Origin of the sequence: Brevundimonas sp., assembly GCF_027487935.1 — a bacterium.
In the GTDB taxonomy this organism is placed as follows: Bacteria; Pseudomonadota; Alphaproteobacteria; order Caulobacterales; family Caulobacteraceae; genus Brevundimonas.
This window is the reverse complement of the sequence record NZ_JAIYCP010000028.1, coordinates 1-50,645: the sequence shown is the minus strand read 5'-3', so window position 1 is coordinate 50,645 and position 50,645 is coordinate 1. Positions and strand designations below refer to the sequence as shown.

At 68.5% G+C, this 50,645-nt stretch carries 46 protein-coding genes, 2 pseudogenes and 1 riboswitch; of the genes and pseudogenes, 17 read left to right on the top strand and 31 right to left on the bottom strand.

Annotation, left to right across the window (positions count from 1 at the left end):
* On the top strand, nt 1-189 hold a 189-nt coding region (locus tag Q0053_RS10905), incomplete at its 5' end, for a helix-turn-helix transcriptional regulator (protein WP_298100012.1).
* An 80-nt stretch (nt 190-269) separates the two neighbouring features.
* Here the strand turns inward: Q0053_RS10905 and Q0053_RS10900 are convergent.
* From Q0053_RS10900 to rsmI, 4 genes and pseudogenes are all read right to left on the bottom strand, one after another.
* Nucleotides 270-914: pseudogene (locus Q0053_RS10900) on the bottom strand (magnesium chelatase domain-containing protein); the annotation flags it as partial.
* A 112-nt stretch (nt 915-1,026) separates the two neighbouring features.
* Entirely contained in the window at nt 1,027-1,968 is a 942-nt protein-coding gene (gene gshB / locus Q0053_RS10895; RefSeq protein WP_298100010.1) for a glutathione synthase, read from the bottom strand.
* A gap of 239 nt (nt 1,969-2,207) precedes the next feature.
* The gene (locus tag Q0053_RS10890; RefSeq protein ID WP_298100020.1) at nt 2,208-2,579 is read right to left on the bottom strand and encodes a YraN family protein; all 372 of its coding nucleotides are present in this window, start codon (nt 2,577-2,579) and stop codon (nt 2,208-2,210) included.
* A gap of 65 nt (nt 2,580-2,644) precedes the next feature.
* A complete protein-coding gene (gene rsmI / locus Q0053_RS10885) occupies nt 2,645-3,529 on the bottom strand; it encodes a 16S rRNA (cytidine(1402)-2'-O)-methyltransferase (RefSeq protein WP_298100018.1) in 885 nt (294 codons plus the stop codon).
* Nucleotides 3,530-3,988: 459 nt separating this feature from the next.
* On the opposite strand from rsmI, the gene Q0053_RS10880 reads away from it, so the two are divergent.
* Nucleotides 3,989-5,212 carry an ATP/GTP-binding protein gene (locus Q0053_RS10880; protein ID WP_298100007.1) on the top strand — a complete coding sequence of 408 codons (1,224 nt, stop codon included), beginning with the start codon at nt 3,989-3,991 and terminating at the stop codon, nt 5,210-5,212.
* Nucleotides 5,209-5,781: an RloB domain-containing protein gene (locus Q0053_RS13290; protein ID WP_367276688.1), complete on the top strand. Its 573-nt coding sequence runs from the start codon at nt 5,209-5,211 to the stop codon at nt 5,779-5,781. The genes Q0053_RS10880 and Q0053_RS13290 overlap by 4 nt, the downstream gene beginning before the upstream one ends.
* A gap of 38 nt (nt 5,782-5,819) precedes the next feature.
* Here the strand turns inward: Q0053_RS13290 and hemW are convergent, their stop codons facing one another.
* Both hemW and rdgB read right to left on the bottom strand, forming a co-directional pair.
* Nucleotides 5,820-6,983 carry a radical SAM family heme chaperone HemW gene (hemW, locus tag Q0053_RS10870; RefSeq protein WP_298100003.1) on the bottom strand — a complete coding sequence of 388 codons (1,164 nt, stop codon included), beginning with the start codon at nt 6,981-6,983 and terminating at the stop codon, nt 5,820-5,822.
* 145 nt (nt 6,984-7,128) lie between these two features.
* The gene (gene rdgB / locus Q0053_RS10865) at nt 7,129-7,731 is read right to left on the bottom strand and encodes an RdgB/HAM1 family non-canonical purine NTP pyrophosphatase (protein WP_298100001.1); all 603 of its coding nucleotides are present in this window, start codon (nt 7,729-7,731) and stop codon (nt 7,129-7,131) included.
* 532 nt (nt 7,732-8,263) lie between these two features.
* On the opposite strand from rdgB, the gene Q0053_RS10860 reads away from it, so the two are divergent.
* The 3 genes from Q0053_RS10860 (at nt 8,264) to Q0053_RS10850 (ending at nt 9,746) form a co-directional block, all read left to right on the top strand.
* Nucleotides 8,264-8,854 (top strand): DUF2975 domain-containing protein, encoded by a 591-nt coding sequence (locus tag Q0053_RS10860; RefSeq protein ID WP_298099999.1) that lies wholly within the window; start codon nt 8,264-8,266, stop codon nt 8,852-8,854.
* Between the two features lie 89 nt (nt 8,855-8,943).
* Nucleotides 8,944-9,204, top strand: a complete 261-nt coding sequence (locus Q0053_RS10855; protein ID WP_298099997.1) for a helix-turn-helix transcriptional regulator — start codon at nt 8,944-8,946, stop codon at nt 9,202-9,204.
* Nucleotides 9,201-9,746 carry a Smr/MutS family protein gene (locus Q0053_RS10850; RefSeq protein WP_298099995.1) on the top strand — a complete coding sequence of 182 codons (546 nt, stop codon included), beginning with the start codon at nt 9,201-9,203 and terminating at the stop codon, nt 9,744-9,746. Before Q0053_RS10855 ends, Q0053_RS10850 begins: the two co-directional genes overlap by 4 nt.
* Nucleotides 9,747-9,761: 15 nt before the next feature.
* Here the strand turns inward: Q0053_RS10850 and Q0053_RS10845 are convergent, their stop codons facing one another.
* A complete protein-coding gene (locus Q0053_RS10845; RefSeq protein WP_298099993.1) occupies nt 9,762-10,763 on the bottom strand; it encodes an adenosine kinase in 1,002 nt (333 codons plus the stop codon).
* Between the two features lie 259 nt (nt 10,764-11,022).
* Between Q0053_RS10845 and Q0053_RS10840 the strand changes: the two genes are divergently transcribed.
* Together Q0053_RS10840 and Q0053_RS10835 are read left to right on the top strand one after the other, a co-directional pair.
* Nucleotides 11,023-11,892: a transporter gene (locus Q0053_RS10840; protein WP_298099992.1), complete on the top strand. Its 870-nt coding sequence runs from the start codon at nt 11,023-11,025 to the stop codon at nt 11,890-11,892.
* Nucleotides 11,893-11,974: 82 nt separating this feature from the next.
* Nucleotides 11,975-12,940, top strand: coding sequence for an IS481 family transposase (locus tag Q0053_RS10835; protein WP_298099990.1), 966 nt, complete (start codon nt 11,975-11,977; stop codon nt 12,938-12,940).
* Between the two features lie 34 nt (nt 12,941-12,974).
* Here the strand turns inward: Q0053_RS10835 and Q0053_RS10830 are convergent, their stop codons facing one another.
* The 4 genes from Q0053_RS10830 to rpe form a co-directional block, all read right to left on the bottom strand.
* The gene (locus tag Q0053_RS10830; RefSeq protein WP_298099987.1) at nt 12,975-13,634 is read right to left on the bottom strand and encodes an LON peptidase substrate-binding domain-containing protein; all 660 of its coding nucleotides are present in this window, start codon (nt 13,632-13,634) and stop codon (nt 12,975-12,977) included.
* 9 nt (nt 13,635-13,643) lie between these two features.
* The gene (gene trxA, locus Q0053_RS10825) at nt 13,644-14,540 is read right to left on the bottom strand and encodes a thioredoxin (protein WP_298099985.1); all 897 of its coding nucleotides are present in this window, start codon (nt 14,538-14,540) and stop codon (nt 13,644-13,646) included.
* A 73-nt stretch (nt 14,541-14,613) separates the two neighbouring features.
* Nucleotides 14,614-16,425, bottom strand: coding sequence for a heparinase II/III family protein (locus tag Q0053_RS10820; RefSeq protein ID WP_298099983.1), 1,812 nt, complete (start codon nt 16,423-16,425; stop codon nt 14,614-14,616).
* Nucleotides 16,422-17,081 carry a ribulose-phosphate 3-epimerase gene (gene rpe, locus Q0053_RS10815; RefSeq protein ID WP_298099980.1) on the bottom strand — a complete coding sequence of 220 codons (660 nt, stop codon included), beginning with the start codon at nt 17,079-17,081 and terminating at the stop codon, nt 16,422-16,424. Before rpe ends, Q0053_RS10820 begins: the two co-directional genes overlap by 4 nt.
* 102 nt (nt 17,082-17,183) lie before the next feature.
* Here rpe and Q0053_RS10810 point away from each other — a divergent pair, with 102 nt between their 5' ends.
* Nucleotides 17,184-17,663, top strand: coding sequence for an OsmC family protein (locus tag Q0053_RS10810; protein WP_298099977.1), 480 nt, complete (start codon nt 17,184-17,186; stop codon nt 17,661-17,663).
* A 12-nt stretch (nt 17,664-17,675) separates the two neighbouring features.
* On the opposite strand, the gene Q0053_RS10805 is transcribed toward Q0053_RS10810, so the two are convergent.
* The 3 genes from Q0053_RS10805 to purH form a co-directional block, all read right to left on the bottom strand.
* Nucleotides 17,676-18,431, bottom strand: a complete 756-nt coding sequence (locus tag Q0053_RS10805) for a dienelactone hydrolase family protein (RefSeq protein WP_298099974.1) — start codon at nt 18,429-18,431, stop codon at nt 17,676-17,678.
* 52 nt (nt 18,432-18,483) lie between these two features.
* Nucleotides 18,484-19,260, bottom strand: coding sequence for a dienelactone hydrolase family protein (locus Q0053_RS10800; RefSeq protein ID WP_298099971.1), 777 nt, complete (start codon nt 19,258-19,260; stop codon nt 18,484-18,486).
* Nucleotides 19,261-19,402: 142 nt separating this feature from the next.
* Nucleotides 19,403-21,022 (bottom strand): bifunctional phosphoribosylaminoimidazolecarboxamide formyltransferase/IMP cyclohydrolase, encoded by a 1,620-nt coding sequence (gene purH, locus Q0053_RS10795; RefSeq protein WP_298099968.1) that lies wholly within the window; start codon nt 21,020-21,022, stop codon nt 19,403-19,405.
* Between the two features lie 162 nt (nt 21,023-21,184).
* Here purH and Q0053_RS10790 point away from each other — a divergent pair, with 162 nt between their 5' ends.
* On the top strand, nt 21,185-22,339 hold the full coding sequence (locus Q0053_RS10790) for a hypothetical protein (RefSeq protein WP_298099964.1): 1,155 nt from the start codon (nt 21,185-21,187) through the stop codon (nt 22,337-22,339).
* A gap of 10 nt (nt 22,340-22,349) precedes the next feature.
* Here Q0053_RS10790 and Q0053_RS10785 read toward each other — a convergent pair whose 3' ends face one another.
* Nucleotides 22,350-22,880 (bottom strand): prolyl-tRNA synthetase associated domain-containing protein, encoded by a 531-nt coding sequence (locus tag Q0053_RS10785; protein WP_298099961.1) that lies wholly within the window; start codon nt 22,878-22,880, stop codon nt 22,350-22,352.
* A 53-nt stretch (nt 22,881-22,933) separates the two neighbouring features.
* Here Q0053_RS10785 and Q0053_RS10780 point away from each other — a divergent pair, with 53 nt between their 5' ends.
* Nucleotides 22,934-23,674 (top strand): DUF6065 family protein, encoded by a 741-nt coding sequence (locus Q0053_RS10780; protein WP_298099959.1) that lies wholly within the window; start codon nt 22,934-22,936, stop codon nt 23,672-23,674.
* Between the two features lie 84 nt (nt 23,675-23,758).
* On the opposite strand, the gene Q0053_RS10775 is transcribed toward Q0053_RS10780, so the two are convergent.
* The 5 genes from Q0053_RS10775 to htpX form a co-directional block, all read right to left on the bottom strand.
* Nucleotides 23,759-24,307 (bottom strand): hypothetical protein, encoded by a 549-nt coding sequence (locus Q0053_RS10775; protein WP_298099956.1) that lies wholly within the window; start codon nt 24,305-24,307, stop codon nt 23,759-23,761.
* A gap of 82 nt (nt 24,308-24,389) precedes the next feature.
* The gene (locus Q0053_RS10770) at nt 24,390-25,022 is read right to left on the bottom strand and encodes a LysE family translocator (protein WP_298099953.1); all 633 of its coding nucleotides are present in this window, start codon (nt 25,020-25,022) and stop codon (nt 24,390-24,392) included.
* A gap of 138 nt (nt 25,023-25,160) precedes the next feature.
* Nucleotides 25,161-25,604, bottom strand: a complete 444-nt coding sequence (locus Q0053_RS10765) for a hypothetical protein (RefSeq protein WP_298099950.1) — start codon at nt 25,602-25,604, stop codon at nt 25,161-25,163.
* A gap of 86 nt (nt 25,605-25,690) precedes the next feature.
* On the bottom strand, nt 25,691-26,923 hold the full coding sequence (locus Q0053_RS10760; protein WP_298099948.1) for an argininosuccinate synthase: 1,233 nt from the start codon (nt 26,921-26,923) through the stop codon (nt 25,691-25,693).
* 97 nt (nt 26,924-27,020) lie between these two features.
* Complete coding sequence (gene htpX / locus Q0053_RS10755; protein WP_298099946.1) at nt 27,021-27,989, bottom strand: zinc metalloprotease HtpX; 969 nt, start codon at nt 27,987-27,989, stop codon at nt 27,021-27,023.
* 87 nt (nt 27,990-28,076) lie between these two features.
* On the opposite strand from htpX, the gene Q0053_RS10750 reads away from it, so the two are divergent.
* Both Q0053_RS10750 and Q0053_RS10745 read left to right on the top strand, forming a co-directional pair.
* Entirely contained in the window at nt 28,077-28,313 is a 237-nt protein-coding gene (locus Q0053_RS10750) for a DUF1674 domain-containing protein (protein WP_298099943.1), read from the top strand.
* Between the two features lie 349 nt (nt 28,314-28,662).
* Entirely contained in the window at nt 28,663-29,331 is a 669-nt protein-coding gene (locus Q0053_RS10745; protein WP_298099940.1) for a hypothetical protein, read from the top strand.
* Between the two features lie 5 nt (nt 29,332-29,336).
* Here the strand turns inward: Q0053_RS10745 and pyrF are convergent, their stop codons facing one another.
* A complete protein-coding gene (gene pyrF, locus Q0053_RS10740; protein ID WP_298100016.1) occupies nt 29,337-30,053 on the bottom strand; it encodes an orotidine-5'-phosphate decarboxylase in 717 nt (238 codons plus the stop codon).
* Between the two features lie 103 nt (nt 30,054-30,156).
* Between pyrF and Q0053_RS10735 the strand changes: the two genes are divergently transcribed.
* A complete protein-coding gene (locus Q0053_RS10735; protein WP_298099937.1) occupies nt 30,157-30,855 on the top strand; it encodes a MarC family protein in 699 nt (232 codons plus the stop codon).
* A 311-nt stretch (nt 30,856-31,166) separates the two neighbouring features.
* Here Q0053_RS10735 and Q0053_RS10730 read toward each other — a convergent pair whose 3' ends face one another.
* Nucleotides 31,167-31,967 (bottom strand): SDR family oxidoreductase, encoded by an 801-nt coding sequence (locus Q0053_RS10730; RefSeq protein ID WP_298099933.1) that lies wholly within the window; start codon nt 31,965-31,967, stop codon nt 31,167-31,169.
* 13 nt (nt 31,968-31,980) lie between these two features.
* Nucleotides 31,981-32,451: an Rrf2 family transcriptional regulator gene (locus tag Q0053_RS10725; protein WP_298099930.1), complete on the bottom strand. Its 471-nt coding sequence runs from the start codon at nt 32,449-32,451 to the stop codon at nt 31,981-31,983.
* A gap of 151 nt (nt 32,452-32,602) precedes the next feature.
* Here Q0053_RS10725 and Q0053_RS10720 point away from each other — a divergent pair, with 151 nt between their 5' ends.
* Together Q0053_RS10720 and Q0053_RS10715 are read left to right on the top strand one after the other, a co-directional pair.
* Entirely contained in the window at nt 32,603-34,591 is a 1,989-nt protein-coding gene (locus Q0053_RS10720; RefSeq protein WP_298099927.1) for a potassium transporter Kup, read from the top strand.
* Nucleotides 34,588-35,985, top strand: coding sequence for an RsmB/NOP family class I SAM-dependent RNA methyltransferase (locus Q0053_RS10715; RefSeq protein ID WP_298099924.1), 1,398 nt, complete (start codon nt 34,588-34,590; stop codon nt 35,983-35,985). The genes Q0053_RS10720 and Q0053_RS10715 overlap by 4 nt, the downstream gene beginning before the upstream one ends.
* On the opposite strand, the gene Q0053_RS10710 is transcribed toward Q0053_RS10715, so the two are convergent.
* From Q0053_RS10710 to mutS, 5 genes are read right to left on the bottom strand one after another with little or no spacing between them, the layout of a single operon-like run.
* Nucleotides 35,982-36,440, bottom strand: a complete 459-nt coding sequence (locus tag Q0053_RS10710; RefSeq protein WP_298099923.1) for a hypothetical protein — start codon at nt 36,438-36,440, stop codon at nt 35,982-35,984. The genes Q0053_RS10715 and Q0053_RS10710 overlap by 4 nt on opposite strands.
* Nucleotides 36,440-37,486: a tryptophan--tRNA ligase gene (trpS, locus tag Q0053_RS10705; RefSeq protein ID WP_298099920.1), complete on the bottom strand. Its 1,047-nt coding sequence runs from the start codon at nt 37,484-37,486 to the stop codon at nt 36,440-36,442. Before trpS ends, Q0053_RS10710 begins: the two co-directional genes overlap by 1 nt.
* Nucleotides 37,486-39,081 carry a murein biosynthesis integral membrane protein MurJ gene (gene murJ, locus Q0053_RS10700; RefSeq protein ID WP_298099918.1) on the bottom strand — a complete coding sequence of 532 codons (1,596 nt, stop codon included), beginning with the start codon at nt 39,079-39,081 and terminating at the stop codon, nt 37,486-37,488. Before murJ ends, trpS begins: the two co-directional genes overlap by 1 nt.
* Before the next feature lie 32 nt (nt 39,082-39,113).
* Nucleotides 39,114-41,804 (bottom strand): [protein-PII] uridylyltransferase, encoded by a 2,691-nt coding sequence (gene glnD, locus Q0053_RS10695; RefSeq protein ID WP_298099915.1) that lies wholly within the window; start codon nt 41,802-41,804, stop codon nt 39,114-39,116.
* Nucleotides 41,801-44,494, bottom strand: a complete 2,694-nt coding sequence (gene mutS, locus Q0053_RS10690; RefSeq protein WP_298099912.1) for a DNA mismatch repair protein MutS — start codon at nt 44,492-44,494, stop codon at nt 41,801-41,803. Before mutS ends, glnD begins: the two co-directional genes overlap by 4 nt.
* 55 nt (nt 44,495-44,549) lie before the next feature.
* A riboswitch (cobalamin riboswitch) is annotated at nt 44,550-44,756 on the top strand.
* Between the two features lie 163 nt (nt 44,757-44,919).
* Between mutS and Q0053_RS10685 the strand changes: the two genes are divergently transcribed.
* A complete protein-coding gene (locus Q0053_RS10685; protein WP_298099909.1) occupies nt 44,920-46,758 on the top strand; it encodes a TonB-dependent siderophore receptor in 1,839 nt (612 codons plus the stop codon).
* Here Q0053_RS10685 and Q0053_RS10680 read toward each other — a convergent pair.
* The 3 genes and pseudogenes from Q0053_RS10680 to recQ all read right to left on the bottom strand — a co-directional run.
* On the bottom strand, nt 46,742-47,632 hold the full coding sequence (locus Q0053_RS10680; protein ID WP_298099907.1) for an aldo/keto reductase: 891 nt from the start codon (nt 47,630-47,632) through the stop codon (nt 46,742-46,744). The two genes, Q0053_RS10685 and Q0053_RS10680, sit on opposite strands and share 17 nt — an antisense overlap.
* Before the next feature lie 241 nt (nt 47,633-47,873).
* Nucleotides 47,874-48,269: an endonuclease domain-containing protein gene (locus tag Q0053_RS10675; protein ID WP_298100014.1), complete on the bottom strand. Its 396-nt coding sequence runs from the start codon at nt 48,267-48,269 to the stop codon at nt 47,874-47,876.
* A pseudogene (recQ, locus tag Q0053_RS10670) lies at nt 48,252-50,123 on the bottom strand (DNA helicase RecQ); the annotation flags it as partial. The pseudogene recQ and the gene Q0053_RS10675, both read right to left, overlap by 18 nt.
* Between the last annotated feature and the right edge of the window lie 522 nt (nt 50,124-50,645).

Here is a 50,645-nt window from a genome sequence, read left to right as displayed (position 1 = left end):
GCCACCATCGCAGAACGGTCCGGTCTGTCCGTCAGCACAATCCAGCGCATCGAGGCTGGAACCGTTGATCCCAAGGTCACCACGCTCTGGGCACTAGCGAAATCGATGGAGACCGAGATCTACGAACTCGCCGACGTCAGCGGTGATGAACTAGGTATCGCCGCCGATGAAACGATGCAGACCGGATAGCGCCACAGCGCTCCGTTCAGAACCCGCAACAGACACGATCAAGCCGCCCGCTGAATGTTGGGATGTTTAAGAGATAACCTGAGCAGGTTGTGCCCGCCGGCCGCTGCGATCTCCAGGGCCCGTTTGGCGCTCTCCTGACCCTTGACCTCGCGCAGGTCGGGGACCCGGTCACCGGACCGCATCGCCCCCGGTTCCGGCCGTCTCAGCACCTGGGTGCCCTTGAAATGGTTGACCAGTCCGATCAGGGAGCGCGGGGCCAGCACCGCCACCTCGCCCGCCCAGGCCGCCTCCGGCCCGTTGGCTTCGGGGCAGATCAGGCCCAGCCCCATGGCGTCGACCGCCACCGCCGCGGGCAGGGTCCCGCCGACGGGGGCGATCCGCCCGTCCAGCCCCAGTTCGCCGACCGCCGCCCAGCCCGACAGCATGTCCGGCGGGATGACCCCCATGGAGGCCAGCAGGGCCAGGGCGATCGGCAGGTCGAAATGGCTGCCCTCCTTGGGCAGGTCGGCCGGGGCCATGTTGACGATGATCCGCTTGGCCGGAAGCGAAAGGCCGATCCCGGCAAAAGCCCCCCGCACCCGCTCCCGGCTCTCCGCCACCGCCTTGTCGGCCAGGCCGACGATGGTGAAGGACGACTGGTCGCCCGACGGCAGCTGATGGACCTGCACATCCACCCGCCGGGCATCCACCCCCTCGAAAGCCACCGTCACCACGCTGGCGAGCATCTTCTTCTCCCGCTATGAGAGAAAGAACGAACCACGAACGGTGACGGCTGGCAAGAGGAGGGCTTGGGGATTGGAAGCGCTGCGCACGCCCGGCAGGTCCGAAACCCAAGCCCTAAGCCCTCTTCTTCTCCACCACATCCCACATCAGCGCCGTCGCATCGACGCCGTTGAAGGCCTTCAGCTGCTGGGCCCCCGTCGGCGAGGTGACGTTGATCTCGGTCAGCCAGTCGCCGATCACATCGATGCCGACGAAGATCAGGCCCCGCGCCTTCAGCGTCGGCCCGATGGCGGCGCAGATCTCGCGGTCGCGGGCCGTCAGCTCGACCGGGGCCGCCGTGCCGCCGACGCGCAGGTTCGAGCGGACCTGGTCCTTGGCCGGGATGCGGTTGATGGCCCCGACGGGCTCGCCGTCGATCAGGAGGATCCGCTTGTCGCCCTTCGAGACCGCCGGAATGAATTTCTGGATCACCAGCGGATCGCGGCTGCCGGTCATGTGGATCTCGACCAGGGCCTCGAGATTGGGGTCGCCGGCCTTCAGCTTGACCACGCCCGAACCGGCCGCGCCGTGCAGGGGTTTGAGCACCACATCGCCGTGGCGTTCGTGGAAATCGACGAGGGCGACCGGGTCGGAACTGATCAGGGTCGGCGGGGTCAGGCCGGGGAATTGCGTCACCAGCAGCTTTTCGGGCGCGCTGCGGACCTCGGCGGGGTCGTTCACCACCAGCGTCTTCGGATGCACCGTCTCCAGCAGATAGGTGGCGGTGACATAGGCCATGTCGAACGGCGGATCCTGACGCATCAGGATGACGTCGACATCCTCGGCCAGGTCCAGCTTCACCTCTGCGCCGAAGGTGACGTGGTCGCCCGGGATCTGGCGCAGGGTCACCGGCCGGGCCCGGCAGAACAGCCGGCCGTCCTCCAGCGCCAGGGTGCGGAAATCATAGACCCACTGGGCATGCCCCCGGTCCTGGGCCGTGGTCATCATCAGCCAGGTGGTGTCGGACTCGATATTGACCGCCTCGACGGGGTCCATCTGGATGGCGACTCTGAGCATGGGATGTCCTTCCAGTCGGGGGGTGGATGGCTAATGGGCAGCGGAGGCGGCGAGCGCAAGACGGGTGGTTAGTGGTTAGTGGTTAGTGGCTAGTGGTTGTCGTGCCGCTGGCGGCGGAAGGGCGGCGCAGCCCGCTGCCATGACCCCGGCGTCGGCCAGCCACTAACCACTAACCACCAATCACCGGCCACACCCGGCCGGTCCGGCTCCGGTCGGCGTCCGGATCGTCGCATCGGGGGTCATGCCTGGCCCCTCCCGACGGCGACAACCCCGCGACGATGGCGCGGAAAGCGGCCCGGGGCCAGGGCCACGACATCGATCCGCAGCCCATGACCGGCCAGGCCGGGTCTTTGGCGCAGCACCGACCGGCCGGCGCTGAGCAGTCGGTCGTACTGGTCCGGGCCGAGGGCGCTCAGGGCCGCCTCCAGGGTGGCGCGGCGCTTGACCTCGACCACGGCCAGGACCCTGCCCCGGCGGGCCAGGATGTCGATCTCGCCGGCCCGGGTCTTCAGGCGGAAGCCGAGGATCTGATAGCCCCGGGCCATCAGCAGGGCGGCGGCCCACCATTCGGAGCGGTGGCCGAGCCGGTGGGAAACAGCCCCGAGGGCCACGCGCCAGCCGCGCTTTTCCCGAACGACCTTCGGGGCCCGGACCTTTGTCGGGGGCCGTTCCGGGCTCACCGGCCCTGCAGCTCCAGCGCCCGCCTGTAGAGCGGCTTGCGCGGCAGGTTCAGGGCCTTGGACACCTCCGCCGCCGCCTCGCCGGGCGGCAGCCGGGTCATGGCCTCGGCCAGGGCGGCGTCGGCGTCGGCCTCGGAGGCGACCTCGGTCTCGCCGGGCGCGACGACGATGACGATCTCGCCCTTCGGCCCCTGGCAGCGGGGGTCCATGGCCAGTTCGGCCAGCGAGCCCCGCACACATTCCTCATAGAGCTTGGTCAGTTCGCGGGCCACGGCGGCGGGGCGGGGCCCGAGCACGGCGGCCATGTCGGCCAGGCTGTCGGCGAGGCGGGGACCGCTCTCGAAGAAGACCAGGGTCTGGCGGGCGGTCCGCACCTCTTCCAGCGCCGCGCGTCGGGCGCCTGATTTAGGCGGCAGGAAGCCCGCGAACAGCACCCGGTCGGCCGGCAGGCCGGCGATACACAGGGCGGCCAGCAGGCTGGAGGCGCCCGGGACCGGATGTACCGGCAGGCCCGCCGCGATCACGGCCCGGGCCACGACATAGCCCGGATCATTGACCATCGGCGTGCCCGCGTCCGAGACCAGGGCCACAACCTCGCCCGCCCGCAGCCGCGCGATCGCGCCCTCGGCGGCCCGGGCCGAGGCATGGTCGTCGCACCGCTCCAGCCTCGCCTTCAGCCCATAGGCCGACAGCAGCTTGCCGGTGACCCTTGTGTCCTCGGCCAGTACCAGATCGGCCGCGGCCAGTACATCGAGCGCCCGCAGCGTCATGTCCCGGAGATTCCCGATCGGCGTCGCCACCAGATAGAGGCCGGACGCCACAGGGCGCGGCGGCGGGGCGGTCGGCGGAAAGACGGACGGATCGGGGTTGGACTCTGGCATCGGCGCGACCGTGCCCGAGGGGGCCGCCCGGCTCAAGGGCGCGGCCTCAAACGTCGACCCCGGAAAAATGCCGAAAAGCGAGACTCTCGCCCCTTTGGGGCTGACGCTGGCCGGCAGGAATTGCGCGGGTTGGCGCGGGGTCCGGGCGGGGCGGATTCGTTGGATGGCGATGTCAAAGACCGTGGCGGCGGGATTTCAGCCCCGACTTGTGCATTTTACCACGGTGGGGCGCGGCGCCAGGGAGGCGGGCGAGCTTCGGGCTGAGGATCAGGGGTGAGAAGGCACGGTCGGGGGTGCGAAGTGGACGGAAGATGGGGGGCGGGAGGGTCGCCTACGGTTCTATTTCAAAGCGCGCACCAGATGGGATAGCGGATCGGAAGGTCGCGGGATTCCCGTGCCTAAATCGAAAATTGACGTTTTTTCGTTAAAGTGCCTATATGAAGCTTCCTTGGAGGCGCCATGCTTTATCGACTTGAGATCGAGAACTTCTCGTCCATCCGGGATCAGCAGATCCTTGACCTGACTGTTTCAGCCAATGTCCCTGATCCGGAAAGCCGGTTCTCCCCGCTGTTTCCGGGCTCTGATCTGCGGGCACCCAAGGTGCTTGCGCTTTATGGACCCAACGCGTCCGGAAAGACGACCGTACTCAAGGCTCTTGATTTCATCGCCTCCTATATCCGCGACAGTGCTCTGCGGACGGTGCCGGGGTTTGCCTGCGAACGATTCAACGACGAAGATTCGGCCTCCCGTCCAATCCGCCTCGCCGTCGAGTTTGGCGGGGTCATGGACCTCACGCCAGAGCAGTCAACCCGGGCCGAGGCCGGCGAATACGTAGATGTGGGCGTCTACCGCTACGACCTTGAAATCTTGGTCAAAGATGGGGCCGGATATGAAGTCGGTGTGGAGCAACTAAGGCAGAAGCCGGACGGACGCGGCAAATGGCAGAGAGTGTTCGAGCGCAACGGAGACGTCTTGGTCGGGTCCAAGACCTTCCCCCTCGTTGGCTATCGTCACTTGCTCAACACACTGAAATCAAACGTTTCTGTGATTTCCTCGTTTGCGCAGTTCGGTCATCCGTCGGCCGAACTATTCGCCGATATCAGCCGCCGAGTGTTTTCAAATTTCACCCACGCACCCAATGACGACACTTGGGTAGTCAACTACCTCAAGTCGTTTCCCGATGTGTTGGCGAAGGTCAATCGCGATCTCAGCAGAATCGATGTCGGTGTCGAGGAGATGCGGATCGTCGAGACCCCGACAGGCTCGTTGCCAATGTTCAGGCACGCTGGACTACAGTTCGAAATGCCTTGGCCTATGGAAAGTCACGGTACGCGCGCCTTCATCCGCATGTTTCCGTTTCTGTCGGCGACATTGGACCGCGGCGGCGTGGCAATCCTAGATGAGTTCGATATTGCCATCCATCCGCTAGTGCTGCCCGACATCCTTCGCTGGTTCTACGACTCCGCTGGCCGAAATCCTCATAACGGGCAGTTGTGGTTCAGCGTCCATTCTGCCTCCCTCTTGGACGATCTGAACAAGGAGGAGGTGATCCTTTGCGAGAAAGATTCAAAAGGACGGACCCACGTCTTCAGCCTGATGGACATCAAGTCCGTACGCCGCGACGAGAACCTCTATCGTAAGTATCTGAGCGGAGCGTTCGGCGCCGTGCCGAACATCGGATGAGCCGACGCCCTGCCCACATTCCCCAGCGTGTGCCGATCTTCGTCGCGTGCGAGGGTGACTCCGAAGCCGCTTACGTCAGCTTCCTTCGCGCTCTCGCTGATGATGCGAACCTGCCGGTCCATATCCACATCGAACCCTTCCCTGCCGGGGTTGGTGACCCGCTCGCCCGCGTTGAACGGGCCAAGCTGCGTCTGCGGCAGCTTCGACTCCAGCGCGGGGTATTTGGTCGACGTTTCATTCTGCTCGATTCTGACCAGCTCGAGCTCGCTCGGGATCGAGGTGAGCGAGCCGTCCGTCTCGCTCATCAGGAGGGAATTGAACTTATCTGGCAACGCCCGTGTCATGAGGCATTCCTTCTCAGACACCTCCCCCATCGAGCAGACCGGCACCCAGCTAGCGCACGTGACGCGCTTCGAGTTCTCCAAAGAGACTGGGAGACCTATGCCAAGCCCATGACCCGCTTGCAGCTCGCAGCCCGCCTGGATCTGGAGTCCGTTTACCGCGCTGCCCGGGTCGAGCCCGATCTGGCAACTCTGCTGCGGGTAATCGGATTGACCGGGTTTGAGTGAGAGCAAGCACTGGCGGCATAACAGGCCCGCCGCCAACATCACACCAGCAGCGCCCTCAGCACCCCGTCCAGAACCGGCCGTCCGGCCGCCGTCGCCCTGACCCGGCCCGCTTCCACGGCCAGGAACCCGTCCGCGATCAGCCCGGCCAGCGGTTCCGCGTCCGCCGTCCGGCCCAGCATCGTCAGCGCATCCAGCGCCACGCCTTCGACCGTGCGCAGGCCCAGCAGCACCTTCTCCTCGGCCGCGTCCCGGTCCGACTGGGTCTCCCGTTCGCTCCAGGGCGTTTCCGCCGCGACGCCGGCGACGTAGGCGCCGATGCCCCGGTGGGCGACGGTTGCCGTCCGGGCGCCTTGCAGGGTCAGCCGCCCATGCGCGCCCGGGCCGAGGCCGAGGTAGTCGCCGCCGCGCCAGACGTGGAGATTGTGGGCTGATCGCGCGGCTGTGCCCCGGGCGTGGTTGGAGACCTCATAGGCGTCGAAACCGGCGGCCTCGAGCACGGCTTGCGTGGTTTCATACAGGGCGGCCGACCGGTCCTCGTCGGGCGGGGTCCAGGCCCCGCGGGCCACGGCGCGGCCGAAGGCGGTCGTGGGCTCTATGGTCAGCTGGTAGGGCGAGACATGTTCGAAACCCATGTCGATGGCCCCGGCCAGTTCGGCGCGCCAGTCGGCCACGGTCTGGTCGGGGCGGGCATAGATCAGGTCGATGGACAGGCGGGGAAAGGCGCGGGCGGCCACGGCCACAGCGCGGCGGGCCTCGTCCGCCGAATGGTTGCGCCCGAGGAAGGCCAGGGCTGTGTCGTCCAGCGCCTGAACCCCCATGGACAGCCGGTTGACCCCGGCCCCGGCCAGGGCGGCGAACCGGGCGGCCTCGGCGTCGGTGGGATTGGCCTCGAGCGTGATCTCGATCGCGCCGCGCGGCGGGAACAGGGTGCGGGCCCGGTCGATGACGGCGGCCACGGCCTCGGGTGCCATCAATGAGGGGGTGCCGCCGCCGAAGAAGATCGAGGCCAGACGGCGCGGGCCGGTCAGGGCGGCCTGTGCTGCCATATCGGCGAGGATGGCCTCGACCAGCGCCGCCTGTTCCTCCACCCGCCCCCGGTCGCGCACGACGTTGAAGTCGCAATAGGGGCAGATCCGGGCGCAGTACGGCCAGTGGACGTAGAGGGCGAGGTCGCTGCCGGGGGTGGTGGGCATGGGGGGCATGGGGAGTGGCTAGTGGCGAGTGGCTAGTGGTTAGTGGTTGGCCGGCGGCGGTGCGAGGGCGCGGACGGTGCCGCCCTTCCGCTGGCAGGGATGCGGCAATCACTAATCACTAGCCACTAACCACTCGCCACTCGCCACCAGCCACTCACCCCATCAACGCCGCCTTCAGCTTCGCAAACGCCACCGCGCGGTGGCTGATACTGTCCTTCAGCGCCGGGTCCAGTTCGCCGAAGGTCCGGTCGTATCCTTCGGGGACGAAGATGGGGTCATAGCCGAAGCCGCGGTCGCCGCGCGGGGGGAAGGTCAGCTGGCCGTCGACCCGGCCTTCGACCACCACGGCCGGGCCGTCGGGCCAGGCCACGGCCAGGGCCGAGGTGAACCAGGCGCGGCGATCCGGTGAGCCGGTCTCATCCAGCCGCTCCTCGACCCGGCGCATGGCAAAGGCAAAATCCTTGTCCGGCCCGGCCCATCGGGCGGAAAAAATACCCGGAGCCCCGTCGAGGGCCGCAACAGACAGGCCGGAGTCATCCGCCAGGGCAACCTCGCCCGAATGATCCGCCGCATGGCGGGCCTTGAGCAGGGCATTGCCGACAAAGGTGCTCTCGGTCTCGTCCGGTTCGGGCAGATTCAGGCTCGCGGCGGTGACCACCGCGTAATGTCCGTCCAGAAGCGCGTCGATCTCGACCGCCTTGCCGGGGTTGTGGGTCGCCACGACCAGCCGCATCCCCTTGATAAGCTTCAGATTCATCCCGATCACGCGCTCCGCAACAATCTATTGCCAAAGTTTAATATCGTTAAACGATATGTAACGTGCCTTTTGTGAGAGCACGGACTATCTATGTCTTCAAGGACGGACGCCGCGACGTTCCACGAACAAGCCTGAACGGGCAAGTTCAATGCAGCGGACCACCGATCAAGGGGCAAAAAACTCCTTCGATCAAAACCAACGGAGAACCACCATGAGCACCATGAACCTTTCCTTCTTCATCGAGAAGGTCGGCCACGGCATCCTCAACACCTTTCTGCTCGCTGCCCTGCCGACCGCCCTGGTCGCGACCCTGATCCAGAGCTTCTGACTTCGAACGGTCTGGACGCCTTCGGGCACCGGACCGAAGTTACGGCCTCAATCGGCCCGACGGGCGTGAGCCCGACAGAAAAGTCTCACAGGAGCTTTGACGATCGGCATGACAATCGCGTTGAATAAGACCGCGTTTGGGTTCGCCGGACCCAGCGCGGCATCCTCGCCCCGCCGACCGGTCCCCTAGCAGAGAGGTCGACCCATGCGTTTCCCGAAGGTACCTTCGATCGGGATCCGCCTGCCGTTCGTCCGGACCCCCACGCTGCCCGCCCTCGGCCGCGGCTCCATGTCCAGCCTGGTCGACGTCGCGCTCGCGGCCGCCTTCTGGGTGCTGGCCCTGCTGACCCTCGGCGCCGTGCTCGTCTTTCTCATTCTCGCCTTCGTCCCGCTGGGCCCGCTCGACCTGATCGCGACCTCGGAAGACGGCGGCACAAGCGTCCCCGTGCCGCGCGCCTATCTCCTGTTCGGGGTCGGCGCCTTTGTCGGCTATTTCGCCGGCTTCGCCCTGATCCTTCGCCACCTGCGCCGCATCGTCCATTCCCTGCGGATCGGAGACCCCTTCCAGCCGGCCAATGTCAGCCGGCTGAAGGAGATCGGCCTGACCCTGGCCACAGTGACCGGGGGGGCCTGGATCGGCCAGACCCTGGTGTCGCGGCTGGTGCGCGGCGAGCTGGAGCCGCCCGGCCTGTTCGACCTGGTCACCCCGGCCTTTTCCGTCCTGGTCGTTTTCGTTCTCGCCGAGGTGTTCCGCGAGGGTGCCAGACTGCGCCGGGAGTCGGAGCTGACCATCTGATGGACCGGGCGATCACGAGGCTGCACCTTTTGGCGCTTCACGCCGCCCTTCGGGTCGACCCGTCGCGTGCCCTCGACTAGAGAAACCCCATGGCCATCCGCGTACAGCTTGACCGCATCCTCCTCGAACGGCGCATGTCGCTGACCGAGCTGGCCGACCGCGTGGGCGTGACCCTGGCCAATCTGTCGATCCTCAAGACCGGCAAGGCGCGGGCCATCCGCTTCACCACCCTGGACGCCCTGTGCCGGGAGCTGAACTGCCAGCCGGGCGACCTTCTGGTCCAGACGCCCGGCCCGCAGGACATCGGCTCCGACGAGGATCCGGACGGGAACGCCCCCGGGACCACATGAGCCGCCGCGACGACCTGAGCCCGGACGACCGCCGCATCTGGGCCCGCGTCGCCGGATCGGTCACGCCCCGCAAGCCGAAGAAGGCCGCCCTGGTCATCCCGGGCGCCGCCGTGGTCGATCCGCCTGCGGCACCGCTGCCTCGGGGTCTGGCCAAGCCGCGGCCCGCCGCTCCCGCCTGGAGCCCGCCCGTCGTCGCCCCGCCCCGCCCGCGCGGCCACCCCGAGGAACTGGAGCCGCGCCGTCAGCGCCGCCTGTCGCGCGAACGCGATCCGATCGAGGCGAAGATCGACCTGCACGGCTATGGCCGTTTCCAGGCCCAGGACGCCCTGACCGCCTTTCTGATGGGGGCCCAGGCGCGCGGCTACCGGTCCGTGCTCGTGGTGACCGGCCAGGGCCGGCGCGGCGGCACCGGCGTCATCCGCGCCTCGGTGCATGAATGGCTGCAGGCCCCGGCGCTGCGGGGCGTGGTGTCCGGCTTCGCCGCCGCTGCCCGCCATCATGGCGGGGACGGGGCGCTGTATGTGACGATCCGGCGGGGGTGAGTGGCTAGTGGCCACTCAGCGCAGCGTCAGCCCCGCATCCTTCGCCAGCGTCTCCAGCGACGTCATCGGCCGCGGCCCCCAGTGGGCGATGACTTCGGCCGCTGCCAGCGAGCCCAGCTTGCCGGACTCCTCCAGCGAGAGGCCGCGGGCGAGGCCCAGCAGGAAGCCGGCGGCGTACTGGTCGCCGGCGCCGGTGGTGTCGATGACCTTGCCGACCGGCACAGCGGCGATGACGACGCGTTCGTCGCCGCTGAGCACCACCGAACCGGCCTCTCCGCGCGTGACGGCGGCGACATCAACCATGGCGGCGAGCTGCGCTGCGGCGGCGTCGAAGTCATCGGTCTCGAACAGGGCGGCCAGTTCGCCCTCATTGGCCAGGACGATGTCGGCCGAGGCGGCGATGAAGGCCAGCAGCTCGGCGCGCCAGCGGGCGACGACGAAGGTGTCGGACAGGGTGATGGCGACCTTGCGCCCGGCGGCGTGGGCGGCGGCGGCCGCCGCCTCGAAGGCGGCACGGGCCGGGGCCGGGTCGAACAGATAGCCTTCCAGATAGACGATGGCCGAGGCGCCGATCACCGTGGCGTCGATGTCGGCCGCCTCCAGCTGGTTGGCGGCGCCGAGGAAGGTGCACATGGTGCGCTGGCCGTCGGGGGTGACGTTGATCATGCAGGCGCCGGTGGCGGCACCGGGCAGCACCGGGGTGTCGAAGGCGACGCCGGCGGCGCGGATGTCGTGGGTAAAGACCCCGCCCAGCACATCGTCGGCCACCTTGCCGATATAGGCCGCGCGGCCGCCGAAGGAGCCGATCCCGGCCACCGTATTGCCCGCCGATCCGCCCGATGCCTCCACCCCCGCCGCCATGGCGGCATAGAGGGCGGCGCTCTGCTGCGCATCGACCAGCTGCATCGAGCCGGGCGTCAGGCCCTGGGCCTCCAGAAAGGCAGGGTCGCAGGGGGCGAGGACGTCGACGATGGCATTGCCGACCGCGCAGACGTCATAGGTGGGGGCTTGGGTCATGGGCGGGGGATTAGCGGGCGCGGGCGGGGTTGGCGAGTGTCGCTGGTGATTCCCTTGCTTTCGTCATCCTCCGGCAAGCCGCGTGAGCGGCGCAGACCGGGGGACCCAGCGGCGCGCGGGAGCGCGAACCTGTCGAGAGCACAGCCGGGAGCGCCATCGCCTTCGCTACGCTTCGGCGCCGCTGGGTCCCCCGGTCTCGCTTCGCTCGCCGGAGGATGACGATAGCAATGGGGGGCAATCCTTCGCTATGAGCGCCGCCATGACCGAGATCGCCGTCCTGACCCCCGATGCCGCCGACCCCTCCTATGCCGGCCAGTGGCCCGGCGTGCTGGAGCGGCTGGCCGAGGCTCTTGGCACCGCCGGACTGACGGCGGTGCCTACCGCCTGGACGGACCATATCAAGGACGCCTCCGGCCTGATGCGGTTTCCGATGGTCCTGCCGGTGATCGCCTGGGGCTATCATCGCGACCACGACCGCTGGATGCAGGCCTGCGCGACCTGGGATGCGGCGGGGGTGAGGATGCTGAACCCGCCGTCGGTGCTGGGCTGGAATTCGGACAAATCCTACCTCGGCCGACTGGCCGATCAGGGCGTGGCCATCCCCGACACCGTCTGGATCGACGGCCCGACGCAAGCCGATGCCGATGCCGCCTTCGACCGGTTCGGTGTCGACCGGATCGTGGTCAAGCCCCGCGTCTCGGGCGGGGCCCACAAGACCCTGCGCCTGTCACGCGGCGAGGCCCTGGTCGGCGCGCCAGAGGGCCCGGCGATGATCCAGCCCTATCTGCCGTCGATCGAGACCGAGGGTGAGACCTCCCTGCTCTTCTTCGGCGGCAGGCTGAGCCACGTCGTCAACAAACGGCCCGTCCCCGGCGAGTTCCGGGTCCAGGTCCAGTACGGCGGCGGCTATGTGGCCCTGTCCGAGCCGCCCGCGGCCGCCCTGGCGCTGGCGGAACAGACCCTCGCCGCCATAGACGAAGAGCTGCTCTACGCCCGCATCGACATGGCCCCGGACGCCGATGGCGGCTGGCGGCTGATGGAGGCCGAACTGATCGAACCGGACTTCTATCTGGCCTCGGCGCCGGAGGGCGGGCGACGGTTTGCGGAGGCGGTGCGGGCGCGGCTTTGAGTGGCCAGTGATTAGTGGTTAGGTGTTCTGTCCCGGAGTGTGGGGGAATCAGTCAAGCTGATCCTTCATTCCGGGAGGCACTATGGGCCAGATACTCCACGGCAGCGCCACGACCACGTACGCAGTCCGAGCTGCGATACAGCGATCGAAGGCTCCGCTCAAAGAGCTAGCGGCGCGGCACGGGCTCAACCACAAGACCGTCGCCAAATGGCGCAAGCGAGCCTTCGTTCATGACGCGCCGATGGGGCCCAAGACGGTTCGATCGACGGTTCTGACGCCTGAGGAAGAGGCGATCGTCGTCGCCTTCCGCAGGCATACCCTGTTGCCGCTGGACGACTGCCTCTACGCGCTCCAGGCGACGCTCCCGAACCTGACCCGTTCGTCGCTCCACCGCTGTCTGAAGCGCCACGGCATCAGCCGCCTGCCGGAGATCGCTGGCGACAAGCCTGCCAAACAGCCGTTCAAGCGCTATCCGATCGGCTACTTCCACATCGACATTGCCGAGGTCAGGACCGACGAGGGCAGACTGCACCTGTTCGTCGCCGTGGACCGGACATCCAAGTTCGCCTTCGTCCAGCTACACCCCGCCGCCAACGTCCAGACCGCCGCCGACTTCCTCAAGGCGGTGATCGAAGCCGTGCCCTACAAGATCCATACGGTGCTGACCGACAACGGCGTGCAGTTCGGCGACATGCCCCAGCATCGCTCCGGCCCCACAGCTCGCTACAGGATCCACAAGTTCGACCGCGTCTGCCTCGAACACGGCGTCGAGCACCGCTTCACCAAGCCCAATCATCCCTGGACCAACGGCCAGGTCGAGCGGATGAACCGGACGCTGAAGGAAGCCACTGTCCGCCGCTATCACTACGACAACCACCAACAGCTCAGGCAGCACCTCGCCGCCTTCCTCGATGCCTACAACTTCGCCAAGCGGCTCAAGACCCTACAAGGCCTCACGCCCTACGAAGCCATCTGCAAGGCGTGGGCTGACGAGCCAGATCGCTTCCGATACGATCCAATCCACCTCACTTCGGGACTGAACACCTAGGGATGAAGCGGCCGCTTCGAGCCCAGGACGCGCCTCACTGCATCGACGGCGCTTCCCCGTCCCCGTCCCCCGCGGCGTCGATGGTCAGCAGGGCGGTGAGGACGCGGGAGCGGTCGGTCAGGCTGACGGCTTCCAGCAGGGCCTGTTTCTCGGGGGGATCGAACGGCAGGGCCATGGACAGGCTGTTGACCAGGGCTTCAGGCGGAGCCGTCCCGGCCGTATCCCAGTCGATGTCGAGGCCGCGGGTCTCCAGATAGGCGCGCAGGGCATCCAGCAGGCCGTCGCGGTCGAGGTCCATGTCATCGACCGGCGGGGCGCTCAGATCGGCCTCGAACGGTACGAAATCGGCCCGGATCTGGCGATAGGGCGTCTGGCTCGACAGCTCGCTGGTCAGGCGGAAACGGGCGCAGCCGGTCAGGGTGATCAGGTAGCGGCCGTCCGAGGTCTCGGCGAAGCTGGTGATCCGCCCCGCACAACCGATCGGCGACAGGCCCGGCAGGCTCTGCGGCCCGCCCTGGGTCTGGACCATGCCGATGATCCGGTCCCCGGCCATGGCGTCATCGATCATGTTGAGATAGCGCGGCTCGAAGACATTGAGCGGCAGCTGCCCTCGCGGCAGCAGGATGGCACCGGGCAGGGGAAAGACCGGGATCACCTGTGGCAGGTCTGAGGCCCTGACATATCCCTGTGCCACGCCGGTCTCCTAGGCGAACAGGATGGAGGAGAGACGGCGACGACCGTCGCGGGCCACATCAGACGTCGCGCCGGCCGCCTCGAAGACCACCAGCAGCTGTTTGCGCGCGGCCTGTTCGTTCCATTCGCGGTCGGCGGTGACGATGGTCAGCAGGCTGTCGACCGCCGCCTTGAGATCACCGGACGCGGCCTGGGCCAGCGACAGATCATAACGGGCCTGGTGGTCGGCCGGGTCGGCGGCCACCCGGGCCGCCAGCTCATCATCCGCACCCTGCGGGGCGGCGGACAGCAGCGCCAGCTGGGCCCGGACGGACTGGACGGTGGTGTCCCGCGAGTCCTGGGGCGCCATGGCGATGGTCTGGCGGGCCTGGTCGACGTCCCCGTCGGCCAGATAGACCCGCGCCATGCCGGCGATGGCCTGCTCATGGGCGGGCTCCAGGGTCAGAACCTGGGCAAAGGCCTGGGCCGCGCCGCCGAGGTCGTTGAGCATGAGGGATTCCTCGCCCAGCGACATCAGCTGCTCGATATCGGCGTTGGCGCTTGTCCCGCCCGTCAGCTTGTCGATGAAGGCCTTGAGCTGGCTGTCCGGTACCGCACCCTGAAAACCGTCGACCGGCTGGCCGTTGACGAAGGCGTAGACCGTGGGGATCGACTGGACCCGAAGCTGCCCCGCATAGGCCGGGTTCTTGTCGACGTCGATCTTGACCAGCTTCACCGCTCCACCGGCTGCGCGGACGGCCTTTTCGATCATCGGCGTCAGGGTCCGGCACGGCCCGCACCAGGTGGCCCAGAAGTCGACCAGCACGGGCTGTGACTTCGAGGCCTCGATGACATCGGTCATGAAGCCGGCGTCGGAGCCGTCCTTGATCAGATCATGGGGCAGGGTGGTCGGGTCGGCTAGGCTCATGGATCGATCCTGTATCGGAAAGGCGTAACGCGGCAGGCCACAAATGGTCGCGCGTGCGCGCCGTCTCAAGGGGTCAGGTCGGGTCGGTTCCCGCGCCTGCCGGACTCAGCTTCCAGCGAATCTTGGTTTCGGAATCGGTGCGGGCCGAGCCGCGTACCACGATCTGCAGGGAGCGGCGGGTCAGGCCCTCATCGATATGGACCGAGGGCTCGATGGCCACGTCCGGCCCGTCCGTGCGGAACCACCAGCCCCGGCCGGAATGGCCGCGCAGCAGTATGGAGCGGCGATCGCGCGCCAGTGAGGCCTGAACCCCCGGCTCCAGCTGGAAGCGGACGGCATAGGGGGCGGCGATGGCGCGGACGACGTCCCTCTGGCCGGGTGCGGGGTGCAGCCGCTCCTCTGCCCTCAGTTCGTCAAGCCGTTGGTCCAGATACAGGCGGCGCTGGTGCAGCAATCCGTATTCATGGACCCAGCCGTCATGTTCGACCTCCAGCCAGACGGCACCCTCCCCATCGCGCTGCTGGACATCGACGTGCAAGGGCCGGCCGATCAGCCGGTGGCCCATCAGTTCAGCCTTCCACCCGCCGAGGGGTTCGCCCGGCGAACCTTCGCCGAGGGTCAGGGTGGAATGGCCGGGCGGGAGGCGCAGGCCCTGGCGATCGCCCGCGCGCGGGGTCCAGCCGCAACCTGTGACCAGCCGGTCCTTTCCACAGACGATCTCAAGCGCCATCGGCTGGGCGCAGGCCGTAACGGACCAGGCGCCGCGCGCCGGCCCGGACACATCCGCGGCGATGGTCAGAAGCGGGCTGCGGATGCGGGCGATTCCCGCCACCATCCGGCCGTGCGGATCCGTGGCGGGCGACTCGTCATGGGCGCGAGCGGCGGCGATCCGCGCTGCCGTTGACGGCCCCCCGCCCTGAAGCGTGACCAGCCGGCCGTCTGGCAGGGTCAGCAGGCACAGGGCGGCGGTCAGCCGCTGGATCGCGACGCGGACCGCGTCCGGTCTTGGCTCGGAGAGTTGTGACAGGGCGTCGTCGAGGGTCAGCAGGTCGAGCAGGAGCTCGAGGCCCGCCTCGGGGCTGCGCGAGGCATGGCCGCCGTCCTTGCCGACGGTGCGCTCAAGGGCCGCCGGCAGTCGACGCAGGGCGGCGCGGCGCAGCGAGCCGCCGGACGGGCCGGCCAGCACACAGCCGGCCACTGCAGCGGCCGCCAGACGTTCCGCACTGCCGGCTATACCGCCCGGCGGGCGCAGCAGCTGCCGGCCCTGACGGCCGAGGATGTCCGCCAGCCTCAACCGCTCTGCCTCGGTCGCGACCTGTCCCATCCGCCTTGCGGCGCAGGCGAGGTTGAGGGTTCGCCGGGCCAGAATATCCGGCCCCCAGGCGAACGGCGACCAGCGTGCAAAGGCGGTGCCCCAGGCCAGGGTCAGGCGCACAGCCTCCCGCGCCCCGCGCTCCCCCTGCAGTATCAGCGACGGCAGCCAGGCGAAGGCGTGGAGCTCGGTGGCGAAGGCCCGGCTGGGACTGGGCCGGTTCCATGGATCTTCGGGTGCAGCGGCCTCCAGACTGGAGCCGGCCAGGATGAAGCGGCCATCCACAACAGCCTTGCCGGATGCCGGATCAGCCGGCCGGAAGTCGCGGGGAGCCGCCGCGAAGGCCTCCACCGGGGGCCCTTTGAGCGTCAGGCTGTAGCCCGGCAGGCCGTAGAGTTCGATCCAAAGCTGTCGGGACAGCATCCGGCCGATGACGGCCGGCCAAAGGCCGGGAGCGGTGGTCGCGCCGGCGGTTCGCACCGGCGTCCGCATCGGCGCCCCACGCAGGCCGGGGATCTCGCCGGGCGGGGGCGTATCGGCCTCGGTCCGGAAAAAGCGACCGAACGGGTTCACGCGGATTTCAATGCCAGGATATTGGCGGCGTAGGCAGCAGGTCCGCCCCGGAATACGGCCGTGCCGGCGACCAGGGCATCGGCACCGGCGGCGACACAGGCCCCGGCATTGGCGGCGGTGACCCCGCCGTCGACCTGCAGATGCGCCTTCGACCCGGCGGCGTCGAGCAGGGCGCGGGTCCGTTCAATCTTGCGCAGGGTGGTCCCGATGAAGGACTGGCCGCCGAAGCCCGGATTGACCGACATCAGCAGCACCAGATCGACAAGCTCGACGACCTCCTCGAGCACAGCCAGGGGCGTGCCCGGATTCAACACGACACCGGCCTTCGCACCGAGCTGGCGGATGCGGCCGAGGGTGCGGTGCAGATGCGGCCCGCTCTCGGGATGGACGGTCAGGATGTCGGCGCCTGCCTCGCGATAGGCCTCCAGCCAGGGGTCGACCGGGGCGACCATCAGATGGACGTCAAACGGCAGTTTCGTGTGCGGCCGCAGGGCCTTCACCACATCCGGGCCGATGGTGATGTTCGGCACGAAATGGCCGTCCATGACGTCGACATGGATCCAGTCGGCGCCGGCGGCGTCCAGCGCGCGAATTTCCTCGCCCAGCATCGCGAAGTCGCTGGCGAGGATGGACGGACAGATCAGGGGCTCGGCCATGGACCGGGGATAAGGCGGGTCGCGCGCCGGGGCAAGGCGTGGTCTGGGTTTCGCATCGCAGTCGCGCTAAACGGATCGGCCACAACGCTTGGGAGGACGGACATGAGCGAACACCTCGCCACTTTGGAATGGCACCGCGGCGATCAGGATTTTACCGGCAATCGCTACAGCCGCGCCCATGACTGGCGGTTCGACGGCGGCGCGGTGGTGCGCGGCTCCTCGGCCCCGACCAGTGTCCCCGTCCCCTTGTCCGACCCTGCCGCGGTCGATCCGGAGGAGGCCCTGGTCGCGGCTCTGGGCAGCTGCCACATGCTGTTTTTCCTCGCCTTTGCGGCCAGGGATGGGTTCATCGTCGAGTCCTATTGTGACGAGGCGGTCGGGGTTCTGGGCCGGGACGCGCGCGGCAGGACCTCGATCACCACCATCACCCTGCGGCCCGCGGTGGTCTTTTCGGGCGCGACCCTCCCCGATGCGGCGGCGATCGATGCCCTGCATCACCGGGCGCATGAGGCCTGCTATATCGCCAATTCCCTGCGCGCCGAGGTGACGATCAAGCCTCGCCACGGCCTGGCCGAACCCTGATTTCCGGACCGATCAGGCGCGGTCAGCGGACCGCAGGAAGCCCTGGAACCGCTGCAGGGCCTCGACCCCGAGATTCTCGTCATAGGCCAGCACCCGACCCTTCAGACCCGGTTCGTCAAAGGCGTGGGTGGCGTCGACACTCCAGACCTCGACCTCGCCTCCGCCTGAAACCACCGAGGCCAGGGCCCGCATATGCCGGCGGACCGAGGCCAGATGGTCCCGGCGCGGCACCACGGAAAAGACCCTGAGCGCCCGTGGCCAGGGCTTGCCGCCGCGGCTGGCCGAGGCGACCCCGACGTAGGGGTAGGCGAAAAACCCGGCCCGGATCCCGGCCAGGGAGGCCGCCGGGGCGTCGCGCAGGCCCAGTTCGCCGCGATGGGTCAGGGGCTGGGCCAGCATATCCATGATCGACCAGGCACCGTGGCTCCAGCCGGCCAGCACCAGTCGGGTGGGATCGATCGCCGGCATGGACCCGGCGAAGCGGACCGCAGCCAGGACATCGGCGGCCCGCGCCCGCCCGCGCAGCAACAGGCCGGTGCAGACCAGATGCTTGGCGAAAGACTTGCTCCAGCCGCGCGCGGCGAAGGAGTCCACGATCAGGGCACCCCAGCCCGCCTCGACCGCTGCCCGGGCGTACCAGCGCAGATGATCGCGCACCCCGCCGCAGCCGTGAAAAATCAGGACTGTCGGAAATGGACCTTTGCCCTCTGGCGTCAGGTGTTCAATGTGCGGCAACAGGCGCCGCCAACGTGAGGCCAGGCTGTCCATCGCTCCCCCCGGGCTCCGGTGCGACGGACTTGGCCGGTCCCGCGCGGCGGGGTCAAGCCGCCTTGCGCGCCCGACGCTTCGGCCCCGGCGGCACCGTGTCTTCGAGGAGACGCACGAAACGTCGTTCAGCCTCGGCGGCCAGCTCGGGGTGATAGCGCATAGGCCCGGCCGCCATGGGTTCGTCAAAAGCGTGGGTGCCGTCCGCGATCCAGGTCTCGACCTCGGTGCCGCAGTTTCTGACCATGTCATAGACCCGCTCGGCATTGCGCACCGTTGTCAGATGGTCGGTGCGCGAGATCACGGCGACGGTCTTCGGACAGTGTTTCCAGGGCCGCATCCGGTTGAAGGCTACGATGCCGACGTAGGGATAGGACAGCCAGGTCCCGATCACCCCGTCCAGGGAGACCGCGCCGGGATCCGTGACGCCCAGCTGACCTTCGGCCCGGTCCGAGCTCATGGCCTCCATGATGCCCCAGCCGCCGTGACTCCAGCCGGCCAGAACGATCTTCGACCCGTCCACGTCCCGTCGCTGGGACACGCCTTGGAGGGCGGCCAGAATGTCGCCCGCCCTTTGCGAACCGTGCAGCAGGATGCCGGTGCAGACCGTGGCCATGGCAAATTGGCGGCTCCAGCCGCGCGGCGCATAGGAATCGACGATAAAGGCCCGCCATCCCGCCGCCCTGGCCGCCGCCGCATATCTCGGCAGATGGTCGCGCAGCCCGCCACAGCCGTGGAACAGGATCACGGCCGGCCGGGGCCGGTCGTCATCGGGGCCGACCACGGTGACGTGGGGTTCGAGCATGGCCCAGCGTTGGGAGAGGGTTTGCATGGGTATGACCTTAGCCGGAGCAGCCGGTGCGTCGAAGTGATTAGTGGCTGGTGGTTAGTGGTTCGCAGCCGCAAGCGGCGGTTTTCGCGAACAGGGCGCGCAGCCCGATCCAGCAACCACTAGCCACCAGCCACTCCCTCACTCAGTGCCGGAACACCCGCACACCCGTGAACGCCATGGCCACCCCCGCCTCGTCCGCCGCCGCAATGACTTCGTTATCGCGGATCGAGCCGCCGGGCTGGATCACCGCCGTCGCCCCGGCCGCCACCGCTTCCAGCAGGCCGTCGGCGAAGGGGAAGAAGGCTTCCGAAGCGCAGGCGGACCCCTGGGCCAGAGAATGGGCCAGTCCCTTGGCCTCCCCGGCCTCGCGGGCGCGGATGGCGGCGATGCGGGCCGAGTCGCGGCGGTTCATCTGGCCGGCGCCGATGCCGGCGGTCTGGCCGTCCTTGGCATAGACGATGGCGTTCGACTTCACGTGTTTGGCCACGGTGAAGGCGAACAGCATGTCCTCGATCTCCTGCGGCGTCGGCTGGCGGCGGGTGACGATCTTCAGGTCGGCGGCGGCGATGCGGCTGCGGTCGCGCGACTGGACCAGGAAGCCGCCGGCCACCGAGCGATAGACCTCGCCGGCTGCCAGCGGATCCGGAAGCCCATCTGTCAGCAGCAGGCGCAGGTTCTTCTTGGCGGCGAAGATGGCCCGGGCCTCTTCGTCGGCCCCAGGGGCGATGACCACCTCGGTGAAGATGTCGGTGATCAGCCGGGCGTCGGCCCCGGTCAGGCTCCGGTTGACGGCGATGACGCCGCCGAAGGCCGAGACGGCGTCGCACTCCAGCGCCCGGGCATAGGCCGCCGCCAGATCGCTGCCCACGGCGACGCCGCAGGGGTTGGCGTGTTTGACGATGACGCAGGCCGGGGCCTCGAACTCGGCGACCAGCTCATAGGCGGCGTCGGCGTCGGCGATATTGTTGTAGCCCAGCTCCTTGCCCTGCAGCTGTCGGGCGTGGGCGACGCCGGGACGGGCCAGATCCCCGGAGAAAGGCCCCGTGCGGTAGAAGGCCCCCGTCTGGTGCGGGTTTTCGCCATAGCGCAGGGTCTGGGCCAGCGAGCCGGCGATGGATTTGCGCACCGGGGCGGCGTCTTCGACTTGTTGCGCGAACCAGCCGGAGACGGCGGCGTCATAGGCGGCGGTGCGGGCGAAGGCGCGGGCGGCGAGGCGCTTCCGCAGGGCCAGATCGGTGGTCCCGTGGGCCTTCAGGGCCTCCAGCAGCTCGGCGACCGAGGCCTGGTCGACGCAGACCGCGACATAGCCGTGGTTCTTCGAGCCCGAGCGGATCATGGCCGGGCCGCCGATGTCGATGTTCTCGACCGCGGCGTCGAAACCGGCGCCCGAAGCAACGGTTGATTCGAACGGATAGAGGTCGACCCAGACGATATCGATCGGGCCGATGTTGTGGGTCGCCATGGCCTCGGCGTGGTCGGCGGCGTCACGCACCCCCAGCAGGCCGCCGTGAACCACCGGATGCAGGGTCTTGACCCGCCCGTCCATCATCTCGGGAAAGCCGGTCAGGTCGGCGACGTCCTTCACCGGCAGGCCGAAACCGGCGATGGCGGCGCGGGTTCCGCCGGTCGAGACCAGTTCGACACCGAGCCCGTGCAGGGTGCGGGCGGCGTCCTCCAGCCCGGTCTTGTCGCTCAGCGAAATCAGCGCGCGCTTCGGCGCCACGCGGTCCGGCGCGGGGGGAAAGTCGGGAGCGGCGGGCATGGCGGCGTCCGTATCTGGCGTGGGGTCGGGGAGACGCGGGGCGTTTAGCACCGGAAGCGGCGGGATAGAACCGCTGTGGTCGGATGAGATGGAAAATCGGAGCGTTGACGAGGCGCGCCAAGGCGCTAGCTTCGACTTTTCGGCTCGCGCCACCGGCACAACATGACCAATACCGGAGACACCGCCCCTCATCGCGTCGCGGTCGCCTTAAAGGTCGGTCTGGTCTGGCTCGGCCGAATCCTGGCTCTGCTTGTCATCGCCCTCTCATTGCTCGTCGCGGTCATGGGCCTGCTGGGGTCCGCGAACTTCGTGGGGTATCTGGCCTCGAGAGGCACGACGTTCGAAGTCTGGGGCGTTCTGAGCGGCCTCGCGCTTCTGTTCGCGCTCATCACCATTGCGGGAGCCGGATTCGCCCTGCTGCGGCGAAAACTGCTCCTGGCCCTGCTTTTCTCGGCTTTCGCATGGCCGATGGGCTTCGTCATCGAGGGCAGTCGTTGCGATACGGAGGCGGCGTGTCGGATGTTCGGTTGGGCGGCCATGCCGGCCAGCTTCCGGGACTGGAGCGTCCGCATTCGGCCGGTTACCGACCCGAATGAAGCAGACCACATCGCTTCGGCGGCCCTCAATCAAGCGGGCTCTCGCTATTCGACCTACAACGCCCGGCGCTTCGGCGATCACTGGATCGTTGCCACCATCGACCCGGACGGCCGGCCCGGCCCCAATGCCGTGCGGATCGACAGGCGCACCGCCGCGACGCGCTTCGTCCCCTGTCCGGCGGACCGCATGCTCTGCGGCATGGAGCGCCCGGTGGTGTCGGACGGAGAACGGGCATTCAGCAACCTGCGCCTTGGCCTCGCGGCATCATTTCCCGCCGGTCGATCCGTTTGCACGGCACGGCCGTTTGAAGATGACCTGAGCCTCGACGGGCGGGGCTTTTACGGGATGATCCGCGACCCTGATATCCCGTGCGACAGGGACATTTCCCGGGAACTGGGCCTGGAGGCCCTGAAGGAACGTACGGTGGCGGAAGCGCTGCCTCAGGGCTGCCAGCCTCTTTCACCGGCGCTTCTGAAGGCCTTCGGGGGCCGGGCACCAAGGTTCGACGGTCACCGGAGCCAGGTGTGCCAGGAGACCGCTGACGGTCAGATCTGGGTCGGGGTCTTTGCAGTCGCAGGTTCGCGTTCAGAGGGTGGGCGTGTATCGACCACGCTTTATGAGGCCTACATGCGGACCACAGAGGCTGGTCTGGCCGAAGATTCACGGTCGTTTGAGGCGTTCGTGAGCAGGGCGAAGATCGGCACCCCGGCGGAGTCCTGACAGGTCCGGCTCAGCCCGTAAGCCGCTCAAAATCTACCACCATCGGCTCCCGCCCGATCAACCACAGGAAACGCCGAAAGTCCGCCTGCTCCAATCCCGTCGTCGCCGTATTGGTCAGGGGGTGGAAGTTGACGATGTCCGCGTCCCACAGGGCCTTGTCGAGCACGAAGGTCACGCGTCGGTCCGGGTCGTTGATCAGGCCCAGGGCCGTCACCGAGCCGGGGCGGACGCCGAGGGTCTCGTAGAGCAGCCCCTCATTGCCGAACGACAGCCGCGCCGAGCCGATCCATTTGTCGGCCCGCTTCAGGTCCACCACCGTGTCCTGCCGGGCCGAGATCAGCCACAGCCGGCCCTTCTTGTCCTTCAGAAACAGGTTCTTGGTGTGGGCGCCGGGCAGGGCGGACTTGAGTTCCAGCCCCTCCTCGACGCGGAAGACGGCGGGGTGGTGGTGCGTCGTCTGGGCCACGCCATTGGCTGCCATCCAGTCCAGCAGGCGATCGCGGTCGAAAGCGGGCGAGGGCGGCGTCTTGTCTTCGGTCATGGGGCCCGTCTAGGGATGCAGGGACATCCCTCGATACCGCCCGGAGGCCCGCCGTGGAACTGGAATGCTATCCGATGACGGCGACGCCGCCCGACCTCGTGCCGGGCCGGCAGTCGCGCAACTGGATGGACGCCTTCGCCAGCCGCCACCCCTATCGCTGCCTGCCGCTGACCATGGCCAATACCACGGGCTGGGAGATCCTGTGCCCCCTGACCTTTACCGCCGAATGGAATGGCGGGCCCAGCCAGGCCGACATCGTCATCACGCCGGAACGGCTGAACGCCGACCTGACCCATGTGGTGACCTCGCATTTCTCGCGCGGGGTCCTGACCATGCATCCGCAGTATCTGTTCCGCACCCCGCCGGGCTGGGGCCTGATCGCCGGCGGTTCGCCCAATCACCACAAGGACGGCATCCAGCCGCTGGTCGGGCTGATCGAGACCGACTGGCTGCCCTTTCCCTTCACCATGAACTGGCTCTTCACCCGTCCGGGCCGGGTCAGGTTCGAGAAGGGCGAGCCCTTCTGCTTCATCACCCCGATCGAGCACCGCAAGGTCGAGACCATGCAGCCGGTGATCCGGACGCTGGAATCCAATCCGGTCATGCACGGCCAGTTCGAGGCCTGGAACCGGGCCCGCACCGACTTCAACAAACGTCTGGCCTCGGGCGATCCCGACGCCGCCAAGGAGGCGTGGCAGCGCTATTACTTCAAGGGCGAGGTGCCCGAGGATCTCGGCGTCGCGCCCGAGACGCATGTGAACAAGCGGCGGCTGAAGAGTCCGAGGATCGGATAGGGTGTAGGGTATGGGGGGTGGGGTGTAGGGGTCTGGATCTTGCCGCCTGGGACACCCTACACCCCATACCCCACACCCTGATCCCTACATCGCCCGCGTGACCCGCGACCCCAGGTTCTGGATCACCTCGCGGGCGTCGAAGGCATTGGCGTCGCCGGCCGGCTTGGTGCCGCGGCCCATGACGATCTCGGCCGAGGCCTCGAACCGGTCGATCTCGCGCACGTCGAAATCGCGGTCGAAGGGATCGCCCCACAGGCTCCATGACCCGCGGCGATAATAGCGCCAGGACGGGCCCCAGAACGGGCTGTAGCGATCGCGATAGAAGGGATCGGGGATCCCCTGCAGGCGTACGTCGCGGTCGGTGGCGCGGTTGACGGTGGAGAACCAGTCATAGCCGTTCTCGGTCGTCACCTCGGCGGCGCGCAGCAGCAGGGCCATTTCGACCTGTTCGCGCGAGGTCAGGGAATTGCCGGCGAAGCTGACGCGGTAGCGGTCGGTGTCCACCCGCTGGTCGGAATAGCCGTAGCGGCTGTCGACGCCGGCGGGGCCATAGGGGGTCGCCGTGGCGCAGGCGGACAGGGCCAGGGCCGCAGCCGTTGCCAGCAGAACGGGTTTGAGGAAACGAAGTCTCATGGAAACTCTCCTTGGCGCGACAGGGCGGGCCCTCTCGGCTGAACGGGACATGAAAGCCATGGTTCCGGCGGACATCAAGTCCCTATAAACGCGAAACAATAAGTACGGCAGCGGCCAGCAGAAGGATGCCGGTCAGGAGGGCGAAACCCTTGCGGAAACGAGGCTCGCTCATTCGCCGGGCCAGGGCCGCCCCGACCAGACCGTAGGCGGACATCGTCAGGACGTCCATGCCGATGGTGGCGAGGGCAAACAGGGCCAGTTGCGGGGCCGCGGGTCGGGCCACATCCATGAAGGGCGGCAGGACGGCGGTGAAGAACAGCACCGCCTTGGGGTTGGCAATCTGGACCATGAACCCGTCCACAAGCGCGCTTCGGCCCATCCGGACAACCGGCGCGTCGGGATCAGCGGCCGTGCGGAAGGCGCCGCGCAGGGCGTTGATACCCAGCCAGGCCACATAAAGGGCGCCGCCGACCGAAATCAGGCGGAACACCTCCGGAAAGGCCACGACCAGGGCTCCGAGACCCAGGGCGGCGGCCCCGAACCAGACCAGGGTCGCCAGGTTCATCCCGATCACGCCGGCCATGGCGGCGGCCTTGCCGCGCTGCACCCCGTTGGCGACCGAAAACAGATTGGCCGGGCCCGGCGTGACGGCCATGACCATCATGACGCCGAGAAACGTCAGATACAGGTGCGGGTCGACGGGCAGACTGGCCATGGCCGTCCTGTCGGGCGGACCATGGCCAGGGTCAAGCCCGGCGCGGACTCATCGAGCGGTCGGGTGAGGGGTGTTGCGCGGCTGCGTCGGGCCCCGGGGCGCAGGGCCTCTACCCCGCCGTCCTGCTGACGCCCTGTCCTACTGCGAGGCCGGCGCTGCGGCGGCGGCCTCCTGGATCACGCCGGCCTTGATCGTCGCCGGGAAGCCCGTGATCTGGGTGCGCATTGCCGGACCCATCTGCGCCATCTGCGCCTGGGCCTCGGGCGGCATGACCGGGAGCTGGGAGGTGATAAAGGCGTCCAGCTCGTTGGCGAAGGCGTCGGCCTGCGGCTGGTAGCGGGCGGCGATGGCGTCGAGGTCGGCATTGGCCTTGACCCGGTCCGCGCCGGCGGCGGTCAGGGCGGCCTGCATCTCGTCCTGCATGGCCAGCATGGCCTCCTGGAAGGCTTCGGCCCTCACCGTAAAGGCGGCTTCGGCCGTGGCGGCAGCGGCCACCGGGTCTGCCGCCGGTGCGGTCTGGGCGAAGACGGGGGTTGCGAACGCCAGAACGGCGACGGCGGCGAAGGTGGTCCGGAGAGACATGGCAGGGTCCTGAAAACGTCGGGGGAGCCTTTCCTCCCGCCGACAGGGTGGGGCTGACCCCGCGAAAGCGCGGGGCGGCCGGGATTCTAGCGTCTGTCGCGTGCGTCCCGCTTGCCCAGGACGCGCAGGCGCAGGGCGTTCAGCTTGATGAAGCCGGCCGCATCCTTCTGGTCATAGGCAACGGCACCGTCCTCGAAGGTGACCAGTTCCTGGTCGTACAGGCTCTCGCTGCTCTCGCGGCCGATAACGGTGGCATTGCCCTTGTAGAGCTTGACCCGCACGGTGCCGGTCACCTTCGCCTGCGAATGATCGATGGCCGCCTGGAGCATCTCGCGCTCGGGCGAGAACCAGAAGCCGTTATAGATCAGGTGGGCGTATTTGACCGCCAGCTCGTCCTTCAGATGCATGGCACCACCGTCCAGGGTGATGGACTCGATGCCGCGGTGGGCGGCCAGAAGGATGGTCCCGCCCGGCGTCTCATAGACGCCGCGCGACTTCATGCCGACGAAGCGGTTCTCGACCAGATCGAGGCGGCCGATGCCGTTGTCGTGTCCCAGCTGGTTCAACTTCGTCAACAGTTGAGCGGGGGACAGGCGTTCGCCGTCGATCGAGACCGGATCGCCCTTTTCGAAGCCGATGGTGATGACCGTCGCCACATCGGGCGCGTCCTCCGGCGAAAGGGTGCGCTGGTGCACGAATTCGGGGGCCTCCACCGACGGATCCTCCAGCACCTTGCCCTCGCTGGACGAGTGCAGAAGATTGGCGTCGACGCTGAACGGGGCCTCGCCGCGCTTGTCCCTGGCGATCGGGATCTGGTGCTTCTCGGCGAAGTCCAGCAGGTGTTCGCGGCTCTTGAACTCCCACTCGCGCCAGGGCGCGATGACGCGGATGTCGGGTTCAAGCGCATAGTAGCCGAGCTCGAACCGGACCTGGTCATTGCCCTTGCCGGTGGCGCCGTGACAGACGGCGTCGGCGCCGACCATGCGGGCGATCTCGATCTGGCGTTTGGCGATCAGCGGCCGCGCGATCGAGGTGCCGAGCAGATACTGGCCCTCATAGAGGGCGTTGGCGCGGAACATCGGAAAGACGTAGTCCCGCACGAACTCCTCGCGCAGGTCGTCGATGAAGATGTTCTCTTCCTTGATGCCCAGCTTCAGCGCCTTTTCGCGCGCGGGTTCCAGCTCCTCGCCCTGGCCGAGGTCGGCCGTGAAGGTCACGACCTCCGCGCCGTATTCGGTCTGCAGCCATTTCAGGATGATCGAGGTGTCCAGACCGCCGGAATAGGCGAGGACGACCTTCCGGGGGGCGGTCTGGGTCATGGCGGATCCTGTGGCGAACGCGGGGAGGCGTTTGGAGCGTGTGCGCGCGCTTAAAGGACCAGACGCCCTGCGATGCAAGGGCCGGAATGCGCGTGGATCAGCCCCACGGCCCCGAAGCCCGCGGTGGCGCGGGGACGGGCGTGGTCGGCACACTGGTCGAGACGGGCCCTTTCGGGGCTTCGGTGCCGAAGGCAGGGCGTGGCGCGACGCCCATCTTCAGGCCCAGCTCCATCAGGGCCTTCACCCGGTTGCCCGTCGCCGGATGGGTCGAGAACAGATTGTCGGCCCCGCGACCCGCCAGCGGGTTGATGATGAACAGCTGGCCCGAGGCCGGATTGCGCTCTGCGGTGGGATTGACGATCCGGCGCGCGTGGCTGTCGATCTTCTGCAGGGCCGAGGCGAGCGCCTGCGGGTCGCCCGCGATCTCGGCGCCGACCCGGTCGGCCTCGTATTCGCGACCGCGGCTGATGGCCATCTGCACCAGGCCGGCAGCCATGGGCGCGAGGATCATCAGGGCCAGGGTTCCGATGATCCCGCCGGGGCGCTCGCGATCGTCGCCGCCGCCGAAAAACATCGCGAAATTAGCCAGGGCGGCGATTGCCCCCGCGACCGTGGCGGTGACCGTCATGGTCAGGGTGTCACGGTTCTTCACATGGGCCAGTTCATGCGCCATGACGCCGCGGATTTCCTCGCGGGTCAGCATATCCAGCAGGCCTGTGGTGGCGCAGACGGCGGCATTGGCCGGGTCGCGCCCCGTGGCGAAGGCGTTGGGCTGGTCATTGGGAATGATGGCGATGACGGGCCGCGGCAGGCCTGCATCGCGCGCCATCTGAACGACATCGGCGACATAGGTCCGGACCACGGCATTGGGATGCTGTTCGTCGACCGGCTGGGCCCGGTACATCTTGAGGACGATCTTGTCGGCGTTCCAGTAGCTGAACAGATTCATGCCACCGGCGACCACGAGAGCGATCAGCATGCCTGCAGGTCCGCCCAGCAGATAGCCGAGGCCGACGAACAGGGCGGTCAGGGCCGCGAGCAGGACGAAGGTCTTGAGGTGATTCATGATCCGAAATGTTTGGTCGCAACTGGTGCCGGCCCAGCGTAATCATCATGTGTGCGGATCAACGCCAAGGCTCAAGACGGGACTGCTGTGACCGATCATCCCACCCCCGAGGAAACGCCGGCACCGGCCTTCAACGCCGATGTGCCGAACGCCACCCCGCAACGGCCCCTGAGCGACGTCGCGCGGCGGGCCTTGCTGGAGGCCGCTGATCGCCGGGCGGCAGCGGGCGGGCCCGCTCTGCCGCCCGAACACGGTGGCCCGGCCGGGCCCGAGCCGACCCGCTACGGGGACTGGGAAAAAAAGGGTCTGGCGGTCGATTTCTGACTCGACCGCCGTCTCCGTCCCCGGCTCCTGGCCGCGGAAAATCCGGCAACATGGTTAAACCAGATACCTTGAGGGGAAAGGGCACGCGGCCTTTCGCCCATCCGGTGCAAATCCGGACTTGTTGGTTACCAAAAGGTTAAAGCGGCTCCGAACTGGAGTTCGTGTGATGCGTATCCTGAACGCTGCGGTCGGTGCCGCGCTTCTGATCCTTGTGGCGAGCCCCGCCCTGGCCGGAGACGGACGCGGCGGGGGAGGTGGCCAACATGGCTGCGTCGGAGGCTGTGGTCATCGACCCCCTCCTTATTTGCTACCCCCGTCTTATGGCCCCGATTACAACAGAAACATCAATGTGAACGTCAACGCCCTCTCCGGAACATCGGAGCGCGGCTATCTGAACGCCCGCCCCTATGATGTCGGCGGTGTCAGGGGCTACGGCTACGGCTACGGTGGCGGCGCCGTCCATGTCGGCGGCGGCTATGGTGGAGAGGTCGGCGGCTACTACGGCGCCGGCGCGGTCTACACCGAAGAGGCTTATGGCGGCCGCGCCTGCGCCAGCGCGCCGTTCGGCTATGTGGTCAGCGGTTTCGGGCGCAGCGGCAGGGAGGCGTCGGCCTGTGCCGGGGTCGTCTGTCGCGAGGGCGACGACCGGGGTGGCCGCTACGGCTACAGCGCGCGCCAAGGCTGCGGTACGGACCCGCACGATGCCTATGGGTCCTACGGGGAGTCACGCGCCCGCGCCCGCTACGGGGCGTATCGGGCCCGGGAAGAGTATCGGCAGGATTCGGCCTACGGCGGGGGCGAGATCCATGGGGGCGTCCGGGTTTCTGACGGCCGTTCGGACTGTGGCTGCGATCACGGCGCCCGCTACGACCCCGCCCCTTATCCGCCGCCCTATCTGCCCGATCTGTCCCCGGAGGCCGCGCCGGAGCGGCCGACCTATTCACCACCACCCCACGGGCCGCGTCCGTCGACCCTGCCGCGTCAGGAATACCGCCAGGAGCCCGGCGAGCGCGGCTGACGACGCTAGCGGGCGATCCCGTCAATGGATTCCACGATGGCCGAGGCTGCGAGGAGCGGATTTTCCGCACCCACCACCGGCCGGGCCACAACGAGGTGGGTGGCTCCGGCCTCCAGCGCCGCGCGCGGCGTGGCCACGCGCTGTTGATCGCCCTTTTCGGCCCCCTCAGGCCGGACGCCCGGGGTGACGATCAGGAAGTCGGGCCGCCCCGCCGCCACGGCGATTTCGCGCACGCGAGCGGCTTCGAGTGGGCTTGAGACCACCCCGTCGACGCCGCAGTCCAGCGCCTGGCGCACCCGCCGCTCGACCAGGTCGCGGGCCGAAAAGCCATAGCCGATGTCGGTCAGATCGGCGTCCGACAGGCTGGTCAGGACGGTGACGGCCAGCAGTTTCGTAGCCGTCCCCGCCGCGTCGCGGCCCTTGACCGCGCCGCGCATCACCTGTGGTTCGGCATGGACGGTCAGCAGGTCGCAGCCGCCCTCGGCCACGGCGCGGGCCGCGCCTTCGACCTGGGCCCCGATGTCGTGCAGCTTCCAGTCCTGGAACACCATCCTGCCCGAGGCCTGCAGCTCATGGGCGAAGGCCACGCCGCCGGGCCGGGCCAGCAGGGTCAGGCCAATCTTGTAGAAGCGGATGGTCGCGCCGAGGCGGTCGACCATGGCCCGGGCCGCATCCAGCGACGGCAGGTCGAGACCGACGATGAGGCGGGGATCGGTCAGCACGGGGGTCATGGCGTCGCTCCGTTCGAGCCGTTAAGCTGGTCGCGCGCGCGGGCGGCAGCCTTGATGGGGCGCGGTCTGATGAATTGAAGGGCGAGGTCAGCACATGGACGCGGTCGATCTGGGCGTCAACCTGTTCGTGGCCCTGTTCGCCCTTGTGGATCCGATCGGCAACATCCCGATCTTCGCCGCAGCCACGGCCGGCGCCTCCATGCGCCAGCGGCTCTCGGTCTCGGGCCTGATCTGCATCTTCATCGTCGTCTTTCTGGCCTTCTTCTTCTTCACCGGCCTGGGGCTGCTGCAGTTTTTCGGCATCTCCCTGGCGGCCTTCCGCATCGCGGGCGGCATCCTGCTGCTGCTGCTGGGCCTCGACATGACGCGCGAGGACTTCCTCAAGATGTTTGCCGATCCCGAAGCGATCAAGGATGCCCAGAGTGAACAGGGCTATGCCCGGCGCCGGTTCCAGCGGCTGATCGTGCCCTTTGCCATGCCCCTGATGATCGGCCCGGGCGCGATCTCGACCATCATCATCCAGGCCGGAGAGGCCGAGAAGGTCGGGCCTGCCGGTCAGATCGCCGGGATGGTGGCCATCCTCGCCGCCGGTCTGGCCACCTTCATCTGCTTCACCCTGACCGGCCCGATCAGCCGGCTGCTCGGCGAGATCGGCATGTCCATTGTCGTCCGGGTGCTGGGCCTGATCCTGTGCGCCCTCGCGATCCAGTTCATCCTCGCCGGCCTGTCGGAAGCCATTCCGGGCATGTTCAGCAGTATTGCGACGACGCCGTACCCGGACCGCGGTCACTAGGTTGGGCCCGCTTTTTGCGTTCGGCTTTCTCGCAATTCTCGCGCTGACGTCAGCTGTCAGCGTGTTTCTCGTCGCCAAAATATTTCTGAAGTTCTGGCCCGCCGTTTGGTTGGCCCTTGCCGCGACGGCGGCAGGGTGGACGGCGCTTGTGCTGATGCTGTTCGCACAGGCTCCATTCTATCCCAGCACGCTGGTCACCAATCAGCCGCTAGCTTATCTTGGAACCGCGGCTGTCACTGGCCTGGTCGCGGCGGTCTTGGCCGGCCGGCTCACTGTCCGGACAAGCCGGCGACAGTAGCTCTCGTCAGTCCCTAAATCCGTTTCAGCCGTTTCGCATGGCCGCCGACCATTCGGAGCGCCACCCGGTCCGGCAAATGCTTGGCCAGGCCGGCCAGCAGATTGTTCATCACCCCCGGCGTGACCCTGGGCCGGTTGGCCTCGCAGGCTTCGTAGCCGACCCGCGCCACATGCGCCGCCGTCTGCCACATCCAGGCCGGATAGGCCGAGGACACCTGCGCGCGGGTGCCGTTCACGTCGTGGAATTCCGTCAGGGTGTAGCCGGGGCACAGGGCGGTGACGTGGACCCCGGTCCCGCGCAGCTCCAGATGCAGCCCCTGCGAGGCCTTGATCAGGAAACTCTTGATCGGCCCGTACAGGGTGTCGCCGCCGGTCGCGGGCATCTGGCCGGCGAGGGAGGCGACATTGAGGATACGGCCATAGCCCCGCTCGACCATGCCGGGGGCGAACAGCCGGGCCAGCTCCACCGGCGCGGCCAGCATGACCTGGATCATCGCCCGGTGGGCCGCCGGGTCGGTATTGAGGAAGCCGGCGGTACGGCTGAAGCCCGCATTGTTGATCAGGCCGTCGACGGTCAGGCCCTTCGACTGGATGGCGTCGAACAGGCGGCGCGGCGCGGCCGGGTCGGCGAGGTCGTCCGTCAGGATGGTGGAGGCGGCCCCCAGCCGGGCCAGTTCATCAGCCAGCGCATGCAGCTGCGCTTCGCGCCGGGCCGTCAGGATCAGGTCCCAACCTTCCCGGGCGTAGATGCGGGCGAGCGCCGCGCCGATACCGGCCGAGGCGCCGGTGACCAGAACCACGGGACGCGGTCGCAACGGCAGGCTCATCTCAGGCGGCCACCGGACAGGACGCATGCGGCGCGAAGGCCGCCAGCGAGGCCGGCTCCGGGTCCAGCAGGTCGGCGATGGTGATCTTCGACAGGGCCTGACCCGCGGCCTGATCGGCGGCGGTCAGGGCCTTGGCCACCTGACGGGGGATGTGTTCGCTGATCGGGCAGCCCCGGGCTCCTGCAGGCGGCGAGCCGAGGTGGGCGCAACCGTTGACCGCGCGCAGCACGGTTTCCAGCGAGATATCCTTCGGCTCATGCAACAGCCAGGCCCCGCCCGAGGCGCCCGGACGGGTGGCGATCAGCCCGGCCTTTGCCAGCAGGGCGGTCACGCGGCGCACAACGACGGGATTGGTCGGGATCGAGGCCGCCAGAATCGCGCTCGGAACGGCCTGGGCCGGCGAGTTCGCACCCTTGTGGGCCAGATAGGCCAGGGCATGGGCGGCGACGGGAAAGCGTTGGCTGTCGGACATGGCTCTGGACCCAGGATAGGCGTCCGGAGCGGCTTTCACAAACGGGGTTTGATTTCGCGCTTGCAGCACGATTGAACGGCCCGCTGAAAGGGCCTAAAGCCTCGCCGCTCTTTTGATGGGAGCCGCAGGTGCGGCGTCCCGGAGGAACGTCATGGTCGGGGCCCCTCCCCAAGGTGAAGACGCCGCCAGCGCCGCCGCCTCAAACGCCCAGTCTCCCGCCGACCAATCGGTCGCCCCGGCCCACCCGCACCCCGCGGCAGCCGGCGAGGGCGGTCACGTCAAGGCCGGTAAATGGGGCCTGATCATCGGTGCGATCGGCGTCGTGTTCGGCGACATCGGTACGAGCCCGCTCTACGCTCTGCGCGAGGCCATCGGGCATGCGCGCGAGGGCGTCGGTGGCGACCTGGCCGTGATCGGCGTGGTCTCGCTGGCTTTCTGGGCCCTGATGATCGTGGTGACGTTCAAATACGTCATGTTCCTGATGCGGGCCGACAACAAGGGCGAGGGCGGGACCCTGGCCCTGATGGCCCTTGCAACCCATGCAATCGGCCGGCGTACCGCCTTCGTGTTCATCCTCGGCGTCTGCGGCGCAGCGCTCTTCTATGGCGACGGTATCATCACACCGGCCATTTCGGTGCTTTCGGCGATCGAGGGCGTCAAGGACGCGCCGGGGGTGGCCGGGCGGCTGGATCCCTTCATCGTTCCGGTGTCCGCCGGCATCCTGATCGCCCTGTTTCTGGTTCAGGCGCGGGGGACGGCGGGTCTGGCGCGGTTCTTCGGCCCCATCACGGCCCTCTGGTTCCTGAGCCTGGGTGTTCTGGGCCTGTTTCACATCTTCGACGACATCTCGATCCTGCGGGCGCTGTCGCCGCACTATGGGGTGACGCTGCTGATCAATGACGGCTTCCTCGGCTTCATCATTCTGGGCAGCGTCTTCCTCGCGGTGACCGGGGCCGAGGCCCTCTATGCCGACATGGGCCATTTCGGAAAATCGCCCATCCGGATCGGCTGGGTCGCCTTCGTTCTTCCCTGCCTGACCCTCAACTACCTGGGCCAGGGAGCCTTGATCCTGTCCGATCCGGCGGCTTCCGAGAATCCGTTCTGGAGCATGGTACCGACGGTGGTCTACTGGCCGATGCTGGCGCTGGCGACGGCGGCGACCGTGATCGCGAGCCAGGCGGTCATTACCGGTGCCTTCTCGGTGACCCAGCAGGCGGTGCAACTGGGCCTGTTGCCGCGCATCGAGATCAAGAACACCTCCGAGACCCAGGCCGGACAGATCTATGTGCCTGCGGTCAACAACCTGCTGATGATCGGGGTGCTGGTCCTGTTGTTCACGTTCCAGAGCTCGTCCAACCTGACTGCCGCCTATGGTGTCGCGGTGACCGGGGTCATGCTGATCAACACCCTGATGGCGTATTCGGTCATCCGCCATAAGTGGAACTGGCCGGTATGGGCGACGCTCGCCGCCCTGATCCCGTTCGGCTTCATCGATTCCGTGTTCCTGACTTCGAACCTTCTCAAGATTCCCGACGGTGCCTGGATGCCTTTGGTGCTGGGCGTGGCACTGGTGCTGCTGATGTGGACCTGGGTGCGGGGCACCCAGATCCTGTCTGACAAGACCCGCAAGGACAGTCTGCCGCTGACCGACCTGATCGAGATGTTGCGCGCCCGGCCGCCCCACCGCGCGCCCGGTACGGCCATCTTCCTGACCTCGGATCCCGATGTCGCTCCGGTCGCCCTGATGCACAATCTCAAGCACAACAAGGTGCTGCACGAGAAAAACATCATCCTGACGGTTCGAACCACCGACCGGCCGCGGGTCCCGGAGAGTGAGCGGGTGACGATCGAGCCGATCTCGGACGACTTCAAGAAGCTCACCATCTCCTATGGCTTCATGGAACAGCCCAATATTCCCAAGGCGCTGGGTGTGTGCCGCAAGCAGGGGCTGAAGTTTGACATCATGTCGACCAGCTTCTTCCTCGGGCGTCGCTCGGTGGTCGCTTCCGCCTCCCAGGGCATGCCGATGTGGCAGGACCGCCTGTTCATCTTCCTGACCCGCAACGCCGCCAATCCGACCGACTTCTTCCATATCCCGCCCGGGCGGGTGGTCGAGCTGGGCACGCAGGTGGTGGTTTGAGCCGTGGGCCTGACCAGGGGCGGAGCTCCGCCGCCCGCGGTCGCCGCATAGCCGACAAGGCCCGCGCCGGAACCCGACCTCCGAAGCCCCGGGTCGCGGACCCCCGTGACGACGGCCCCGACATCGGCGTCGAGGCTCGACTGGCCGCCGGTGTGCTGCTGAACGCTGCCCTTGAAGGCCGGGGCGGGTTGGATACGGCCCTCTCGTTCCGTGAGGTCGCGGACCTGCCCGGGCCCGACCGGGCCTTCGCCCGCGCTGTGGCCATGGCCGCCCTGCGTCGGCTGGGCGAGATCGACCAGATTCTGGACCGCAAGCTTCAGAAGGCCCCGCCCCTGGCCGTGCGGACCATCCTGCGGGTAGCCCTGGCCCAGACGCTGGTGCTGGAGACGCCGGCCTTTGCCGCCGTCTCGACGGCGGTGAAACTGGCGGAGCGCGAGACCAAGACCCGGCCCTACAAGAATCTGGTCAATGCCGTGCTGCGCGGCATCGAGCGCGAGGGGCCCGGGCTGACGACGGCCGAGTCCAACCTGCCCGAATGGCTCGCCGCCCGCTGGCGCGCCACCTATGGCGAGGCGACCCTGACCGGTCTGGCGCTGGCGGCGCGGGAAGAACCGGCGACCGACCTGAGCCTGAAGCCCGAGGTCGATGCCGCCGCAGTGGCCGGGGCGCTGGACGGCGAGGTGATGGCCGGAGACACCGTCCGCACCGGCCGTCGTGGCGACCTTTCGACCTGGCCGGGGTTCGAGGACGGGGTCTGGTGGGTCCAGGACGCCGCCGCCGCCGTTCCGGTCCGACTGCTGGCACCGACGACCGGCGAGTCCATCGTTGATTTCTGCGCTGCGCCCGGCGGCAAGACGCTGCAGATCGCGGCCTCGGGCGCCTCGGTTGTGGCGCTGGACCGGTCAGACAAGCGGCTCGACCGGCTGCGCGCGAATCTCACCCGTACCGGCCTGTCCGCCGAGGTTGTGGCCGTCCCGGCCGAGGATTGGGACGACCCGCGTACCTTCGACGCCGTCCTGCTGGACGCCCCCTGCACCGCGACCGGCACCTTCCGGCGCAATCCTGAAGTCCTGCGGGCGACCAAACCTGCCGATGTCGCCAAACTGGCCGATGTCCAGCACCGGCTGCTCGACGCCGCCGCGGAACGCGTGAAGCCGGGTGGCCGGCTCGTCTATTGCGTCTGTTCGCTGGAACGCGAGGAGGGCGAGACCCAGATCATCGCCTTCCTGCGCCGCAACCAGGCCTTCCGGACGGCGCCTGCGGACCCGGGGGTCGTCGGCGCACCGTCAGAGGCGCTGACATCCGAGGGCTGGCTGCGCATCCTGCCGTCGATGTGGGCGGAAAAGGGCGGCCTCGACGGCTTCTTCATCGCCCGGCTGGACCGCGTCGCCTAACGCCTCGTTGTCGGCGGCGGCGGCGGGGCGGGTGAAGCCGGCATGGCCTGAACAGTGACTTCGCCGGCCTGCTCGAAGGTGATGGTGACCGTGGTCAGCACCGGTGCCGGTACGCCCGAAGCGAGATCGGTCAACTCCGCCAGCACCCCGGTCCGGCCGGGACGGATCGTCAGATCGCCATCCGGCGCGCGTTCGCCGCGACCGTTGACGATCGGATAGACGCCGACGTCGCCGACCGTCCCCGAGGGCGTGGTCATGGACAGAATCCGGTCCGTTCCGGCACCGGCGTTATCGACCAGGACCGTCACCTGACCGCCGAGGCCGCCGTTCACGCTCCAGGCCATCATGGCCCCCTGCGACACGGTCAGGTCTCCGCTCCGGGCCGACGCCGGCGGTTCCGTCGCGGTTTCCTGCGCAAGCGGCCCGGCGACGAGGGCCCAGATCAGCGCCAGCATCACGCCCTCCAGAAGCCGACGATCTTCTTGACCTCGTCCACCACCGGATCGGCGATGGCGGCGGCCCGTTCGGCGCCGTCCTTGAGCACGCGGTCGATTTCGGCCGGATCGGCCATCAGCCGGCGCATTTCGGCGCTGACCGGGGCCATGGAGGCGACGGCGAGGTCGGCCAGCGCGGGCTTGAATACGCCGAAGCCCTGGCCGGCGAATTGGGCCAATACCGCCTCGCGACTGATGTCGGCCAGGGCGGCATAGATGGTGACGAGGTTCTTGGCCTCGGCGCGGCCCTCGAGGCCTTCCAGCGTTTCGGGCAGGGCGTCGGGGTCGGTGCGGGCCTTGCGGATCTTGGCCACGATGGTGTCGGCGTCATCGGTCAGATTGATGCGCGACTGGTCCGACGGGTCGGACTTGCTCATCTTGGCCGCGCCGTCGCGCAGGCTCATGACCCGCGGCGCCGGCCCCTGGGTCAGGGGCTCGGGCAGGGGGAAGAAGCCGGGCGCGTTGAAGTCGTTGTTGAATTTGGCGGCGATGTCGCGGGTCAGCTCCAGATGCTGCTTCTGGTCCTCGCCGGTCGGCACCTCGGTGGCCTTGTAGAGCAGGATGTCGGCAGCCTGCAGCACCGGATAGGTGTAGAGGCCGACGCTGGAGCGCTCCTTGTGCTTGCCCGACTTCTCCTTGAACTGGGTCATCCGGTCCAGCCAGCCGAGGCGGGCGACGCAGTTGAGGATCCAGGCCAGTTCGGAATGGGCCCGCACCGCCGACTGGGGGAAGATCACCGACCGCGCCGGATCGAGGCCGGACGCCAGATAGGCGGCGGCGATCTCACGGGTCTGGGCGGTCAGCAGGGCCGGATCCTGCCAGACGGTAATGGCATGCAGGTCGGCGACGAACAGGAAGCAGGGCGCGCCCGTGTCCTGCAGCTGGGTGAACCGCTTCAGGGCCCCGAGATAGTTGCCCAGATGCAGGGCGCCCGAGGCCTGGATGCCGGACAGGATGCGGCGGGGGCCGGAATAGGCGGGAGCGGGGTTGGGAGCGGCTTCAGTCATCAATCGAGTCCGGTCGGCGTTGCTGCGCCGGGTTCACGCTTCAGCGTCGCCTTGAGCTCGGACACGCTGACGGCGCGGAAAAGCACGATGCAGGCGGCATAGACAAGGCCCCCGGCACCGCAGACGATCAGGACGGCGATCTCCTTGGCCAGCAGGACACGGCTGAGGGTGCCATAGCCCATACCGGCGGCGACCAGCAGGGCCGCCATGACGGCGCTGGCGGCCAGGACACGGGACAGACGCGACAGAAAGGCCGGCGACGGCCGCCAGGCATCCTCGCGCATGAGGGTGCCGGCCAGCAGTGAGACATTGATCCAGGCTGACAGGCTGGTGGCGACGGCCAGACCCAGCACGCCGTCGACGCCCATTCGCGAGAGCCAGAAGAACAGGCCCGCCCCGACCACGATGGTGAAGACGACGGCAGCGACGGCATAGATCATGGGCCGACGGGTGTCCTCGCGGGCGAAGAAGGGCGGTGTCAGCACCTTGGCCAGGACAAAGGCCGGCACGCCCCAGGCGAACTGGCGCAACACATCGGCGGTCCGGGCTGCATCGGCGCTGGTAAAGGCCCCGCGCGTCACGGTGGCGTCGATGATGAAGAAGGGAATGACGAACAGGGCCACCGCCGCGGGCAGGGTGAAGGCCATGGCCAGGGTGATGCCGTCATCCAGCGTCTTGCGCCCGCCTTCGTGATCATCGGCGACGAAGGCCCGGGTCAGTCGTGGCACCAGGGCCAGGCCGATGGCGACCCCGATCAGGCCCAGCGGCAGCTGGTAAAGGCGGTCGGCGTTGTAGAGGACCGACCGGGCCCCCTCGTCGGATCCCGCCAGCATCTGGCTGACCAGGGAGTTGACCTGCATCGCCCCGCCGGCCATCGCGCCCGGCACGGCGAGGGCGAGGGCCCGCTTTACATTGGGCGTCAGCCGCGGCCACGACAGGCGGAGGGTGATCCCGAGCCGCTGTACGCCCCACCACAGCAGCCCCGCCTGGATCAGGCCGGAGACGGTCACGGCGGCGGTGACCCACAACAGCACCTGCGGCTGGCTGGCGGGAATGACCTGGGCCGCCAGCAGGGGGGCGAGGGTGCACAGGTTCAGGAATACCGGCACGCCCGCCGACAGGGCGAACCGGCCGCCGGTGTTGAGCACGCCCGAAAGCAGCGAGGCCACGGTCATACAGGCCAGATAGGGCATGGCGATCTGGGTGGCGGTCACCGCCACCGTCATGACCTCCGGCTGACCCCGATAGGCCGAGAGCAGCCAGGGCATGATCCATGGCATCAGAACCTGCAGCAGGATGCAGAAGGCAGCCACCACGGCCAGCATGAAGGACATGGCCTCGGATGCCGTCACCGCCGCCGCCTTGTCGCCTTCGCGGGCGCGGACGCCGCCATAGACCGGTACGAAGGCCTGGGCGAAGGCCCCTTCGGCGAACAGTCGCCGAAACAGGTTGGGTATCATCAGCGCCGTGGTGAAGGCGTCCATCATCGGCCCCTGGCCGAACCGGGCGGCCAGAGCCATATCGCGGACGAAGCCGAGCACCCGACTTCCCAGGGTCAGGGTGGCTTGCACCAGGGTGTTGCGGGCGAGGCTCATCAGGGGCTCGATGGAGAGGTTTGAATCAGCGCTTATCCTGCTTGTGGCGCGCGCGATACGGAGTCTGACGCAGAACCTCGCCGCCCGACTTCAGACACGTCGCGCAGGCTGGCCCGAACGGGCGCGGACAGCCGGGTTCCGGCCCGGTCGACCCGGTCCAGCACCGCCTCAAGCTCGAGCCTCAGCTGTTCCAGCTTCGGCCCCGGGTTCGGTTTCCGGCCCTCGGGATCGGTGACGTAGAAACTGTCCACCGCCCGCTCGCCGAAGCCGGCGATATGGGCCGAGCGGATCGACAGGCCATGGTCGGCCAGTACGCGCGCGAGGTCGGCCAGCAGACCCGGCCGATCGGCACCGGACACCTCGACCACGGCGGCGTCGGGGCTTTCATCCAGATCGACAATGGCGGTCGGCCGGACGTCGAAGGCGGCCCGACGCGGACTGGGTGTCGCAACCGGGGCCGGCGCGATCCGGACGCCCCCCTGTGCGGAGGCCTCCAGTGTGGCAATGAGCCGGGTCAGGCGCCGCGGCTCGGCCTGGCCATAGGGCGCCCCGCCGCCGTCCTGCAGCTCGAAAACGTCCAGGGCCGTGCCGTCCGCCGCGGTCGCGACCCGGGCACCGACGACATCCGCCCCGGCACCGGCCAGGGCACCGGCCAGATCGACAAACAGCCCCGGCCGGTCGCGCGCGGCGACGGCGACGCGGGTGGCGGGGTGTTCCCCCGCCTCGTCATCCCGGACCATCAGGACCTCGGCGGCGGCCCCCTTGAGCCGGGCCCGAGCGACCAGGTCGGGATAGTCGTCCAGCGGGTCGGCGTGGGTCACGTCCTCCCCGCGGAACACGCCTTCGGTGCGTTGATACAGGTCGCGGATGAGGTTGCCCTTCCAGGCGTTCCAGACACCCGGCCCGACGGCGCGGATGTCGGCCACAGTGAGGATCAGCAGCGTCCGCAGCCGCTCCGGATCCCCCACCAGTCGGGTGAAGGCCTTGACGGTCGCCGGGTCCGACACGTCGCGCTTCTGGGCATAGTCGCTGAGAGCGAGATGGTTGCGCACAAGCCAGACCACGAACTCGGTCCGCCGCGGATCGAGCCCCAGCCGGTCGCAGGCGCGACGCGCGGCGATGGCGCCGTCCTCGAGTTGTCCCCGGTCACCGCCCTTGCCGACGTCGTGCAGAAGCATGGCCAGCATCAGGGCCTCGAAGTCGTCAATCCGGTGCACGATCTCGGATGAGGAGGGATGGTCGGCCTTCAGCTTGCCGCGCCAGATGTCATTGATGATGCCGATGGCCTGCAGCGTGTGCTCGTCCACCGTATAGGCGTGATACATGTTGAACTGGGTCTGGCCGACGATCCGGCCCCATTCGGGCAGGAACCGGCCCAGCAGACCGGTCTCGTTCATCAGGCTCAGCACCCGATAGGGCCGCTGGCCGTGCGCCAGTATGTCCAGGAAGGCGCGGGTGGCCTCCGGATCACGACGCAGCGACGGCGTGACCAGCGACAGGGACCGGCTGACGGCCGAAAAGGCGTCCGGGTGCAGGTCGAGGTCGTGCTGATCCGCCGTGCGGAACAGCATCAGCAGTTTTTCGGGCGCGGCGGTGAACACCTCGGGGCCGGTGACGGACAGGCGGCCGGAGTCCTCGATGAAGCCTTCGACGCCGAGCTTGCGTTTGCGGCCAGGAATGAGTCGCGACAGACTCATCGTCGACTTCTGCTGGCGCGCTTCGAGCTTGGCAGAGAGTGCCCGGGTCAGCCCGCCGACGTCGCGGGCCACGAGGAAATAGCGGCGCATGAACCGCTCCACCGCCGGCTCGTCCCCGCGTCCGCGCCAGCCCATGCGTCGGGCGACCTCCGGCTGAAGGTCGAAGGTCAGTTTTTCCTCGGGCCGCCCCGCCGTCAGGTGCAGATGGGCCCGGACCCGCCACAGGAAGTCGAAGGCCTCCTCGAAGGTCCGGCGTTCTCGGGCGGTCAGCAGGCCTTCCATCACCCGCGCACCCAGCGGGCTGTCCGGTGCCAGTGACCGGGCGATCCAGAACAGGGTGTTGAGGTCGCGCAGGCCGCCCTTGCCGTCCTTGACGTTGGGCTCGACCCGATACCGCACCGCGCCGGACTTCTGGTGCCGGACGTCGCGTTCCTCCAGCTTTGCAGTGATGAAATGCCGGGGGTCGGCCTTGACCACCTGGGCGCGGAAGCGGGCGATGAAGTCGGCGGCCAGTCTGTCATCCCCGGCCAGGGCGCGCGCTTCCAGCAGGGCCGTGCGCACGGTCATGTCCGATTTCGCGAGCGCCAGACACTCGTCGACCGAACGTGCCGACTGGCCGACCTTTATGCCCAGGTCCCAAAGGACATAGAGCATGAACTCGATCACCTGTTCCGTGCGCGGGATGGACTTCCACGGGCGCAGGAACAGCAGATCCAGGTCCGAAAAGGGGGCCAGCACGCCCCGCCCGTAGCCGCCGACGGCGATCAGGCTCAATCGTTCGGCCTCGCTGGGGTTGGCGGCCGGATAGAGGGTTTCGGTGGTGAACCGCCAGAGGGCGTTCAACAACTCATCCGCAGCGGCCGAATAGAGGTGGGCGACCTCGACCCCCGCCCCTCCGGCGTCGAGGCGGCGGGCAATGCGGACGCGGGCGGCGTCGAAGGACTCCTTCAGAATGGCCGCCACGGCCCTGCGCACATCGGTCGCAGACGCGGCCTCGATCAGCCGGTCGTCCAGGGCATCGGTCACCGGCGGCCCAGACCCTTGAGGCGATAAAGGGCCTCCAGCGCCTCGCGTGGTGACAGTTCGTCGGGCTCGATGGCCTGCAGGGCGTCCTCGACGGCTGAGGACCGCGGGGGTGGCGCGGGCTCGGTCACGGCGAACAGCGGCAGGTCGTCCAGGCTGATGGCCGCAGCCTTCTCGCCTTCCAGCCTGTCGAGCACCTCGCGGGCGCGGCTGACAACGGCGGCGGGCACCCCGGCCAGTTTCGCGACCTGGACGCCATAGGAGCGGTCGGCAGCACCAGGACGGGCCTCGTGCAGGAACACGAGATCACCGTTCCATTCCCGCGCTGCCATCGACAGGTTGCAGACATGGGCCAGCCGCGTCTCCAGCCCGGCCAGCTCATGATAGTGGGTGGCGAACAGGGTGCGGGTGCGGTTGTGGTCGTGCAGGGCCTCGGCCACTGCCCAGGCGATGGCCAGTCCGTCATAGGTGGCTGTGCCGCGCCCGATCTCGTCCAGCACGACGAAGCTCCGGTCCGTCGCCTGGGTCAGGATGGCGGCCGTCTCGACCATCTCGGTCATGAAGGTGGAGCGCCCGCGCGCCAGATCATCGCCGGCACCGACGCGGCTGAACAGCCGGTCGACCACGCCCAGTCGCATGGCCTTCGCCGGCACGAAGGCCCCGGCCTGGGCCAGCACGACCAGCAGGGCGTTCTGGCGCAGGAAGGTCGACTTGCCCGCCATGTTCGGCCCGGTGACGATCGAGAGCCGCGAGGCGGCCGCGCCGGAACCGTCCAGCCGGCCGTCATTGGGCGTATAGGGGTCGCCCTGGGACCGGACCGCCGCCTCGACCACCGGGTGACGGCCTGCGGTGACATCGAAACAGAGCGAATCATCGATGACGGGGCGAACGCCGTCGACCTCCTCGGCCCATTCGGCCAGGGCGGCATGGGCGTCGAGCTCGGCCAGGGCCTCGGCCAGGGCCTGCAGCGGCCGAGCCTGGGACTGGACCGTCGTCCGCCAGGTCTCGAAGGTCTCTCCCTCGATGGCCAGGGCTCTATATCCCGCCTGGCTGATCTTCGCGTCCAGCTCGGACAGTTCGACGGTGGTGAAGCGGACCTGGTTGGCGAGGGTCTGACGGTGAATGAAGGGGCTCTCGCCCGTCGGCCGCAGCAGGGGTTCGGCGGCCCTGGCGCTGGTCTCGAGGAAATAGCCGAGCACGGCATTGTGACGGACCTTGAACGGCACGCCGGCCTCGGCCACGGCCCGGGCCTCGAGGTCCGCGACGACGCGGCGGCTGTCGTCGCGCAGGCGGCGGGCCTCCTCCAGTTCGGGGCGATAGCCGGGGGCGACGAAGCCGCCGTCACGGGCCAGATGTGGCGGCTCGGCGACCAGGCCCTGCGCCAGATCGGCCAACAGCCGCCCGAGGTCAGGCGACAGGGCCAACCGGTCGAGACAGGCGACGAGCCGGGCGGGCGGGCCGGAGAGAGGCTCGCGCGCCGGCGGAAACAGGCCGGCGATTCCCTCGGCGATCGACAGGCCGGTGCGGATGGCGGCCAGATCGCGCGGCCCGCCGCGGCCCAGAACCAGTCGCGACACGGCACGGGCCACATCCGAGGAGGCCCTCAGTCCGTCACGCAGGTCGCGGCGCAGGTCGCGTCGCGCCAGCAGCCATTCGACCGCATCGAGTCCATGATTGATTGCGGCGGGGTCGCAGAGCGGCCGGGCGATCCGTTCGGCCAGGGCGCGGGCCCCGCCCGAGGTGACGGTGCGGTCGATGCAGGCCAGCAGCGAGCCCTCGCGCTCGCCGCGCTGGGTGCGGTCGATTTCGAGGCTCAACCGGGTCGCCGGGTCGATGGCCAGGAAGCCGCTGTCGCCCGACCGGCGCGGTGGCGACAGGGCGGGGATCTTGCCGGCCTGGGTCGTCTCCAGATAGGCCGCGATCAGGCCCAGGGCCGAAACCTCGGCCTCCTCGAAGGCGCCGAAGCCGTCCAGCGAGGCGACGCCGTAAAGCCGCTCGACCCGCACCCGGGCCCCGACCGGCTCGGCCAAGGCCTGCGGCAGGGCCTGGACCACGCCGCCGGATCCGTCCAGCGCGGCCTTGGTCGCCTCGTCCGAAAACAGCCGGTCGGGCACCAGCACTTCCGAGGGCCGGAACGAAGCGAGGGTGGCTCCAAGGTCCTCCAGCGAACAGGCGACCGCGTCGACCGATCCGGCCGACAGTTCCACCACCGCGACGGCGGCCCGGCCCTTGCGCACCGAGACGGCGGCCAGACGGTTGGCCCCGCGTGCGTCCAGCAGACTGTCCTCGGTCAGGGTTCCGGGTGTGACGACGCGCACGATGTCGCGATGAACCACGGCCTTGGAGCCGCGCTTTCGTGCTTCGGACGGCGCTTCCATCTGCTCACAGATGGCCGCCTTGAACCCCTGGCGGATCAGCCGCGCCAGATAGCCGTCCAGCGCATGCACCGGCACGCCGGCCATGGGGATGTCCTGCCCCTGGTGCTTGCCGCGTTTGGTCAGGGTGATGCCTAGCGCCTTTGAGGCGATCTCGGCGTCCTTGAAGAACAGCTCGTAGAAATCGCCCATGCGGAAGAAGACGATGGCGTCGGGCTGGCTGGCCTTGGCCGCCAGGAATTGCGCCATGACCGGCGTCGTCCCCTCGCTGGACGGGACGGTGTCGGCTGTCGGAGGGTGGACGAGGGGGGCGTTCATGGTGACGCCACAGGGTGAAGGATTGCGGGGGCGCGCTCAAGCGGAATGGCGCGTCCTTGCACAGGGCCGGTCAGCCTGCGACAAGCGCCACAGGCGGTTAAGGGAACGCGGTCGAACACCGCGGCTGTGCCCGCAACTGTAGGCGGCGAGATTGTCGTCCGATCCGGAAGTTCGCTTCCGGCGCCACTGGGAAACCGGGAAGGCGTGGACAGCGATTGTTGACCCGCAAGCCAGGAGACCTGGCCGCCGATGTCGCTCGTCCGCTGTCCGGGACCAGACAGAGGCGTGGGGCCAACCTTCCGTTTGCGCGGAAACTGTTCCGTCGAAGCGACCCGACCCCAGCGCCGTCCCCCTTCCGGGGGGCGGGTCGGTCGCTGTCACACGCCGCCGCGCAGCGTCAGCGCGGGGCGACGGAGGCCCGCGTCATGACGCGATCCATCCTTCTTGCCACGGCCGCGGCCGTGCTCCTGCCCGTGCCTGCATGGGGCCGGACGGTCGACGGTCCGGACGACACCCTGCCCGAGGTGATCGTCACCGCCACCCGGCTGTCGGCCATCGTCACCCGGACGCCCGGTGCGCGGGTGATTGACCGACGCACCCTCGATCAGCGCGGCGCGACCTTCGCCGCCGACATCCTCGGTGACGTCCCCGGTCTGTCGGTGGTCCGGTCGGGGGCCTTCGGCGGGGTTGCCCAGGTGCGGATACGCGGGGCCTCGCCGGGCAAGACCCTGGTCCTGGTCGACGGCGTGCCGGTCAATGACCCGGCCGAGATCAACGGCGCCTTCGACGTCTCGGGTTTCGACCTGTCGGATATCGAACGGATCGAGGTGCTGTCCGGGCCGCAGTCGTCCCTGTGGGGTTCCGACGCCATCGGCGGGGTGATCGCCTTCACCACCCGCGACCTCGACGGCCTTACGACCGAGTGGGAGACGGGGTCATTCGACACGGTCCGGGGCCGGTTGGCGGCGGGGGTCTCGACCGGGCGCTACGGCTTCGGGGCCTGGGTCTCGCAGTTTCGCACCGACGGCATTTCGGCGGCAGACGAGGCCGACGGCAATCCGGAAGCCGACGGCCTTGCCTCGACCACGGCGGGGGTTCGCGGCCGCTTCGCCGTCTCCGCGGACGTGGCGGTCGACGGGGCGCTGCGCTGGACTGACAGCGACGCCGACCTCGACGGCTTTCCCCCTCCGGCCTATGCCCTGGCCGACACGTCGGACACCCAGTCGAGCCGGCAATGGTCCGGCTTCGGCCGCCTCCGCCTGAACGCGTCGGGCCTTCAGCACCAGTTCAGCCTGTCGGCCTCGGACATCGCGCGGCAGACCGTCTCGGCCTTCCCCTCGGCCTTTGAGGCGGACCGACAGGCCCTGCGCTGGCAGGCGGACGGTACCTTCCAGGGTCTGGATTTCGTCATCGGTGCCGAACGGGAGGAGAGCCGGGGCAGTCTGTCCACAGGACGGACCGAACAGCTGGGTACGACCTCGGCCTTCGCCACGGCGCGGATCGAACCGGCGGAGCGGCTCAATCTGACCGCGGCCGTGCGGTTCGATGACACCGACGACTTCGGCGCCAAGGTCACGGGCCGGGTCTCCGGGGCCCTGGACGCCGGCGCGGGCTTCATCCTGTCGGCGGCCTGGGGGACAGGGTTCAAGACCCCGTCCATCAGCCAGGCCGTTTGCGACTTCTGCGTCTCGTCCCGGCCGTTCCCGGCGCTGCGGCCCGAGACGGCCCAAGGTTACGAAGCCGCCATCGGCTGGGCCCCGGCGAACGGGCGGATCGAGGCAAGGGCCACCGTCTATCGGCTCGGCGTCGAGGACCAGATCACCTATGTCCTCGATCCGGGGACGTTCGAGAGCGTCTACGTCAATGTCGCGCGGACCCTGACCGACGGTGTCGAACTGGAGGCCCGGGCGCAGCTGGGGCAGGGCTTCGACCTGAGCCTGGCCGGGGCCTGGACCGATGCGCGGGACGAGCGGACCGGGGCGCGGCTGCTGCGGGTGCCGGAGCGGTCGGGGTCGGCGACGCTCGGCTGGACCGGCGCGCGGTTATCGGGGGCGCTCACGATTCGGGGTGAGGGCGATCAGGACGATGCGGGCGGGATCCGGCCGGGCTTCATCACGGCGAACCTGAACGGGTCCTGGGTCCTGAGCGAGGCGGCGACCCTGACCGTGCGGCTCGAAAATCTGGCCGACCGCCGCTACCAGCAGGCGCTCGGCTATGGCGAGCCGGGCCGGTCCGGCTTCGTGGGGATCAGGCTGCGCTATTGATCCGGCGGGAACCGGCGGCGCTGTTTGCCGGCTCAAGCTGCATGGTGGCCCAGTCGAGGTCGGGCGTGGTGGCATGGGTGGCGGCGATGACGGCGCGAAGTTCTGCGGCCGAAGCGATGCTGGCGACGACGGCCGTCACCTCGGGCAGGCCCATGGCATAGGCCAGGGTCGCCTGCATCGGATCGACGCGGGCTTCGGCCAGACGGCGCCGGATGCGCGACAGGGTCGGCGCATGGCGGTGCATTTCGAGCGGCAGGGCCTCGCCGCTCATGAACAGCAGTCCGTCGGCGAAGACCGAGGCGGCATGGATGTCCACCTCGAGGGCCGCCAGTTCGGCGAGGACGCCGGTGTGCTGGGCGCGCTGGTCGAGCAGGTTGCAGCCCAGCTGCACCACATCGGGCTGGAAGCGACGGGCCAGCAGGGCCGGGCCGTCCTCGATCGTCGCGCAGAAGCCGATGCGGCGGTAGAGGCCGCGGTCCTTCAGGGCCAGCAGCCGGTCCCAGAGGGCGCGACCCTCGGCCCCGGCCAGGTCGCTGGCGCTGGAGACCAGCAGCAGGTCACCGCGTGGCAGACCGAGCCGTTCCAGCGAGCGGCGGGCGCGGGCCTCGACCCGGTCGACGCCGTCGTTGACCGATACGGTGCAGACCGAGACCTGGAAGGGAGAGGGGAAGGGCCAGGCCTGGCCCAGCCAGCGTTCACCGTCGCCATCGGGCCGGGTCGCGACACGGGTCACACCGGAATCGGCGGCCGTCTGAAGCAGCAGTCGCAGCGATTCCTCGCGCGCCCCCACCGGCGCAGGAATGGCGCGTTCGGGCTGATGCACGACGGCGACGGCCAGTTTGTCGATCGGGGACGGGGTACGGCTGGAGATCACCGGTCGAATGTGAGGGCGAAAGTTTAAGGCCGCCCTTCCAAGACCTTGCGCGGAGCTTAACCGGCGAACGATGATCTGCGCTGAGAACGTCTTCCCCCGCTTGCGGGGGAAGTGTCGCGTCGCTTGCGAAGCAAGCCAGCGACGATGGGGGCTGGATCCTTCAGGCAAGAAGAATTCCCTCATCGTCCCTGCTCGGGCTCCGCCCGAGGCCGGGACACTTCTCCCGTGAACGGGAGAAGGCTCAATTTGCTGCACCGGCGGCGCGGGCGATTCTGTCGAGTACCGCGTCCATGTCCTCGAAGACGTCCCGGGCGGCGATACGCAGCGTCCGGATGCCCTTCTCAAGAAGAATCGCATCTCGCTGGCGATCCTTTGCGATCCTTTCGGGATGCTCGTGTCCGATGCCGTCGATTTCGACGGCCAGCCGTGCCTCCGCGCAGTAGAAATCGATGATGAACGGCTCGACCGGGTGCTGCCGACGGAACTTCAGACCGCGTAGCTTGCGGCTGCTCAATCGCGGCCACAACTGGACCTCGGGGAGGCTCATCCCGCGTCGCAGATCGCGTGCGCGATCAATGATGGTTTCCGGCCTGCCTTCGTCTTCGAGGTTCGCGCCGAGCCGCAAGACCTCCAGCACAGCTGCGCCGTAGCGGTCGATTTTTGACTGACCGACGCCCGAAACGCCCGCGAGCGCCGTCATGTCGCGGGGCTGTTTGATCGCGATCTCCAGCAGGGTCCGGTCCTGGAAGATGACATAGGGCGGGACGCGCTGTTCGGCGGCGCGGTCGCGGCGCCAGGCGCGCAGGGTCTCGAACCGGGCGCGGACGTCGGTGTCCAGGGTTTCCAGCGCGGCGTTGCGACCGGTCCGGGTGCGCTCGCGGGGGGCTGAGGTGGCCCGGGCGGCCGCCACGCGGACCTCGATGGTCCGTTCGCCGCGATAGACGGCGCGCACGGCCTCCGGATCGCCCAGCATCACCAGCGGCTTGCCCTCATTGGGGTCCTCGACCAGCAGGCCCTCGAACATCAGATGGTCGACGATGTCGCGCCATGTGTGCTGGCCGGTGTCGGCGCCGATGGCCCAGGTCGAGAGGGCCGCCTCCCAGGGCTGGACGTCCTTCGTCCGGCCGAGCAGGTGGTCGATGACCCGGGTCTTGCCGAACCGCTCGCCGAGCCGCTGCACCGCCGCCAGGGCCTTCTGGGCCGGGACGGTGGCGTCGAAGATGGCGGGCGGGTCGAGGCAGAGGTCGCAGACACCGCAGCGTTCGGCACCCTCTTCCCCGAAATAGCGGCGCACCGTCTGCGCGCGGCAGGTGGCACCATCCAGCATGGCGAACAGCTGGCGGGCCTTCTTCACCTGCACCGCCTTGACCTCTTCGGCCATGGGGCGGCCTTCGAGCCGCTTCAGGGTCCAGGCGATGTCGGAGGGGCCGTACAGGGTGATGCCGTCGGCCGGCTCGCCGTCACGGCCGGCGCGGCCGATCTCCTGCCAATAGGCCTCCAGCGAACCGGGCGGATCGGCGTGGATGACGAAGCGGACGTCGGCCTTGTCGACCCCCATGCCGAAGGCGATGGTCGCGACCATGACGGCCCCGTCCTCGGCCAGGAACCGCTCCAGCCGGCGGTCGCGGTCACGGGCCTCCATACCGGCGTGATAGGCGATGGCATGGGTCCCGGCGGCGCGCAGGGCTTCGGCCACCCGTTCGCAGCCGTCGCGGCTGCCGCAATAGACCACGCCGGACTTTCCGCGCCGCTGGCGCACCAGATCGATGACGGCGGCATCGGTCTTCGCCCGCGAGGCGTTCTCCTTGGGGATGGCCGAGAGCTGCAGATTGGGCCGGGCGAAGCTGTCGACGACGACCTTCGCATTCTCCAGCCGCAGAGAGCGGACGATATCCTCGCGGGTGCGGGCGTCGGCCGTGGCGGTGACGGCGATGCGCGGCACGCCGGGAAACAGCTCGGCCAGCCGACCCAACGTCCTGTAATCCGGGCGGAAATCATGTCCCCATTGCGAGACACAGTGGGCTTCATCGATGGCGATCAGTGAAAGCGGCAGGTCGTGGAGGCGATCGATCAGATGCGGCTGCGCCAGTCCCTCTGGTGAGACATAAAGCAGGTCCAGCTCGCCCGCCCGGGCCTGCCGCCAGATGGCCGAGCGGTCGTCCATGGAGACGCCGGAATCGAGCCGGGCCGCCGCCACCCCCTGCTGTTTCAACGCCTCGACCTGGTCTGTCATCAGGGCGATCAGGGGCGAGACGACGAGGCCGAGACCGGGCCGCAGCATGGCCGGGATCTGGTAGCAGACCGACTTGCCGCCGCCGGTCGGCAGGACGGCGACCACATCGCGACCGGCGAGGATTTCGGTCACCACCTCGGCCTGACGCCCACGGAAGTCCGCATGGCCCCAGACCCGCTCCAGCGTCGCCCGGGCGTCGGCCAGGGACGGCCCCTCTGGCGACGGAGCAGGCGGGGAAAGGACCGAGTCGGCGAGCATGGCGGCCTTGTGCCTCATTTGTTCCGGGGAGAGAAGGCGTGGCGGGTGACTGGTGATTGGTGGTTGGTTGGGGCGCGGGTGCGGTTCGCGCCGTCCTTCCACCGTCGAGGAGGCAGCCGCCACCAATCACCAGTCACCAACCACCCATGACTGATCGCCCTCCGGCATCGCTGCCGGAAAGGTCGGGGAGGGCGCGGGGCGGCCGGGCCTCGCCCGGTGCTGTTGTAGATTTACCGTTTCGACGAGACAGATCGCCCCGCGCGGCCGTTTTCCACGCGCCTTCCGGGTAGTGGCCCTGAGTTCGGACCTGACCGGATCGCCCCGCAGCCATTACTGACTGCGAGGCGCGGCGGACATGACTTTCGTCAGCGGTCCGCACAGGAAGCGCGCGGCGAGCAAACGGAGGCCATCCATCGACCTCCGCAAGGACCCCCGAAGTATCCATCCCCCGGGCTTCATCGCTCGACCACAGCCCGCCGACATCGGGGCGCTGGATCCGACGCCCTCCCCACCGACGGGATG

Coding starts and splice junctions, on each gene's coding strand:
- gshB (WP_298100010.1), bottom strand. CDS start 1,968: ATGCTCAGAGTCGCCATCCAGATGGACCCCGTCGAGGCGGTCAATATC.
- rsmI (WP_298100018.1), bottom strand. CDS start 3,529: ATGCCAGAGTCCAACCCCGATCCGTCCGTCTTTCCGCCGACCGCCCCG.
- Q0053_RS10880 (WP_298100007.1), top strand. CDS start 3,989: ATGCTTTATCGACTTGAGATCGAGAACTTCTCGTCCATCCGGGATCAG.
- Q0053_RS13290 (WP_367276688.1), top strand. CDS start 5,209: ATGAGCCGACGCCCTGCCCACATTCCCCAGCGTGTGCCGATCTTCGTC.
- hemW (WP_298100003.1), bottom strand. CDS start 6,983: ATGCCCCCCATGCCCACCACCCCCGGCAGCGACCTCGCCCTCTACGTC.
- rdgB (WP_298100001.1), bottom strand. CDS start 7,731: ATGAATCTGAAGCTTATCAAGGGGATGCGGCTGGTCGTGGCGACCCAC.
- Q0053_RS10860 (WP_298099999.1), top strand. CDS start 8,264: ATGCGTTTCCCGAAGGTACCTTCGATCGGGATCCGCCTGCCGTTCGTC.
- Q0053_RS10855 (WP_298099997.1), top strand. CDS start 8,944: ATGGCCATCCGCGTACAGCTTGACCGCATCCTCCTCGAACGGCGCATG.
- Q0053_RS10850 (WP_298099995.1), top strand. CDS start 9,201: ATGAGCCGCCGCGACGACCTGAGCCCGGACGACCGCCGCATCTGGGCC.
- Q0053_RS10845 (WP_298099993.1), bottom strand. CDS start 10,763: ATGACCCAAGCCCCCACCTATGACGTCTGCGCGGTCGGCAATGCCATC.
- Q0053_RS10840 (WP_298099992.1), top strand. CDS start 11,023: ATGACCGAGATCGCCGTCCTGACCCCCGATGCCGCCGACCCCTCCTAT.
- Q0053_RS10835 (WP_298099990.1), top strand. CDS start 11,975: ATGGGCCAGATACTCCACGGCAGCGCCACGACCACGTACGCAGTCCGA.
- trxA (WP_298099985.1), bottom strand. CDS start 14,540: ATGAGCCTAGCCGACCCGACCACCCTGCCCCATGATCTGATCAAGGAC.
- rpe (WP_298099980.1), bottom strand. CDS start 17,081: ATGGCCGAGCCCCTGATCTGTCCGTCCATCCTCGCCAGCGACTTCGCG.
- Q0053_RS10810 (WP_298099977.1), top strand. CDS start 17,184: ATGAGCGAACACCTCGCCACTTTGGAATGGCACCGCGGCGATCAGGAT.
- Q0053_RS10805 (WP_298099974.1), bottom strand. CDS start 18,431: ATGGACAGCCTGGCCTCACGTTGGCGGCGCCTGTTGCCGCACATTGAA.
- Q0053_RS10800 (WP_298099971.1), bottom strand. CDS start 19,260: ATGCAAACCCTCTCCCAACGCTGGGCCATGCTCGAACCCCACGTCACC.
- purH (WP_298099968.1), bottom strand. CDS start 21,022: ATGCCCGCCGCTCCCGACTTTCCCCCCGCGCCGGACCGCGTGGCGCCG.
- Q0053_RS10790 (WP_298099964.1), top strand. CDS start 21,185: ATGACCAATACCGGAGACACCGCCCCTCATCGCGTCGCGGTCGCCTTA.
- Q0053_RS10785 (WP_298099961.1), bottom strand. CDS start 22,880: ATGACCGAAGACAAGACGCCGCCCTCGCCCGCTTTCGACCGCGATCGC.
- Q0053_RS10775 (WP_298099956.1), bottom strand. CDS start 24,307: ATGAGACTTCGTTTCCTCAAACCCGTTCTGCTGGCAACGGCTGCGGCC.
- Q0053_RS10770 (WP_298099953.1), bottom strand. CDS start 25,022: ATGGCCAGTCTGCCCGTCGACCCGCACCTGTATCTGACGTTTCTCGGC.
- Q0053_RS10765 (WP_298099950.1), bottom strand. CDS start 25,604: ATGTCTCTCCGGACCACCTTCGCCGCCGTCGCCGTTCTGGCGTTCGCA.
- Q0053_RS10760 (WP_298099948.1), bottom strand. CDS start 26,923: ATGACCCAGACCGCCCCCCGGAAGGTCGTCCTCGCCTATTCCGGCGGT.
- htpX (WP_298099946.1), bottom strand. CDS start 27,989: ATGAATCACCTCAAGACCTTCGTCCTGCTCGCGGCCCTGACCGCCCTG.
- Q0053_RS10735 (WP_298099937.1), top strand. CDS start 30,157: ATGGACGCGGTCGATCTGGGCGTCAACCTGTTCGTGGCCCTGTTCGCC.
- Q0053_RS10725 (WP_298099930.1), bottom strand. CDS start 32,451: ATGTCCGACAGCCAACGCTTTCCCGTCGCCGCCCATGCCCTGGCCTAT.
- Q0053_RS10720 (WP_298099927.1), top strand. CDS start 32,603: ATGGTCGGGGCCCCTCCCCAAGGTGAAGACGCCGCCAGCGCCGCCGCC.
- Q0053_RS10710 (WP_298099923.1), bottom strand. CDS start 36,440: ATGCTGGCGCTGATCTGGGCCCTCGTCGCCGGGCCGCTTGCGCAGGAA.
- trpS (WP_298099920.1), bottom strand. CDS start 37,486: ATGACTGAAGCCGCTCCCAACCCCGCTCCCGCCTATTCCGGCCCCCGC.
- murJ (WP_298099918.1), bottom strand. CDS start 39,081: ATGAGCCTCGCCCGCAACACCCTGGTGCAAGCCACCCTGACCCTGGGA.
- mutS (WP_298099912.1), bottom strand. CDS start 44,494: ATGAACGCCCCCCTCGTCCACCCTCCGACAGCCGACACCGTCCCGTCC.
- Q0053_RS10685 (WP_298099909.1), top strand. CDS start 44,920: ATGACGCGATCCATCCTTCTTGCCACGGCCGCGGCCGTGCTCCTGCCC.